Below are 56,539 nucleotides of genomic sequence, written 5' to 3' on the forward strand. Positions count from 1 at the left end.
CCCCCGAACCACGCGGATGACACCGCACCCCCCGGGGCGCCGCACCCCCATCCCTTGACAGTCCATCCCGACCCCCTGGGGGATACCGCCCCACCCCGGACGAACCGTCTCACCCCCGAGAAACCGTCTCACCCCGGCGCTGCGCCCTCGAACCGCACGGATGAGACCGCAACACCGGGCCGAGACGGTATACGCGGGCCGAGACGGTATACGCGGGATGAGACCGCATATGCAGGCCCGGGGCGGCATCCCCGCACCCGGACCCCGGCCCCGGGGCGGCATGCACAGGCCCAAGGCGGCATGCACGGAGCCGGGACCGCACCCAGGCCCGGACACCGGGCCCAGGGCGCATGGCGTCCGAGGGGCCCCTCACCCGCGCGCGCATGAAGGCACCAGCCCCCTGGGGGCGCATCTCACCCGCTCCGCATGCACGGCACGCCACGCGCCCTGAGTAGGCTTGCGCCAGAAGGACTGCGGGGTTCCCCGGGCAGTCAGCCACAGGAAGAAGGACCATGGCTCACGACAGGGCGTATGACAGGAACGATGGCGGGCACCGGTCGGGCGGTGCGCGTGGCGACCGCCATGGCTTCGGCGCTCGGGGCGGCGATCGCTTCGGTGATGGGCGTCCGCAGCGCCGCTCCTACCGGTCGGATGAGCGTTCCGGCGGCTTCCATGAGGGTGGCTATCGTGAGGGCGATCATCGCGATCACGGCGACGGGGGCTACTCGGAGCGCCGTTCCTACCACCGCTCCGGTGATGATCACCGGGGCGGCCAGCGGGGCTCGTACCGCTCGGGCGAGGGCCGCGACGGGGGCTACCGCGACGGCGGGCGCCGCGAGGACCGCTACCGCGCTCGGGGCTACGGTGAGCGCTCGGAGCGAGGAGACCGCTCGGATCGCCGCCCTTACCGCTCCCGCGACGATCGCCGGGGAGGCGCCGGGGGATCCCGTGATGGGCGCTTCGAGGGTGACCGGCGCAACGGTCGCCCTGGCGCGCGCGGCACCCGTGCCCCCCAGCGCAACCGGGTCCCCGAGCCCCGCGTTCCCGACGACGTCGAGCCCGCGCAACTGGAGGCCTCCGCGAGGCGCGAACTGCGGGCGCTCGGGCGCTCGAACGCGGAGAGCGTCGCCAGGCACCTGGTGATGGTGCAGCGCCTCCTGGACTCCGACCCGGCGCTGGCCCACGAGCATGCCCGCTACGCCGCCTCGCACGCCGGGCGCATCGCCGTCGTCCGCGAGGCCGCGGGCATCGCAGCCTACCTCTCCGAGCATTACACCGACGCCCTGCGCGACATCCGCGCCGCGCGCCGGCTGTCCGGCCTCGACCTCCACCGGGCGATCGAGGCCGACTGCGAGCGCGCCCTCGGGCGCTACAACCAGGCCCTCAAGGCAGCCGCGGAGGCCGATCCCAAGCAGCTCGACGACGTCGAGGAGGCCGAGATCGCCATGGTCGTGTCCGGCGTCCGCCACGAGATGGGTCAGGACGAGCTCGGGCTCGTCGTCATCGAGGACGCCATCCGCCTCTTCCGCGGGGACCGAGAGACACTGCGACGCCTCCATTCCGTGCGCGCTGACCGCCTCGAGGACCTCGGGCGGGGCCAGGAGGCCGAGGCCATTCGCGAGCGCATCGGCAAGGCATCCGCGCCCGCAGAAGCGGACGTCGAGGTATACGACGTCGAGGAGGAATCCGAGGAGGAGCGGGCCGCCGAGGACTCTCCGATGGAGCCTGCCGAGGAGGACGGCTGGGACGAGGAGCCCACCGGGGCTTCCATCGACGACCCGGAAGGCGCCTCGGAGTCCGGTGCCGGCATCGGGGAGCGCGCCGACAGCGCCCCGGAGGCTTTGGCCCCTCACGGCGCCGACGCCATCGAGGACGAGCTCATCGAGCACCTCCAGTCCCACGGCATCCCCGCCGACGCCGGCACGGGCGCCCCCAACGATCCTGATGACATCCACGGCGAGGAGGACAAGGCATGACACCCGCCCCCCTGCCCCCGGGCCTGCTGGGCAGCCAAGCACCACTGTCGACGGCCTATGACGGGGCCCTGCTCGACCTCGACGGCGTCTGCTTCGCCGGTGAGGCCCGCGTCCCGCACGCCGCCGACTCCGTCAACGCCGCCCGGGAAACGGGCATGCGCCTCAGCTTCGTCACCAACAACGCCTCGCGCGCCCCGCGCACCGTCGTCGACAAGCTGCGCGCCAACGACATCCAGGCCGAGCCCGGTGAGGTCTTCAGCGCCGCCATGGACGCGGCCGTCATGCTCACCGAGCATCTCGCCCCGGGCTCCCTGTGCCTCGTCGTCGGCGGCGACGGCGTGCGCCAGGCCCTCCTCGCTGAGGGCTTCACCCTCACCGACACCGCCGCGGACCACCCGGCCGCCGTCGTCCAGGGCTGGGATCCCGCCGTCGACTGGGCCATGCTCTCCGAGGGTCTCTACGCGATCACAGCCGGGGCCCTGCACGTGGCCACCAACCTCGACGCCACCCTCCCCACCGAGCGCGGCTTCGCCCTGGGCAACGGCAGCCTCGTGGCGGCCGTGGCCCATGCCTCCGGCAAGGAGCCCCTGGCCGGGGGCAAGCCATTCCCCGGGATCTATGAGCGCGCCCTGGCCCGCAGCGGCGCCACGCGTCCCATCGCCGTGGGGGACCGGCTCAACACCGACCACGTCGGCGCGCGCGCTGCCGGGATCCCCGGCCTCCACGTGCTCACCGGGGTGAGCACCGCCCGCGACGTCATTCTCGCCGATCCGGCGGAGCGCCCCGCCTTCCTCCACACGGACCTGCGCGGTCTCATCGAGGCTCATCCCGAGCCCACGAGCGACGGGGACTGGTGGCGCGTCGGTCAGGAGGGCGCGCGCGTGAGCGGCGGACGCCTCGAGCTCGCCGGGACGGGCCCCCTCGAGCAGCGCGCCACTGTGACCCTCGACGCCTACCGGGCCTTGGCCACCGCCGCATGGGCCAGCGCCGATGCCACAGGCGGGCGCCAGGAGGGCCCCCTGGCGCTGAGCGTCCCCGAGATCGTCGTCGCCGCCTGAGCGGATGCCCCGGATGAGCCTCGAGAACGAGCCCGCCCCCGTCCCGGGTCCCAGTGCGGCCCCGGTCGCGCCGGTGCCCTCCCCGCCCCCCGGGCATCGTCTCGTCGAGGCCTCCCAGGAGGGCCCCGGCATCGCGGAACGGCTCGACGCGCTCTCCGAGGAGCCACTGGAGGCGCGGGCCCAGGGTCTGGCGGAGCTCGCCGAGGATCTCCATTCCGCCCTGCGCCTGGCCGAGGGCTGAGGCGGCTCATGGCACGGCTCATCCGCATCGACTCCGAACTCGTCCGGCGCGGCGCCGCCCGCTCGCGCGCCCACGCCGCCCAGCTCATCACCGACGGCCGCGTCACCCTCGACGGCGCCCTCGTCACCAAGCCCGCCCGCCAGGTCAACCCCGCCCAGGCCATTGAGATCGTGACGCCCGGTGGGGACGACTACGTCTCCCGGGGCGCCCATAAGCTCGCCGGGGCGCTCGACGCCCTGGGGGCCAGGGGCCTGGCCCCGGTGGTGAAGGGGCGCCGGTGCCTGGACGCCGGTGCGTCGACCGGTGGCTTCACCGATGTCCTCCTGCGCCGCGGCGCGGCCAGTGTCGTCGCCGTCGATGTCGGCTACGGCCAGCTCGCCTGGTCCCTCCAATCCGATCCTCGCGTGCGGGTCCTGGATCGCACGAACGTGCGCACCCTCGACCCCGCCGCCGTCGCCCCGGCGCCCGGGCTCGTGGTGGGCGACATGTCCTTCATCTCCCTGACCCTCGTCCTGGAGCCGCTCCTGCGGGCCGCGGCCGACGACGCCGACCTGCTCCTCATGGTCAAGCCCCAGTTCGAGATCGGCAAGGACAGGCTCGGGCACGGGGGAGTGGTCAGGGACCCCGAGCTGCGCCTCGAGACGATCCTGGCGGTCGCCGAGCGCGCCCACGGCCTGGGGCTCGGCATCGACGCCATCACCGCCTCGCCGCTGCCGGGCCCCTCGGGCAATGTCGAGTACTTTCTGTCCATGCATGCGGGTGGTGCCGGGGGCGGCGCCGACCTGACCGGCGAGGACCTGCTCGCCGAGGCCGGGCGCGCCGTCGCCGAGGGCCCCGACGGCAAGGGCGCCAGACGAGGGAGGACGAGCAGCCGATGACCGCATCGACAGCCCCGGACCAGCGACGCGGCCACGGGATCGCACGCGTCATGGTGGTCCGGCGCGACGTCAACGACCAGCCCGTGCCGCCCGGGCAGAGGCGCTCCGCCTCCACGGCCACTGCCGGGGCGCGCGCCGAGGCCGCCCTGCGCGCCCACGGCGTGGAGTCCGTCGACCACCGCTTCCTGGGGGACATCGACCTCGTCCTCGTCCTGGGCGGCGATGGCACCATCCTGCGCGCCAGTCAGATCGCCCGTGACAAGGACGTGCCCCTCATGGGTATCAACACCGGGCACGTCGGCTTCCTCGCCGAGGCGGATCCCGACGCCGTCGAGCACGTCGTCGCCGAGCTCGTCGCCGGACGGTACACCGTCGAGGAGCGCATGACCCTGGAAGTGACCGTGGAGAGCCCCGAGGGGGCGATCCAGCACGGCTGGGCGCTCAACGAGGCCGCACTGGAGAAGCGCGACCGCGCGCGCATGCTCGAGCTGGCCATCGGCGTCGATGGGCAGGCCGTCTCCTCCTTCGGCTGCGACGGCCTGGTCATCTCGACCCCCACCGGTTCGACCGCCTACGCCTTCTCCCTGGGCGGGCCCGTCATCTGGCCCGAGGTCGAGGCCCTCCTGCTGACCCCCATGGCCGCCCACGCCCTGTTCACCCGTCCTCTCGTCGTGGCGCCGTCCTCCTGCCTGGAGGTCATCATCGACTCCACAGGCTTCGACGGCGCCGAGATCTGGTGCGATGGGCGCCGCAGCCTCGACGTTGTCGCGGGCAGCCGCATCCGCGTCACCCGCGGGGAGCGTCCTGTGCGCCTGGCACGGCTCAACAACGCCCCCTTCTCCCGTCGGCTCGTGCGCAAATTCGATCTGCCCGTGCAGGGATGGCGGGCGGCCAGCGAGAACGGGCTGGGCCATTGATCGAGTCCCTGAGCATCGAGGACCTGGGGATCATCGAATCCGCTGAGCTGCGCTTCGGCCCCGGCCTGACCGCGCTGACCGGCGAGACCGGCGCCGGCAAGACCATGGTGCTCACCTCCCTCGGACTGCTCCTGGGCCAGCGCGCCGAGGCCGCCGTTGTGCGTGCCGGCGCCCAGCGGGCCCTCGTCGAGGGCGCGTTCCTCACCGATCCCGACTCGCCGGCCGGCCGCCGCGCCGCCGAGGCCGGCGCCGAGCTCGACGACGACCTGCTCATCGCCACACGTGCCGTTCCCGCCGAGGGTCGCTCACGAGCCCACCTCGGGGGCCGGTCGGTGCCCTCATCCGTCCTGGCCGAGGTCGGGTCGCGACTCGTAGCCGTCCACGGGCAGGCCGATCAGCTGCGCCTGCGCTCCGCCGCCGCCCAGCGCGCCGCCCTCGACTCCCTCGGCGGACCCGAGCACGCCGCCCTGTGCCGGCGCTACGCCCATGCCTACCGGCGCCGGGCGCGCGCCGCCGAGGATCTGGCGCAGTGGCAGGCGGGCTCCCGGGCGCGCGCCGAGGAGGCCGCCCGACTGCGCGCCTGGCTGGAGGCCATCGAGGCCGTCGATCCCGTGCCCGGGGAGGACCGTGCCCTGGAGGCCGAGGCCGGCCGCCTGGAGCACGCAGAGGACCTGCGTCTGGCGGCCACGGCCGCAGCCGCGGCCCTGACCGCCGACGCCGATCCTGCCGCGGGCGGCTCGGAGGCCGTGGATGTCGCCTCCCTCATCGCCGCAGCAGGGCGCGCCCTGGCCGGCGTCGACGGCCTCGACCCCGCCCTGACCGAGCTCGCCGCCAGGGTCCGTCAGCTCGGCATCCTCAGCGCCGACATCGGCGCCGACCTCGGCTCCTACCTCTCCGGCCTCGACGCCGATCCCGCGCGCCTGGCCTGGGTCAACCAGCGCCGCGCCGAGTTGACCCGCCTGTGCCGAGACACCGGTGGTGCCGCGGAGCGCATCGACGACGTCGACGCCCTCCTGGAATGGGGGCGGCGCGCCGCTGATCGCCTGGCCCGCATCGACGGGCCCGTCGACGGCGCCGAGGCCCTCAACCAGGCCCTCACTGAGGCCCAGGCCGAACTCGGGGCCACCGCCACGGAGCTGAGTGCCGCCCGGGCCCGTCTGGCCGAGCGGCTCCAGGAATCCGTCACCGTCGAGCTCGAGGGCCTGCGGATGAGTGGCGCCAGGCTCGTCGTCGGTCTCGAGGAGCTCGACGAGCCCGGGCCCACCGGTGCTGAAGCGGTCTCCCTGCTCCTGTCACCGCATCCCGGCGCGACCCCCATGCCCCTGGGCAAGGGGGCCTCCGGCGGAGAACTCTCCCGGATCATGCTCGCCCTGGAGGTCGTCCTCGCCGACTCCACCGTGGCCGGGCCCGTTCCCGGCGCGCGGGACGGGGGCGGCGCGGCACCGGATCGCGAGCACGCCCGCACCTTCGTGTTCGACGAGATCGACGCCGGTGTCGGTGGGAGGGCGGCGCGCGAGATCGGCAGGCGCCTGGCCCGCCTGGCCCGCAGCCACCAGGTCATCGTCGTCACCCACCTGGCGCAGGTGGCCGCCTGGGCCGACACCCAGCTGGTGGTCCGCAAGGAGACGCAGGGGGACGAGAGCGCCCCCGACGGCGCCGATCATCCCGGGGCCGGGACGAGGATCACGCGCACGCGGGTCACCCGGGTCACCGGGGCGGAGCGCGAGCGCGAGCTGGCGCGAATGCTGTCCGGCCACGACGATTCCGAGGCGGCTCTGCGGCACGCCGCGGAACTCCTGGCAGAGGCCTCCATGGCAGAATCAAGTGCGTGAGGTTCCCGTTCCGCAAGCGCTCGTCCCCGGACGACCAGCCGGTCGGCGTCGTCCGCGTCGACGCCCGCACCAAGGACCTGGTCAAGCGGCTCAACCCGGGCGATATCGCCGTCATCGACCACTCGGACCTGGATCGGGTGGCCGCCGAGTCCCTCGTGGAGAAGCGCCCTGGAGCGGTCCTCAACGCCTCTCCCTCCGTCTCGGGCCGATACCCGAACCTCGGCCCCGGGATTCTCGTGGATGCCGGCATCCCCCTCATCGATGGCCTGGGCGCTGACATCATGCGGCTGCGCGAGGGCGATCGGATCACCGTCATCGATGGCGCGGTGCGCCTGGAGGGCGAGGACGCGATCGTGGCCGAGGGGACCGTGCAGACGCCCGCGAGTGTGGAGGCCTCCATGGAATCGGCCAAGGAGGGATTGGCCGTCCAGCTCGAGGCCTTCGCCGCCAACACCATGGAGTACATGAAGCGCGAGCGCGATCTGCTGCTCAACGGGATCGGCATGCCCGAGATCCGCACCTCCATGGCGGGCAAGCACGTGCTCGTCGTCGTGCGCGGCTACTCCTACAAGGAGGATCTCAAGGCCCTGCGCTCATACATCCGCGACTGCAAGCCCGTCATCATCGGCGTCGACGGCGGGGCCGACGCCGTCATCGAGGCCGGGTTCAAGCCCACCATGATCGTGGGCGATATGGACTCCGTCTCGGATAAGGCGCTGCGCAGTGGCGCGGAGATCGTCGTCCACGCCTACCGCGACGGGCGCGCCCCCGGCCTCGCCCGAGTGGAGGCCCTCGGCGTCGACCACGTGGTGTTCTCGGCCACCGGCACCAGTGAGGACATCGCCATGCTCATGGCCGATGAGGCCGATGCCGAGCTCATCGTGGCCCTGGGCACTCACGCCACCCTCCTGGAGTTCCTCGACAAGGGCAGGGCAGGCATGTCCTCCACCTTCCTGACCCGTCTCAAGGTCGGGGGGCGCCTCATCGACGCCAAGGGCGTCTCCCGGCTCTACCGGACCCGCATCTCCAGCTGGCACCTGTTCTTCCTGGCCTTGGCGGGGCTGCTCGCCCTGTGGGCGGCGCTCCAGTCCACACCCGCCGGCCAGACCGTCCTCAGCCTCTTCGGCGCCATCTGGGATGATTTCATCAACTTCCTGAGGTCGCTCGTGGGCCTGTCCCCGAGAACCCCGTCCCTGTGACGAACCGCCTCCGCGCTATTCGTCGACGCACGCAAGGAACGCAACATGATCGACTTCCGCTACCACCTGGTCTCCCTCATCTCGGTCTTCCTCGCCCTGGCCGTCGGGATCGTCCTGGGCGCGGGCCCCCTGCAGAACTCCCTGGGGGACGCCCTGCACAACCAGGTGGAGTCGCTGCGCGAGGACCGCAATGCCACGCATGCCCAGTTGGAGACCGCCTCGGCCGCCCTCAATGATCGCGACGCCTACATCACCGCCGCTGCCGAGGGCTTCCTTCCCGGCATGCTGAGCGGCCGCAGCGCCGCCGTCGTCGCCCTGCCGGACGCCCAGGACGAGGATGTCGAGCTCGTCATCTCCCAGATCGAGACCGCGGGCGGCAAGACTGCGGGGCGCGTGACTCTGACATCGGTGTGGACGGATCCCAGTCGGGAGTCGTTCCGCTCGGCCTACTCCGGCCAGTTCGCGGGTCACCTGGGTCAGCCCGCCTCCAAGGACTCCAATGGGATCCTGGGCGAGGGCCTGACCAAGGCCATGACCATGGAGGACTCCGCAGCCGTTGCCCTGCGCGACCTGCTCACTGCCTCGGACACGCCTCTCATGACTGTCGATTCCCAGCTCACGACCAAGGCCGACGCCGTTGTGGTCGTGGGGCCGCGCTCGGCCCAGGCCGACGCCGCGGGCGCCACCCCGACTCCCGGTGCCGACGCCACCGGAAAGGCCTGGGCGGCGGCGCTCACCGGCGTGGCCGCGGGCGGCCCGGCTGTCATCGTCGGCGGGGCCGATGACGAGCTCGACATCATCGCCGTCATGCGCGAGGACAAGGCCAAGGCGACGACGATCGACTCCGTGGGCCAGGCGAGCGCCGCCGTCTCCGTGCCACTGGCCATCGCCGCCGTCCTGGGCGGGGCCCAAGGCTCCTACGGCTTCGACGACGGCGCCGACGCCGTCATGCCCCCCATCCCCTCCAAGGGGTGAACTGCGGGGAGGCTTTCCCCTTGACCAGCGGGCGCCGTCACGCTCTGTTGAGTCCTAGTTCCCGGAGGCTTCTCATCAGTTCGGATGGGGATGACTCCTTCAAAAGGTACTGACGCTGTCCGCTCAATGAGGTTACCCTAAGCTCTGAGTCCTGACTCTAGGATCATCTTGCAGTCTCTCTCATGGAGAGGCGTCATCATGAGCGTGATTCGCAAGAGTGCGGCGATAGTGGCAATGTCTGCGGCAGCCCTTGGTGTTGCAGGCTCGGCGCAGGCGAATTGGTGGGCTTGGTCGGGAAGTGAAGATATCGGTTCCTGGGCTTGGGCTGAGAGTGGAAATTGGCTTGCCGTTCAAGATGTGAAAAGTGACAATCGAACCGCGTATGGCTACGCCAACCAGGATGATGATGCGCATATCCTTTATAATAGGAGTGGTGCAGGAACTATTGCGTGCCGTCATTTTAGTGAGTCGCTTCATGCGGCAAAGGCTTGTGCTGCGATCAGGTTCGCTCCCGATAAGTGCCCCCAATGGTTCTACTGAGGAATAGATATGGTTGGGGTGAGGCGGCGGTAGAGTGAATTCCGTCCTCGGTCTGCAAGGAAAGTTTCTCCTCGATGTCGAAGAGATCGTTGTGACGCTTGATGGGCGACAAGTCCTTTCTCATGCTTCACTGAGCATTCAACGAGGTGAGTCCGTATCGGTCCGGGGAGCCTCGGGGAGCGGCAAGAGCACGTTGCTCTCCGTCATCCTAGGGTTGCGCAAGCCCGATAAGGGGACGGTGACGATCGGCGGAGTGCCGATGCGCGCGGGGCTCGGTGCCCGGGCGACAAGGCTGCGCCGGGAATCCATTGGTATGCTGTTCCAGGATCACTATCTCGTGGACACCATGACGGCGGCGGACAACGTCATGCTGCCCGCCATGCTCGTGGGGAGGAGGACGGAGGATGCCCGTCGGGCAGCGGTCGCCCTCCTGGGCGACTTCGGGCTGACAGACCCTGATCGTCAGATCAGGACGTACTCAGGAGGGGAGAGGCAGAGAATCTCCATCGCCCGGGCACTCATCAACGAGCCCCAGATCCTCCTGGCTGACGAACCGACAGGATCCCTTGATCCTGCCAATAGGGGCGCGGTTATCAACGCCCTCATCTCCATCCCCGAGCGGCGGGGCTGCTCTATTCTGCTCGTCACGCACGACCCTATCGTCGCCACGAGTGCGCAAAGGGCTCTCGTCCTGGAAGGGGGAAAATTAACAGAGGCGCGCACGGATTCTCTTCTCCCTGCATCTGAAGGGAGAGGCGCCTGATGGTAAGGGACGGATGGATGAGAGTATGGCGCGTCGGCGCTGCAATCCGTGATTCCGACAAACGTGCATGGGGGCGACTCTTCGCCGTCTCGCGGACCTCCGGGGTCCTGTTCCTCTGCCTCGATGTTGTCGCGGTTGTCATGGTGCTCCGCACAGCCGAGTTGCGTGAGAGTCGTGCTGCGATGATTTCTCCGATTCCCGCGTCGTCGTCTGATGATATTCGGCTATATTATGGTTTTAAGCTCAGTGATCTCAACTTCAAGCCGGTCATCGACGTTCTTCTTGACCCAGTCTCCGAGGACGCTCCTCTGCCGCCAGGTGTTGCCGCGTGGCCAGCTCCAGGCGAGGCCGTAGTGTCGCCGCAACTCGCCAAAGAACTCGTCGGTGAGCACGAAGGCGTCTTCGGGCCTGCCGTTGGAGAGATTGGCACTGTCTGCGTGGCGATGTCCTCGGGCATGCGAAGCGATGAGGGGTAGCGGCGCTCGACGTCTCTCGTGTCCATCGGGATGAGACGCCGTGACCTCGTCATCCTCGACCTCGCCGAGACGCAGCCCTCAATGCTCCGGGGGGTCGGCCATCGCACTGGGCTGTGTCGCGCTGCTCCTGGCAGTCGATGTGCCCCTGCCCTGGCTCGATACCGTGCTTCAAGCGGCTCAAACCCGACAATCGACAGGATCGCTTCTCGGTGCGATCGCTATCGGCGCCCTGCTGTCGGTGGCGATCACGTTGAGCGTGAAGGCCTCCTCGCGATTCCTGTCCGTCAGAGTCGGGAGGCGCGGGAGACGTGTGAGAAGCGACGCCCGCACCGATGTGCGAATCACCATAGGTGCGATCGGTTTCGCGGCCGCTATCGTTGGGCCGATCCTCATGGTGGAGAGTCCCCATCGGCCGCTCTTCTATTATTTAGGCGTCATCTTGGTCGCGCTCTCGCTGCCGGATCTTGCGGCAAGGCTCGTGGCTCGAGCGGGAGTGAGAATTGTTAAGCGCGGCTTCCGCCGCTCGCAGACACGGAACCTCGTCTCCGGCCGGTACCTCGAGGCCCTCAATGGGCGGAGTTCAAGGCTCGCCCTCGGCATTTGCGTCGCCATCATCGAGACGCTTGATTCTTCACCTGCCGGTGAGGAGGTGATGCCTCCTGATCTTCCCGCCCGCGCGGTCCTCCTGAGCCTGTCAGGAGAGAACATCGATATGGACGGCCTGCGACGCGCGGCGATCGCAACGAATCCTGGTATGGGCTTCTCCAGCCTCGGAGACGGTGAGGCAGTAGTCGCGAACCAGAAGAGCATTATGGGGAACTGGGTTTTGAGTCTCAGCTCGGTCGGCATCATCCTCGTGATGGCATTTTTCGCCGCCTGTGTAGGCGTCGAGGCACGATCGAATGCCGAGCGCCTGGCCCCGGTCGGGGTCGTGGCGGGCGAGCCCGGGCTCGCCTCCCGGACGGCTTGGCTCACAGCCTCCCTACCGGTGCTCATCGCAGACCTCACCGGCGTAGCCGCTTATGCGCTCCTCCCCGTGGGCCTGGATGATCGGCTTGAGGGCTCGACGCGCAGTGACACCCTGGTCCACCTCAGCCCCGTCTTCATCGGGGCGCACTCGCCCTGACCGTGATCATCGCCCTGTGGGCGGGGTGCTCGGCCAGCAGGGCAACGGCTCGCGCGGCGGCCGACTGGCTGCCCTGAGCCCCCCGGGAGCCGTCAATGAGCCAGCGGCGCGCTCTCCGGCCGGTAGCCTGGAACCCATGACCGCCGCAACGCTCCAGAGAGGCAGCAGCCGCCACTTGAGCCGCCCTCGCAGTGCGACTTCACCTGCCCGCCAGGCTCTCACCGCCGCGACGAGCGGCCTCGCCTGGAGCGCCGGGGCCTCCGCACTCCTGCGAGCCCTGCCCAGGTGGGGGCGGCTCGAACGCGCCAATTTCCATGGGCGCACGGTTTCCCTGCGGGGAGGCATCGCCACCGCCATCGGCGCCACCGCGGCGGCCGGCTGCGCAGGCGCTCTCACTGCCCGCCCCGGTGCGGCCGCCGTCATCGCCGCCTCCGCCGGAGGCACCGCCGGACTCATCGACGATCTCGACGCCGGTGCCCACGACGGAGAGACTCCCGCCAAGGGCCTGGCCGGCCACCTCGGCGCCCTCGCCCGCGGACGCGTCACCACCGGCGCCCTCAAGATCGCCATCATCGGCTCCGGCGCCCTCGTCGGCGGCGTCCTCCTCGCCAGGCACAGGGCCCCGGCCGCCCGACCGCGCTCGCTCGTCGCCGACGCCGCGGTGAGCACCATCGTCATCGGCGCCTGGGCCAACGTCCACAACCTCCTCGACCTGCGCCCCGGGCGCGCCCTCAAGGCCGGCGCGCTCATCTCGGCCCCTCTTCTCGCCTGGCCTGGCCAGGCCGCGGCCCCCACCCGCCTCCTCGCCGCCGGCGCCCTCGGGGTCGCCGCCGCATCGGCGCCCGAGGACCTCGGCGAGCGCACCATGCTCGGCGACACCGGCGCCAACTCCCTCGGCGCCCTCGTCGGCGCAGCCCTCGCCACCGCCCCCTCACGAGCCTTCCGCCATGGGGCGGCGGTGGCCGGCGTCGCCCTCATCCTGGCCAGCGAGCGCGTCTCCTTCTCACGCGTCATCGACTCCACCCCGGCCCTCGCCGCGCTGGACGCCCTGGGACGCCGGGACCGATGACGGACAGGGCCGCCGATGCGCGCGCCGAGGGCGGGACCAGCGGGGCGCAGCGAGGTCTGGCGACCGTCGTCGGCGGCGTCGCCGGGCTCACCCTCATCTCCCGCGCGCTCGGATTCCTCCGCTGGATCGTCCAGGCCGCGACCGTCGGCACAGGCGCCGTCGCCGGGGCCTACGCCACTGCCAACCAGGTCCCCAACGTCCTGTACGAGGTCGTCGTCGGCGGGGCCCTGGCCGCCACCATCGTCCCCCTCCTGGCCAGCGCCATCATGGCGGGCGACCGCGAGATGGTCTCCCGAACCGCCTCCGCGATGCTCAGCCTGGTACTGGCCATCCTCGTGCCCCTGGGCATCCTCCTCGCCGTCCTCGCCGACCCCATCGCCGCGCTCTTCCCCACGTCAGCCGACGCCGACCCCGGCTTCCAAACGCGACTCGTCGCCGACTTCCTGCGCATGTTCGCCCTCCAAGTGCCGCTCTACGGCATCGGCGTCGTCCTCACCGGCGTCCTCCAGGCGCACCGGCGCTTCGCCTGGCCCGCCCTCACTCCGATCCTGTCCAGCCTCGTCGTCATGGCCGCCTACGCCCTCTACGGCGCCATCACCCCCGAGGGGGCGGACCAGTGGACGCGCAGCGCCGACTCGGCGGGGCTGCTCGTCCTCGGCTGGGGGACCACGCTCGGCGTGGCCGCCCTCAGCCTTCCCCTCCTCATCCCCGCCTCCCGCCTCGACATCGATCTGAGGCCAACGCTCCGCCTCGACGTCGCCACCCGCCGACGTGCGTGGAGCCTGGCCACCGCCGGCATCACCGCCCTGGTCGCCCAGCAGGCCTTCATGCTCCTCGTGCCCATCCTCGCCCGCTCCGGGGGAGTCAGCGGCACCATCGCCGTCTACCAGTACACGCAGGCCATCTGGGTGCTTCCCTACGCCGTGCTCGTCGTGCCCGTGGCCACCGTCCTCTACCCGAGGATCGCGGGCCTGCTCGGAGACGACGCCGACCGGTCCTCGGGCGCCCGGGCCGCCGGCGGGGCGGGGGCGATGAGCGCAGCGGGCGATCCTGGTGGAGCGCCCGGAGAGAGCGTGCTGGGCAGGCATGCGCGGAGCCCGCGCGAGGAGGCCCTGGGGCTGTGCGGTGACTCCACCGCCCTCGTCACCGGCGTCTCCCTGGCCGGCATGGCGATGCTCCTGGCAGCGAGCACCGGGGCCGAGGCGTTCTTCGCGCTCCTGACCGACGACGTACGAGGGATGTCCGCCGCCCTGGTCTCCTTCGCCCCCGGCATCGTCGGCTTCGGCCTCATCCACCAGATCACCCGCATTCTCTTCGCCGCCGGTCGCGCGCGCTGGGCCGCCCACGCCACCGCGCTGGGCTGGGCCGCGGCAGCGCTCCTGTCCACGGCCGCCGTGCGGCTGCTGGCCCCGGGCGGCGCAGACGGCCCCGCCACGCTGAAGGCCCTCGGTATCGGCACCAGTATCGGCATGACGATCGCGGGCATCGGCCTTCTCACGGCCCTGGCCCGCTGCCTGGAAGCCTCGGTGCTGCGCCCCATCGCCCGGGTCATCCTCGCCGGGGCCCCGGTCGCGGCGGCCTCCGGGTGGGCCGGGCGGGCACTCAGCCAGATGACCGGCGCACCCTGGTCCCAGATCCTGCTCTCCAGCGTCTGGGCGCTCCTGGCCGCCCTCGCCACCATCACCGCCGCGCATATCGTCTGCCCCCAGGCCCTGGGAGCGCTGCGCCGGGGGAGGAGATGAACGGGATGACCGGTATTCCTGGGATGCGGCCCATGCGCGTCGTCGAGGTCAGTGGGAGCGCCGCCGGGGGAGTGCGCGCGCACCTCGGCCAGTGCTCCCGGGCCCTCAGCGCCGCCGACCACGAGGTGATCGTCGCCGCGCCGACGGAGGTCCTGGAGGGCCTCGATACCGGGATCGCCCGTCGAGCCGTCCTCGGGATCGGGCCCCGGCCCGCGCTCTCCGACCGCTCCGCGGTGCGCCGCCTGGCGGCCATCGCCCGGGGCGCCGACGTCGTCCACGCCCACGGCCTGCGCGCGGGCTCAGTGGCCGCCCTCGCCCTCGGCCGGCGCCGGAGAGGGCGGGCGCGCCTGGTTGTCACCCTTCACAATCTCCCTGTCGGCGGGCGCCTCACCCGGCTTGTGGGGGATCGTCTCGAATCGCTCGTGGCCAGGCGGGCCGATGTCGTGCTCGGCGTCAGCCCCGACCTCGTCGAGCGGGCCCGCGCCCGCGGGGCGGCCGGTGCCCGGCTCGCCATCATCCCCGCGCCTGAGGAGGCCGTGGGAGATGCCGACGGGCACCATGGGGCGGGAGACCGAGGCACGGCCGAGGCGCTGGCGGGAGCGGGCGGAGGCCCCATCATCCTGACCGTGGCCCGCCTGGCCCCTCAGAAGGGTCTGGACCTCCTGCTCGATGCCGCCTCTATCCTCGCCCGGCGTGCTGAGGGGGACGGCGCGCCGCTCATCTGGCTCGTCGCGGGGGAGGGGCCGGAGCGCCCGGCTCTGCAGGCCCGCATCGACGCTGAACGGCTGCCCGTGACTCTGCTCGGCCGGCGCGAGGACGCCCGCGCGCTCATGGCCTCGGCCGACGCCGTCGTCCAGACCAGCCTGTGGGAGGGGCAGCCGCTGACCATTCAGGAGGCACTGAGGGCGGGCGCCGCCATCATCGCCACCGATGTGGGGGGAACGGGCATCACCGCGCGCGGGGGCGCCATCCTGGTGGCGCCCGAGGCCCGCGCCATCGCAGACGCCATCGGCCGACTCCTGAATGACCCCGCCGCTCGGCGGGAGTGGAAGAATCGGGCGCGCGCCGCCGCGACGGGGCTGCCCACCTCCGTCGACCTGCTCGCGCAGTTGAGCGCCGTCCTGTCTCCGGGCGCCTAGACCCAGGGCACGGGATCGCCGGCCACGCTATCGGTGCCGCGGGCCTGCGCCAGGAGTTCCAGGATGCGGGCGTGCGCCGACGGCGTAGCCGCGAGCACTGATCCGGCTCGGCGCGCGTCCAGGGCGGAGCCGTCGACCCGGGTGACGAGCGCGCCCGTCTCCTGGGCGAGGAGGACCGCCGCCGCCATGTCCCAGGGCTTGAGGCCGCCGTGCAGGAAGGCCACCGCACCGCCCCTGGCCACCTCGGCGATCTCCAGGGCAGCCGAGCCGTAGGCGCGAGCCGCCAGCGCGGCGCCCACGACGCCATCGGCCCCGGGCACGCCCCTGAGCGCGCTGAACGGGACGATCGCCGCGCCCCGCTCCAGCGCCAGGTCCGGAGCCATGGGAATCGGCTCATCGGCACGGCCATCGCCGGCGGCCCGAAGCGGGCACACCCAGGCCCCCCGCCCCGCGATCGCCGTCATGAGGCGGCCCGCCACAGGATCGGCGAGGGCCGCGATCACCGGGGCGCCGCCGTCGACCAGCGCGAGCGAGACAGCCCAGTCGCGGTGCGTGGCCACGTAGTTCGTCGTGCCGTCGATCGGGTCGACCACCCATGCCGGGCCCGTGCGCTCCTCGAAGCCCTCGACGCGGTGCTCCTCCTCGCCGTGCAGTGGGATGGCAGTGGTGGCCAGATGGTCGGCGATGATCCGCTCCGCGCCGCGATCCACCTGGGTGACCAGGTCCTTGGCATGCTGCTTGGTCTCCACGCGCGGCTCGGCGCCCGGATCGAGGGCGAAGGCGGCCGCGGCGAGGACCGCCTCGCGGGCCGCGCCCAGAAGACCGTCCAGATCGAGTGCCATCATGCTCACCGCTCCTCCTCGCCGGCGTCCCGATTCTACCCAGCCCCGCCCTCCCTTCCTTCCTCCCTTCCCGCCGAGACCGGTCTCGATCGCCACTTCGACCGGTCTCGGCGAAATAGGGGGACGAGTGGGGGTGGGGGCGAGGCACAATGGGGGCGCCAGTCGCAGTCCCGATGGAGGCCCAGATGACCCGCCAGAACAACGTCGCAGGCGGTCCCGCCGATGAGCGCGATACCCGGGAGGTGCTGAGCGCCCAGCGCGTGTGGACCGGCCCCATCTGCGCCGTCGACGATGAGATGATCCGGCTGTCCCCGGACGCCCCTGAGCCCATCCGCCGCCAGACCATCGCCCACCACGACGCCGTCAGCATCATCGCCCTGCGAGAGGGCGAGGAGTCCTCCCAACCCGACGGCGCGGCCGAGATCCTCATGGTCCGCCAGTACCGCCACCCCGTGCGGGCCGCCCTGTGGGAGATCCCCGCCGGCCTGCTCGACATCCCCGGCGAGGACCCGGTCATCGCCGCCGCCCGCGAACTCGCCGAGGAGACCGACCACCTGGCCGAGCGCTGGGACGCACTCATCGACTTCTACGCCTCGCCCGGATTCACAACCGAGGGCGTGCGCTGCTTCCTCGCCCGGGGCCTGTCCCCGATCCCCGTCGAGGAGCGCACTGAGCGCGAGGCCGAGGAGGCCGAGTTCGATCCCACCTGGTTCCGCTTCGACGACGTGCTCGATGCCGTCATGGGCGGGCGGCTCCACAACCCCTCCACCGTCGCGGGGGTCCTCGCCGCCGAGCGCGCCCGGAGGCGCGGCTACGAGGGACTGCGCCCCGCCGACGCCCCCTGGCTGCGCAGCCCCGAGAGCATGTGACGCGCGTAGGACCTCAGGCCCTCGCGCGGCAAGGGGTGAGGACTCCTGGTTCAGGTGGCCGGGCGTGCGCCATGCCACGTGGCGCCACGGCGTCATCAAGTTGCGCTGTTCCAATTTAGGCACAAGGATGATGCTTAAAATGGGTGCCAGGCCGACGGCGCCCCGGGCGCCCCGGTGGCGCCCGCGCGCAGTGCGAGGGACGGGAGAGGGGGAAGCGTGAGTCCTACAAGTCCGATGAGCCCGAGTCCGACCGGCCCGGGCGCTCCCGCGGATGACGAGTCCACCCGCGTCAAGGTCCTCGATCTCATCATCGAGAAGGGGCCCGTCTCCGCCGCCCAGCTCGCCGCCATCCTCCACCTCACGCCCGCCGCCGTGCGCCGCCACATCACTGCCCTGGAGGACAACGGCCAGATCGCCGTCCACACACCCACGGGCGTGGGCAAGCGCGGCCGCGGGCGCCCCGCGCGCCACTACGTCGCCACGGCGTCGGCCCGTACCAACCTCGGCGAGGGCTACTCCGACCTCGCCGCCCGGGCGCTCAGCTACCTCTCGCAGGTCGCGGGCGAGAAGGCCGTCGGCTCCTTCGCCGCCTCGCGGGGCCGGGACCTCGAGCGCCGCTACATGCGCATCGTCGAGGCCGCGGGCAAGGACCCGGCCGATCGGGCCATGGCCCTGGCCGATGCCCTCTCCGCGGACGGTTACGCCGCCACCATCCGCGACGTCGGCGACGGCACTTTCGCCGTCCAGCTCTGCCAGGGCCACTGCCCGGTGCGCGACGTCGCCGGTCAGTTCCACGAGCTGTGCGACGCCGAGACCCAGGCCTTCTCCCGGCTGCTCGGCGTGCCCGTCCAACGCCTGGCCACCCTGGCCGGGGGAGACCACGTGTGCACCACGCACGTGCCCATCGTCATGCCCGCCCTGCGCAAGCGCGCCGCGCGGACCATCGCTCACACGCGGGGCAATCGGCCCCAGCGAATGGAAGGAACCCGATGACGTCAACCATGACCGAGCCAGCCACGCGCAGCGACGACGAGATCATCGACTCGATCCCGGCGTCCTACGACTTCGGCTGGCATGACTCCGATGAGGCCGGCGCCAATGCCAAGCGCGGTCTCGACGAGCAAGTGGTCCGGGAGATCTCCGCGATCAAGGGCGAGCCCGAATGGATGCTGGCCAAGCGCCTCAAGGCCTACGAGACCTTCGAGCGCAAGCCCATGCCCACCTGGGGCGTGGACCTGTCCCAGCTCGACATGGACGCCGTGAAGTACTACGTGCGCTCCACGGACCGGCCCGCCAACTCCTGGGACGACCTGCCCGAGGACATCAGGAACACCTACGACCGCATCGGCATCCCCGAGGCCGAGCGCGAGAGGCTCGTCGCCGGCGTCGCCGCCCAGTACGAGTCCGAGGTCGTCTACCACCAGATCCGCGGCGACCTGGAGGAGCAGGGCGTCATCTTCGTCGACACCGACACCGCCGTGCGCGAGTACCCCGAGCTCGTGCGCGAGTACTTCGGCACCGTCGTGCCCGCCGGCGACAACAAGTTCGCCGCCCTCAACACGGCCGTGTGGTCCGGGGGGTCCTTCATCTACGTCCCCAAGGGCGTGCGCGTGGAGATCCCGCTCCAGGCCTACTTCCGCATCAACACCGAGAACATGGGCCAGTTCGAGCGCACGCTCATCATCGCCGACGAGGATTCCTACGTCCATTACGTCGAGGGCTGCACCGCCCCGATCTACTCCACCGACTCCCTGCACTCGGCGATCGTGGAGATCGTGGTGAAGAAGAACGCCCGCGTGCGCTACACGACCATCCAGAACTGGTCCAACAACGTCTACAACCTCGTCACCCAGCGAGCCACCTGCGCCGAGGGCGCCACCATGGAATGGGTCGACGGCAATATCGGCTCCAAGCGCAACATGAAGTACCCGGCCGTCTTCCTCATGGGCCCCCACGCCCGCGGGGAGGCCCTGTCCATCGCCTTCGCCGGCGAGGGCCAGCACCAGGACACCGGCGCCAAGATGGTCCACATGGCGCCGCACACCTCGAGCCACATCGTCTCGAAGTCCATCGCCCGCCACGGCGGCCGCTCCGCCTACCGGGGCCTGGTGCAGATCATGAAGAACGCGCGCCACTCCAAGTCCAACGTGCTGTGCGACGCCCTGCTGGTCGACGAGATCTCCCGCTCGGACACCTACCCCTACGTGGACGTGCGCACCGACGACGTCGAGATGGGCCACGAGGCGACCGTCTCCAAGGTCAGCGCGGACCAGCTCTTCTACCTCATGCAGCGCGGGCTGACCGAGACCGAGGCGATGGCCACCATCGTGCGCGGCTTCGTCGAGCCCATCGCCCGCGAGCTGCCCATGGAGTACGCCCTCGAGCTCAACCGCCTCATCGAGCTCCAGATGGAGAACTCGGTCGGCTGACGGCCCCGCCGCGCCGAGCCCATCACCCACCCCGATCAGGAGCACGACATGACCGACTTGCGCACCGACCACTCGCGCGCCACCGCCCAGGGCCCCCACAGCCACGGCGGCGCCCCGCAGCCCCGCTACGTGGCCTCCCGGGCCGACCGCCCCACCTCCTTCGACCCCGCGGACATTCCCGTGCCCGGAGGGCGCGAGGAGGAGTGGCGCTTCACCCCGATCAAGCGCTTCGCCCCCCTGTTCGATCTCGACGCCGTCGCCGCCGGGACCCGCACCGGGGTCGTGGCCGCCAGCGTCGACGCCCCCGACGGCGTCGTCGTCGAGGAGCTCGACCGGGACGACCCGCGCCTCGGCGGGGTCGGCGAGCCCGTTGACCGCACCGGCGTCGTCGCCTGGGCGGCCTTCTCCACCGCCACCGCCATCACACTGAGTGCGGGCGCCCGCCTCGAGCGCGCCGCGCGAGTGGCGATCCGGGGCGATGACGCTGAGCTGGCCGACCCCAGCGCCCAGCACCTGCTCATCACCGCCGAGCCCGGCTCGGCCGGCACCGTCATCCTCGATCACACCGGCACCGCCGCCCTGACCCAGACGGTGGAGATCGTCGTCGCCGACGGCGCGGAGCTCACCGTCGTCACCGTCCAGGGATGGGATGACGCCGCCGTCCACGCCTCTAACCACCGAGCGCGCGTCGAGGGGCGCGGCGCGCTCAAGCACGTCGTCGTCTCGCTGGGCGGGGACACGCGCATCGCCCCCGACCTCGGTTTCAGCGGCGAGGGCGGGCGCATCGACGCCTACGGCGTCTACTTCACCGACGCCGGCCAGCATCAGGAGCACCGCCCTTACGTGGCCCACACCGAGCCGCACTGCTACTCCCGTGTCACCTACAAGGGCGCCCTCCAGGGCGACGGCGCCCACGCCGTGTGGGTGGGGGACTGCCTCATCGGGGCCGGGGCGCGCGGCACCGACACTTACGAGCTCAACCGCAACCTCGTGCTCACCCCGGGCGCCAAGGCCGACTCGATTCCCAACCTGGAGATCGAGAACGGCAACATCGAGGGCGCGGGCCACGCCTCGGCAACCGGCCGCTTCGACGACGTCCAGCTGTTCTACCTGCGCGCCCGCGGCATCCCCGAGCGCGAGGCGCGCCGGCTCGTGGTGCTGGGCTTCTTCAACGAGATCGTCTCCGAGATCGGCGTGCCCGAGGTCGAGGAGCGCCTCATGACCGCCATCGAGCACGAGCTCGAGCTCACCGGCCTCATCTCGGCGGGCCCCGGCGCCCCAGTCGGCGAGCAGCCGTGAGCGCCCGTCCCCGAACAACCCCGAGCAAGCCGCACGTCCATCAGGCATAAGAAGGCAGCAGAACAAACTCATGAGCACCCTCGAGATCACCAACCTCCACGTCCAGGTCTCCACCAACGACGGCCCCAAGCCCATCCTCAAGGGCGTCGACCTGACGATCGCCTCCGACGAGATCCACGCGATCATGGGTCCCAACGGCTCGGGCAAGTCCACCCTGGCCTACTCCATCGCGGGCCACCCCGACTACGAGGTCACCGACGGCCAGGTCCTCCTCGACGGCGAGGACCTGCTGTCCCTGAGCGTGGACGAGCGCGCCCGCGCAGGCCTCTTCCTGGCCATGCAGTACCCCGTGGAGGTCCCGGGCGTGTCCGTGGCCAACTTCCTGCGCACCGCCAAGACCGCGATCGACGGCCATGCCCCCAAGGTGCGCCAATGGGTCGGGGAGGTCGGCTCCGCCATGGAGCGCCTGCGCATGGACCCCTCCTTCAACCAGCGCGACGTCAACGCCGGCTTCTCCGGGGGTGAGAAGAAGCGCTTCGAGATCCTCCAGATGGAGCTGCTGGGGCCGCGGTTCGCCGTCCTGGACGAGACCGACTCCGGCCTCGACGTCGACGCGCTGCGCATCGTCTCCGAGGGCGTCAACCGCCTGCACGAGACCTCCGACGCCGGATTCCTCCTCATCACGCACTACACGCGGATCCTGCGCTACATCAAGCCCGACTTCGTCCACGTGTTCGTCGACGGCCGCGTGGCCGAGCAGGGCGGCCCCGACCTGGCCGACCGGCTCGAGGAAGAGGGCTACGACCGCTACCTCAAGTGAGCCGACCATGAGCGCCCCCGCACCGACCGAGTCCCCCGCCGCCGAGCCGCTGAGCGCGGTGGAGGTGGCCCGCGCCCGCAAGGACTTCCCCTACCTGGAGCGCCCCGCGCGCAATGGGCGCGAGCTCGCCTACCTCGACTGGGCCGCCACCGCGCAGAAGCCGCGGTGCGTGCTGGACGCCGAATCCGTGTTCTACAGGATGAGCAACGGCGCGGCCGGGCGCTCCACCTACCAGCTCGCCGATGAGGCCACCGCCTCCCTGGAGGATGCCCGCGAGGCGATCGCCGCCTTCGTGGGAGCCCGGGCCGGCCAGCTCGTCTTCACGAAGAACGCCACCGAGGCGATCAATCTCGTGGCCCTGGCCATCGGGCACGCCAGTCTCGCCCGCCCGGCCGCCGGGGGGCCCGGTGCGGCCCCTGAGGCCGACCCCGCGCGCCGACTCGCCCTCGGCCCCGGGGACGAGATCGTCGTCACCCGGGCCGAGCACCACGCCAACCTCGTTCCCTGGCAGGAGCTCGCCGCCCGCACCGGCGCCACCCTGCGCTGGCTCGACCTCGACGACGTCGGCCGCATCGACCCGGCCGCCCTCGATGTCATCACCGGGCGCACGCGAGTCCTCGCCCTCGGCCACGCCTCTAATGTCACCGGCGCCATGGCGCCCCTGGACCCCATCCTCGCCGCTGCCCGGGCAGTCGGCCGCGCCGGGGACCGAGAGCCGGTGATCGTGCTCGACACCTGCCAGACCGCGCCGCATATGCCTCTCGACTTCGCCGCGCTGGCTGCGGCCGGCGTCGACGCAATGGCGCTGTCCAGTCACAAGATGTGCGGTCCCACCGGCGTGGGCGCGCTCGTGGCCACCGAGGAGCTCCTCGACGCGATGCCGCCGGTCCTCACCGGCGGGTCCATGATCGAGGTCGTCACCATGGAGTCCTCCACCTACATGCCGCCCCCGGCGCGCTTCGAGGCCGGCAGCCAGCCTCTCGCCCAGGCCGCGGGCTGGCATGCCGCCGTCGACTATCTCGGGCTCCTGGGCATGGACCGCCTGCGCGCCCGTGAGGCCGGGCTCACCGCCCACGCGCTGAACGGCATGAGGCGCGTCCCCGGCCTGCGGATCATCGGGCCCGACGATGACGCCGACCGCCTCGGCGTCATCGCCTTCACCATCGAGGGGGTCCATCCGCACGACGTGGGCCAGGTGCTCGACGCCGCCGGTGTCGCCGTGCGCACCGGCCACCACTGCGCCCAGCCGATCCACGCGCATTTCGGCATCCACGCCTCCTCGCGCGTGTCCTTCGGCCTGACGACCACCATCGAGGAGATCGACCGCTTCCTCGAGGCCGTGGCCGGTGTCCAGTCCTATTTTCGGAGGTGACGGCGATGAACGAACTCGACCAGCTCTACCAGCAGGTCATCCTCGACCACTCCCGCGAGCGGCACGGCGAGGGCCTGCCCGCCGATCCCGCCGGCCTCAGCCACCAGGTGAACCCCACCTGCGGGGATGAGGTGGACCTGGGGCTGAGGGTCGAGGATGGGCGACTGGTGGCGGTGGGCTGGAAGGGCGAGGGCTGCTCGATCTCCCAGGCATCGATCTCGATCATGCACGATCTCATCGATGGCGCTGATCTGACGACCATCGCCAGGCTCTCCCGCGACTTCGATGAGCTCATGCACTCGCGCGGGCGGGGCGTCGACGGCGCGATCCTCGACGACCTCGAGGACGCCGCCGCCCTGGAGGGAGTCTCGAAGTACCCCAACCGCGTCAAATGCGCGCTCCTGGGCTGGATGGCCCTCAAGGACGCGCTCGCCCAGGCAGGGATCGCCCTGCCCGCCGTCGAGGACTGACTCGCGGCACCGAGCGGGCCGCGCGAAGAACGCGTCCCGCGCCGACCCACACGACCCCGGACACCTCCCAGGAGGGATCATGACCGACCACCCGACCACTGCCGAGGCCACCGCCGTGAACCCGATGGCCGCCCAGCACTCTCCCGCCCCCGTCCCGGCCGGCGTGGATGTCGCCGCCATCGAGGAGGCGCTGCGCGACGTCATCGACCCCGAGCTCGGGATCAACGTCGTCGACCTGGGCCTCCTCTACGGCGTCTCCTTCGACCCCGACGGGACGGTCGTCCTCGACATGACTCTGACGACCGCCGCCTGCCCGCTCACCGACGTCATCGAGGAGCAGGCCCAGCAGGCCCTCGCCCTCATCGCCGATAAGGTGCGCATCCAGTGGGTGTGGCTGCCGCCGTGGGGCCCGGACAAGATCACCCCCGAGGGCCGCGAGCAGTTGCGCGCCCTCGGCTTCAACGTCTGATCCATAGCACCGAGACCGGTCGATACTGTCATCGAGACCGGTTGAAAACGGCACCGAGACCGGTTCACCCGGGCACGGCGGTCGTTGATTCACCGGAACGGTGATTCCCATCGCAGACCAGTTCGGCGCCCCAGGCCCTCGCCTCCTCGACCTGGCCGTCGGCCAGCGCCCCGTTGCTTCCACCCGCCACGAGGAAACTGCGGACGGCGGCGCTTCGGCGGCGCGAGAGCCTGGTGATCTGCTTGGCGGCCGAGCCGTTGATCCAGCCGAGACCGGTCACCGTGTCGAAGGCCGCTATCCGCGTGCCGGGCGGGAGGCAGGCGCCTGCGAGCCATTCCCGCAGGCCCGGCTCCTCCGCCCCGACGCCGCGCTCGACGGCGGTGGCGCGGGATTTGATGGTCGGCAGCCCCCGGTTGTGCGTCGGCGCGCCGAGCACGAGGAGCCCCGCGCGGCCGATCTTCTCGGCTGTGGCCTCCCGAGGGGCCAGGACGGCGGTGCTCACGCCCGAGTCGCGCAGGCCCCGCGCGATCTCTTCAGCTGCGGCCCGCGTGGCGCCGAAGCAGGATTCGACGACGATGACAGCGCGCATGGTTGATCTTCCTCTCGGTGAAGCGCAATGGGTGGTCGATGTCATGGGGATGGTGGCGGCGTGAACGGGATGAGGACGCCAGCACGAGGTCACGGCGCCTCATGCGCACGACGGCGATTCCGACCATCGCCGCGGATGCGCCGAGCAACCACCACGAGCCGGGCCGGCCGGCCTGCGCCAGAGGATTGGCATCGCGGACGCGCTCCGGAACATCGAGTGTGGCGCCGAACTGGATGAGGCCCACGCAGATCGGCGGCGCCAACCAGGCGATGCCGCGCCGACGGGGCAGGATCGCGCAGATGGCGGAGGCGACCGACGCTGCGGCGATCGCCGCGGGCCACTGCCCGGCCACCAGGCGGATCGCATCACGGGTGCCGGTTCCCAGCGCGCCGCTCCCGGCGCTGGCCGCCGACACGGTGGCGCAGCACAGGACGAGCCCTGATCCGGCTGCGGCGGCGCACCACCAGGCGAGCAGGAGTCGGGCAGGCCGAACACCGGTCGAGGCCAGCACCTCCGTGCGCCCCACCAGCTCGTCGGCCCCCGCGCGATTGGCCAGCGATACCGCATGGAGGGCGGCGAGCGCGCCGATGAGGGAGCCGACGTATTCCAGGAAGGCCCTGCCGGCATCGTCACCACTGCCGAGAATCGCCCCCATGCCGCTGTCGGGGCCGAACGCCCCCTCCTGAGCGCGAGCCACGAGCGCCCCACCCATGTCGATGAGGAGCCAGACGGCCGCCGACAGCGCGAGCGCCCACGCGGTGATGCCTCCCCGTGAGAGCCGCAGCGCGAGAGGCGCAGGCCCGCCGACGCCCAAAGGGCTGCCCGCGCGCGGCGAGCGCATGAGGACGAGTCCCTGGCCCAGGTCCCTCCGCCGGGAGGTCAGGATGGTGATGGTGACGAGGAGCATCCACGCGCAGCCTCCCCATAGCGCGGGCAGCCAGGCGTTGTGCCCGCCCGGCGAGAGCGTCTGGCGAAGCCGGAAGGGGGAGAGGTCGCCGACCGGGTCCGCCCACCCCAGCTCCCGGGAGCAGGAGAGTCCGTAGGCCAGGTAGGCCGCCGCTAGGACGACCAGCCCCAGCCCACGGGCGCCCGGGGCGTCGGCGGCGATCTGCGCGGCGAGATGGGTGAGCGCGGCGAGCAGCAGGCACGTCATGCCCACTGCCGTCCCATAGGCGCGGGCGTCGGCCAAGACGGCGCCGTCGAGAGCGAGCAGTCCCGTGCCCGCGCCGACCCCGATGAGCGCGCTGAGCAGGGCGAGCGTGAGGGCCTGCCCCAGGACCCGCCGCGTCGGCCCCACAGATGCGGCGTGCAGGAGCTCAACGCGGCCCCGGTCCTCCTCGCCCCGCGTGACGGCCGCCGTGTGAAGCACGACGACGACACTGATCCCCAGGCAGGTCATCGCTCCCAGCTCCCACACGGCGATCTGGACAGGATCGGCGCCATGGGCGAGGTTTCCATACAGTAGGAGCATGGTGTCGTTGGTGCGGGCGGACGCCACCGCTCTCGCCATGGCGGCCTCGCTGCTGTAGGTGGTGCCGTAACTGGGGCACAGGAGCGCGGTGAGCACCAGGACCACTGAGGGCAGGGTGACGAGCCAGGCGCGCTCGGTGCGCAGGCGCAGCCGGACGTGGGCGCTCCATGCGCACGTCCCACCATGGCGGCGCGGGCTCATCGGGCATCCGCCTGGTAGTGCTCGAGGAAGACCTCGTCGAGTGAGACCGGCGCGCAGGTGATCTCCCGCGCGTCGGCATCGATCAGAGCGCTGAGAAGCCCCGGCACCCGATCGGCGGGCACCGACACGGTGAAGCGCCCCTCGGCGTCGGGACCGGGCGAGGACGGGGCCTCTTGCGCAGGGGAGGAGCCGTCGGGAAAGTGGCCGGAGGAGGCGATCGGGGCCCCTCCAAGAGGCGCTTCCCCCGCGATCGGGCCTACGCGGCTCCCCCGAGGCAGGCGGCAGGTGATGCGCGACGATCTCAGGTGGCGCAGCTCGGACATGGATCCGGATTCGACGGCGCGGCCGTCCTTGATGATCGTCACCGCGTCGCACAGCCGATCCACCTCCGCCATGATGTGGCTCGACATGAGGACGGTCCGTCCCTGGTCGGCGGCGTCGTGCACCGCCTCGACGAAGACCTCCGATTGGAGGGGATCGAGCCCGGAGGTCGGCTCGTCGAGGATGAGGAGCTCGCAGGGTGCCGCCAGGGCGGCGACGAGCATGACCTTCTGACGGTTCCCCTTGGAGTAGGAGCGTATGGGTTGCGAGGGGTCGAGCCGGAAGGCCTCGATGAGCTCGGCCTCGCGGCGCTGGTCCCGGGCGCCGCGCAGGCCCGCCAGGGCGTCGAGCGCCTGGCCGCCGGTCAGGGTCGGCCACAGGGCGACGTCGCCGGGCACGTAGGCGCTTCTCCCGGTGATCGCCTCCGCGTCTCGCGCGGGATCGAGGCCGAGTACGCGCGCACTGCCGGCGTCGCGCCGGTACATGCCGAGCAGTACGCGGATCGTCGTGGACTTGCCCGCCCCGTTGGGACCCAGGAACCCGTGGATCCGGCCCGCAGGGACCGTCAGGTCGAGCCCGTCCAGCGCCCTGCGTCGCCCGAAGGCCTTCACCAGGCCCGTGACCTCGATGGCGGGGGAATCGGATGCGCTCATGCCCCCCAGCGTCAGGTGCGACGCCGCGTCGCACGCAAGTGCTTCACACCCTCACCGGCGCTTCCGCGGCGCATTGCCTGCAGATCGGGATTCAGGCCCTCGACCAGTCGTCGATCGCCTCCAACAGCCTGCGCTCCAGGGCACGGGCGTAGGCGGAGCCCAACTGCTCGAAGGAGGCGAAGAGCTGGAAGACCGCGCGGATGGCCTCCCGGTCCGCAGACCGGGCCAGGGCGCGCAGGCGCTCGGGCCCCGCGCGTCGCATGAGGCGGCTGACCATCTCTGCGGCCATCGCCTCGGCCTCCTCCTCGTCCAGCCCCTCGCCGGCCCTCCCGTAGTCCGCCAGGGTGGCGGCGTCATCATCGGCGTCCGGGTCGGGGAAGAGAAGCTCCGCCTCCGCGGGCATCTGCCCCCGGTAACAGGCCAGGTCGACGGCGTCGCGATCCGCCCTCACAGCGGCCCGGGTCCGCTCATCCGGGGCGGCCTCCTCCATGCGATCGAAGAACGCGGCCATGCGCGGGGGCATCGGGCTCACCGACATCCCCTCACGAGAGCGCTCCAGCAGTGCGGCGAGCATGTCGCGCTGAGCGGCGACCTCCTCCAAATGGGCCTCCACGGAGGCCAGGGCGGCGGCGAGATCGCGGCTCACCGGATCATCGTCGGCGCCGACGGCGTCAGGCGGCGCGTGATCGGCCCCGGGGCCGCCGTCCTCCGCGCCGTCGAGCACACGGGCGACGGCGCTCAGCGGCACCCCGGCCCGCACCAGCCAGCGGATGCGCGACAGGCGCGCCACGTGGCTCAGGTCGTGGTCCCGCCGGCCACCGCGCTCGGCGGGAACCGGCAGCAGCCCGAGGGAGTGGTAGTGGCGCACCGCGCGCACCGTGGTGCCCGTCAGCCGGGCGATCTCCGCGACTCGCATGCGCCCAGTCTGGCAGGGCGACGGCAGCGGCGTCGCGGGCGCGCGGCCCTGCCCCAATCCGCTCCGCCCCGGACCGGGCCCGGTGCAGGGCGCGATACTGGGCCGGCTCGAGGCCGACCCAGTATCGCGCCCGGCTACGGCAGCTCCGGGTCGGGCGCCCCGACGACCGCCTCGCGCAGGACGCGTGCGTGCGTCCGCGCCTGGTCATGACCCGCGAAGAGCAGTGTCAGCCGCCCCCGCAGCGCCAACGCGCGCAGATGCGCCACGGCGCCCCGAGCGGCCGTCCCATCGGTCAGCTCGGCCCGGTAGGCCTCCACGAACTCCGGCCAGGGCAGGCCCCCGGAGTGGAAGGCCCGGCGCAGCCCGGTCGACGGCGCAGCGTCCTTGGCCCATTCGTCCAGCGCCGCGCGCTCCTTGGAGACGCCCCGGGGCCACAGGCGGTCCACGAGGACGCGCGCGCCGTCGTCGGGCGCCGGCCCCTCCCGGACCCCCTTGAGGACCACGTTGGCCGGATCGGGCAGATCAGTGGGGCGAGAGTCGCTCATGGCACCACCCTAAGAGTCGCAACCGTCACCGGGGAGGGCCGGGGGAGCGGAGTGGCGCGGGTCGGCCCGGCGCCGAGGGGGGCCGTTCGCGCAGCGCTCCCCTGAGCTCAGCGCCCCTGATCGCCCGTGTGCAGCGCTCCCCATCGGTGGTCAGGCGTTTTCCACGATCTCGCGGCGCCGGCTTGCTAGCCTCGAGTCATGCCCTCCCTCTACGGTCTCAAGCACTGGTACACCCGGAGACTCACCTTCCTCATCAACGCGTCGGTGAGGCGCGGCATCAGCCCCGACGCGTGGACACTTGCCGGCGTGATCGCCGGAGCCCTCGGCGCCGGTGCGATCGCCATGGGCTGGTGGCCCCTCGCCTTCCCCCTGCTGGCCGCGCGGCTGGGCGGGGCCAACCTCGACGGCGCCGTCGCCCGGGCCCGGGGCGTGTCCCGCCCCTTCGGTTTCGTCCTCAACGAGATCGGCGACCGCACCTCCGACCTGCTCATGATGGCGGGGCTCGTCGTCCTGGGGGCCCGGAGCGGGGCCTCGCACGCGACCATCGTCCTCCTGCTCGTCGCGGCGCTCGCGGCCACTCTGCCCACTTTCATCAGCCTCTCCGCCGCGGGCGCGGGCGCCCCGAGGCTCAACGGCGGGCCGTTGGGGAAGACCGAGAGATGCCTCATCGCCGTCGTGGCCTCCGCCGTGACCTCATGGTTGGCGCCCGTGGCGTGGCTGCTCATCGTCGGCTCGTTCGTCACCGCCGGGGTTCGATTGGCGCGCGCCCACAGCCTGCTGCCCGCACCCGGCTCCCAGCCGAGGGGCGGGAGCCCGCTGGGCGTCGGCCCCGCGGAGTGAGGACCCCATGCCCGGACTACTGCTCCTCCCAGCAGGACCCATCCCCGCCCGCGCATTGGGCGGGGCCGATTGGATACTCGGCGGCGATCGCTCCTGGTCCGTCACCGTCCCGGGGATCGGGCTGACCCTGACGGGCAGGGCCGTGCTGCTGGCCTGCGTCACCCTCGCTGTACTGGCGCTCAGCGGCGCGGCGGTCGCGCTATCCCACAGGGCCGAGTTGCGCAAGCGGTGGATGACCTGGGCGGTCATCGTTCCCGTCGTCGGGCTGCCGATCTGGGCGGGGAGGGGCACGACGGCGCTGCTCGCCGCGGCCCTGGCCGTGCAGGCCACCCGCGAGCTCTCCCGTCTGGCGCGGCTGCCCGGGGCGGAGACCCTCCTGCTGCTCCTGCTGGCGGTGGCCTACCCGCTGTCCGCATGGCTCAGTCCCGGCCTCCTCGCGCTCGCCCCAGTGATGGTGCTCGTATGCGCCCTGCCCGCAGTTCTTCAGGGGGACAGCGCCGATGGGCTGCGACGGGCGAGCATCACGGGCTTCGCCTCCGTGTGGATCTGCTGGTCCCTGGCCCACCTGGTGGTCCTGTGGCACGACGCCTTCCTCATCGCCTTCGCCGCGGCGGCAGCCGACGTCGCCGCCTGGTGCGGTGGGATGGGCCTGCGCCGCTTCGCCTGGGCGCGCCGCCCGCTGTCGCCCCTGTCCCCGAACAAGACCGTCGGCGGGCTGGCGGGTGCGCTCACCGGCACGGTGATCGTCCTGGCCCTCCTGGGCGCGCTGAGCCCGGGGGCGGTCGTCGCCATCGGCGTGGGCGGTGTGCTCGGCGACCTCCTGGAGTCCCTCATCAAGCGCACCGCCGGCGTCAAGGACGCCGGTGCCTGGCTCCCCGGCTTCGGGGGCCTGCTCGACCGCGTCGACTCCCTTCTCCTCGTCCTCCCCCTGGCCGCAGTGCTCGCCTGACCGACGCGGCGAGCATCCCAACAGACCGATCACCAGAAGGAGCCCCCATGCCACTGCCATCATCCCTCTCCACCCTGCCGGGCGCCTCCGAGATCGGCAGGGCCGGCTCCCGCCTGCGCTCGGTGGTGCGCACCCCGGCGAAGGTCACCTGGCGGGCCGTCGCCCGTCAGAAGTTCTGGTCCGCCGTCATCGCGCCCTTCGGCGGGGTGCGCGTCGAGGGCGAGTTCGATTCCACCGGCCCCTACGTCGTCGTCGCCAACCACGGCTCCCACGCGGACACGATCGCCCTCATGAGCGCCTCGCCGACCATGATGCGGGTGGTGACAGTGGCCGCTCAGGACTACTGGTTCGTCAAGCGCTCGCGTCGGCTGGTGGCCCGCGGCCTGCTCGGCGCCTACCCCGTCAGCCGCTCCGGCGAGGGCGCCTACGAGGAGCTGCGCGGCGTCCTGGAGGACCGCGTCGCCGAATCCATGAGCGTTCTCATCTTCCCCGAGGGCACGCGCAGCGTCGACGGCGAGCTCGGCCGCTTCCACTCCGGCGCGGCCCGCCTGGCCAGGGACTTCGGCATTCCCGTGCTCCCCGTCGCGCTCGTGGGCTCGCGTGAGCTCATGCCGAAGAAGGGCGGCGTGCCCCGCTATTCGCCCGTCGAGGTGCGAGTCGGCGAGCCGATACTCCCGAGCGACGACGTCGTGGCCGTGAGCGAGGAGGCCCGAGCTCAGATCACGGGCCTCCTGAGCGAGCCACGCCGACCCTACCCGGTCTCCGACATCCACACCATCGCCGCGCAGGCGATGAGCGGGGCTCGCGGGGATGCCGTCATGTTCGCGTGGGGGATGGCCGAGGCTCTCTCCTTCCCCGTCATGGCGGAGATGAGCCAGGTCTGGCTCGGCATCACCCAGCCCGGCCTGCTGTGGCGGCGGGGCGCCGCCGTCGTCGCCGGATCAGTCAGCGGAGTGCTCCTGGGCCACGTCCTCGCCGCGCACGGGGCGCGCCTGCCCGCTCCGTGGACACGGCCCGCCATGCGCAGGGCCACCGCCCGCTACTTGGATCGAGGGCCGAGGGGCTATTGGATGCAGGCGCTGACCGGCATCCCCGTCAAGCTCTTCGCCGCCGAGTCGGGGCGGCGCCGGCTGCCCCTCGGGCGGGTCGCCGTCCACGCGACGGGGGAGCGGGCGGCGCGCATGGCGGCGTCCACCGCTTTCATCGTCATCGCGGAGAAGCCGCTGGGCAACCTCGTGCGCCAGCACTTCGGCCCCTACCTCGCTGCGACGGGAATGACCTTCGGCGTGCTGCTGAGCCGCGTCATCAAGCACTGGGAGCGCTGAGCGCGGTCGCGGTCAGCGCGGCTGCGCCCCGCCGCCCGGGATCCGCAGCCTTGCCCCGAGGGGCCTCAGAGCTGGGAGGCGTCGACGGCGAAGGTGTCGCAGGCACTGAGGTCGCCCTGCTCCAGGCCGGTCTTGAACCAGCGCACGCGGGACTCCGACGACCCGTGCGTCCAGGAGTCCGAGTTGACGCCGGCCCCGGACCGCTGCTGGATGTGATCGTCGCCCACGGCGGAGGCGGCGTCGAGGGCGGTCTGGATCTCCTCGTCGCTGGGCGTGTTGAGGAAGGGCCTGCCGGTCTCGGGGTCGTTGGTCGTGGAGGCGTAGTGGACCCAGGTGCCGGCGTAGCAGTCCGCCTGGAGCTCGGTGCGCACGGAGTCGGAGTCGGCGCCGGTGCCGGAGCGGTCGGTCTTGCTCATCGTCCCCTGGAGGTTCTGGATGTGGTGACCGAACTCGTGGGCGACGATGTACTCCTCGGCCAGGGGCGTGTCATTGGCGCCGAGCTGGGACTCCATGTCGGAGAAGAAGGACATGTCGAGGTAGACGGTGGAGTCGCCGGGGCAGTAGAAGGGGCCGACGGCGCTGCTGGCGGACCCGCAGGCGGTGGAGACCTGGCTGCCGTCCCACAGGACGAAGTCCGGCTTGGCATAGGCGCGCCCGTCCTGGGCGGGCAGTTGCTCGCCCCACACCGCGTCCAGGGACTCGGCGGTGGCCACCATGCGGCACTGCGTATGCGTGTTCGCGGCCTCGCCGGTGGTGCACATCGAGGTGTCGATCGAGGATGATGAGCCCGTCTGCGCGGCGCCCCCGCCGCCGTCCTGGCTCACCAGGCCGGTCAGGTCCACGCCGGTGAGTTGGGAGAGCAGCATGACGGCGATGACCGCCACCACGGACCCGCCGCCGATGGCGGCGCCGCGGCGCCCCGTCGATCGCGTCGAGACCCGGTCGGGGTCGAGCTCGATGCCAGAGTTGAAGGACACGGTTCCTCCGATGCGGTGCGGGAGCCGGACGACTGGTCCTCCGGCGCGGGACGGCACCAGAGTACCGGTAGAGCACGGGTAGGCTGGCCACGTGCTCTACGACCTGCTGTACAAGACCGTGCTGACGCGAATCGATCCCGAGGTCATCCACGACATCTGCATGGACGCGATCGAGGTCACCGGGCGCGTTCCCATCGTGCGCGACGTCGTGCGCCAGATGTGGGGGCGCCGCCCGAGCCTGCCCGTGCCCAGCGCCTCCCAGGGCGGTCCCTTCGCCCGCCCGGTTCCCGGGATCATGGGCCTGGCCGCGGGCATGGACAAGGAGGGCGGGGCCGTCGAGGGCCTGGACATGCTCGGCTTCGGCTTCATTGAGGTCGGCACGTTCACCGCTCACGCCCAGCCCGGCAACGACAAGCCCCGCATGTGGCGCCACCCCGAGATGCGGGCGATCCGCAACCGCATGGGCTTCAACAACGAGGGCGCCGACGAGGCCGCCCGCCGCCTGCGGGCCCTGCGCTCGACGCCGCGGGGCCGCTCGATCGTCGTGGGCGCCAACATCGGCAAGACCAAGGCCACCGCACTCGAGGACGCGGTCGAGGACTACCGCTATTCCGCCTCCCGGGTGGCCCGCTGGGCCGACTACCTCGTCGTCAACGTCTCCAGCCCCAACACCCCCGGCCTGCGCAGCTTGCAGAGCGCGGAATCCCTCAGGCCGATCCTCGTCGCCGTGCGCGAGGCGGGGGACGCCGCCGCGCGCCGGCACGTGCCGCTCCTGGTCAAGATCGCCCCGGACCTGGCCGACGAGGACATCGACGCCGTCGCCGACCTCGTCCGCGAACTGGCACTCGACGGCGTGGTGGCCACCAACACCACCATCGCCCATGATCTGGGCGAGGGCGGCCTGTCCGGCTCGCCGCTGCTGCCCCGGGCCCTGGAGGTCGTGCGCCGCCTGCGCGCGCGCCTGGGGGAGGGGCCCACGATCATCGGCGTCGGCGGCATCTCCTCGATCATGGACGCCGAGCTGATGCTCGAGGCCGGCGCCGACCTCCTCCAGGCCTACTCGGCCTTCATCTACAACGGCCCGGCCTGGCCCGGCCGTATCAACCGCGCCCTGGCCGTCTCCCAGTCCCGCCGCCCGGTGCGCTGAGGCCCGCAGCGCCGCCGGGCCCGATCAGGCCGGGCGCGGGTTGGGGGAGACGGTGCGGGTCCGGGCCGGATCGCGCATGACGACATCACCGAGGGCGGCGTCGATCGCCCTCATCACCGCCTCGTCCAGCACGATGCCGGAGGCCTTCACCGTGTCCCTCAGTTGCTCGGGGCGCGAGGCTCCCACGATGGCCGCCGAGATGGCGGGGTTCTGCAGGACCCAGGCGATGGCGAGCTGGGGCATGGTCAGGCCCGCCTCCTCGGCCACGCCCCGCAGTCCCTGGACAGCGGTGAGAACCTCGGGGCGCATCCACCTCGCGATCATGTCCTTGCCGCCCTTGCCATCGGTGGCGCGCGAGCCCGCGGGCGGCTCGGCGCCCGGCAGGTACTTGCCGGAGAGGATTCCCTGAGCCATGGGGGAGAAGACGATCTGCCCGAGCCCCAGCTCGGTGGAGGCGGGGATGACCTCGCCCTCGATGACCCGCCACAGAGCGGAGTACTGGGGCTGGTTGGACACCAGGCGGAAGCCCATCTGAGTGGCCAGCTCCTGGCCGACGCGGATCTGCTCGGCCGTCCACTCCGAGACCCCGATGTAGAGGGCCTTGCCCGCGCGGACCACGTCCGCGAAGGCCTGCATCGTCTCCTCCAGCGGGGTCTCGTAGTCGTAGCGGTGCGCCTGGTAGAGGTCGACGTAGTCCAGCCCGAGGCGCCTCAACGAGCCGTTGATGCCCTCCATGATGTGCTTGCGGGACAGCCCCACGTCATTGGGGCCCTTCGGGCCGATGGGCCAGTAGACCTTCGTGAAGATCTCCAGGGACTCCCGGCGCTGCCCGGCCAGGGCGCGCCCGAGGACCTCCTCGGCGGCGGTGTTGGCGTAGACATCGGCGGTGTCGAAGCTCGTTATCCCCAGGTCCAGTGCGGTATGGACGCAGTCGATCGCGGTGTCCGCCTCGACCTGCGAGCCGTGGGTGAGCCAGTTGCCGTAGGTGATCTCGGTGATCTTCAGCCCGGATGAGCCCAGGTGCCGGTAAGTGACCATGTGTCGACACTAGCCCGGGCCGCGCAGCGGCGGAAGGGCTTGCGCGCCGGCAGCGAATCCGGGTGGCGCGTCAGTCGGGGTACTGGCGACGGGCCACCTGCGGCCTGGGCTGGCGCATGCGGCGCATGCTGACGCAGCGGGCCATGATGTACCAGAAGATCCGGCCCTGGGACGACCACGTCTCGCGTCCGAACTTGGCGTCGAGACGGCGGCGCAGGATGAGCCAGCAGGCGATGACGTCGAGGATCATGACGAGGGTCAGCGCGTACAGGCCGACCATGAGCCACAGCATCAGTTGCGGCATCGACTGCCCGAAAAGGCCCAGGATGAGAACGGCGAAGGCCACTGGGATGAAGAATTCGCCCACGGAGAAGCGGGCGTCGATGTAGTCGCGGACATAGCGCTTGACCGGCCCCTTGTCCCGCGCGGGGAGGTAGCGCTCATCCCCGGTCTCCATCGCCAGGCGCTGGCGCTCCCATGCCTCGTCCCGCCTCGCCCGGGCCTCGCGCTTAGCGGCCTTTCGATCCGTGGGCACCACCGGGTGCAGGCGCCTGGCCTGGGCGTCCCTGCGTTTGGGGGTGGGGCGGCCCTTCCCCCCGGCCTTGGACGGCGTCGTCTCGGGCGCGGGCGCGGGAGCCTCGTTCTTCTTGAAGAGCTTCACCGGCTCAGGGTAGCGGCTCATCCGCGATACCCTGCAAACCATGATCACCGTCGACTCGATCCGCGCCGCGGTGCGCGATGCCTTCCCCACTATCGTCTCCGACCTGACCGATCTCGTGGCCATTCCCTCGGTCTCGGCGGCCAGCCACGACCAGGCCGAGGTGCTCCGCTCCGCCGAGCACGTGGCCGGCCTCCTGCGCAACGCCGGACTGGAGGCCGAGGTGACCAGCGTGGACTGCCCCGACGGCACGCCCGGACGTCCCGCGGTCCTCGCCCACGCCGATGGCCCCGCCGGCTCCCCGCACGTGCTCATCTACTCCCACCACGACGTCCAGCCCGTGGGCGACCCCTCCGCCTGGCAGCAGGCCGACCCCTTCATTGCCGAGCAGCGGGGCGAGCGCCTCTTCGGGCGAGGGACCTCGGACGACGGCGCCGGCGTCGTCACGCACCCCCACGCCCTGCGGATCCTGCGCGAGCTCGGCGGCGGGCAGCTGCCCTGCTCCGTCACCGTGTACATCGAGGGAGAGGAGGAGGTCGGCTCGCCGTCCTTCGAGGCCTTCCTCGCCGCCCACCGCGACCGCCTCGACGCCGATGTCATCATCGTGGCCGACTCCTCGAACTGGAGGGTCGGGGTCCCGGCGCTCACCACCTCGCTGCGGGGCGTCGTCCAGGTCGACGCCCGCATCGACGTGCTCGATCACGCCCTGCACTCCGGGCAGTACGGCGGCCCCGTCCTCGACGCCGTGACCACCATGTGCCGGCTCGTGGCCACCCTCCACGACGACGCGGGCGACGTCGCCGTCCCCGGCCTGGTGAGCGAGCCCGCCGCCGCCCCCGACTTCCCCGAGTACGCCGAGGAGGACTTCCGCGCCGACGCCGGCGTGCTGCCCGGCGTCGAGCTCATCGGCACGGGGGATCTCACCGCCCGACTGTGGACCAAGCCGACCATCACCGTCATCGGCATGGACGTCACGCCCCTGGAGCGCTCCGGCAACGTGCTCGCCCCCTCCTGCACCGCCCGGATCTCCATGCGCATCGCCCCCGGGCAGGACCCCGAGTCGGCGATCGAGGCGCTCACCTCCCACCTGGCGTCCCATGTGCCCTTCGGGGCGCGCCTGACCGTCACCGGGCGCGAGGCCGGCCCCGCGTTCCACGGCTCCTCGGACACGCCCGCCGGCCGTGCCGCCCACTGGGCCCTGACGACCGGATTCGGAGCCGAGGCCGTCGACATCGGTCAGGGCGGCTCCATCCCCTTCATCGCCACCCTCCAGTCCACGTTCCCGGGCGCCCAGGTCCTGGTGACCGGCATCGAGGACCCGGACACCCGCGCGCACAGCGAGGACGAGTCGATGCACCTGGGGGACCTGGAGCGCATCGTCGTCTCCGAGGCCCTCCTCCTGGCGCGCCTGGGCGGTGCCATCGAGGCATGAGGGTCCTCCTGGCCCCGGGGGCGATGAGCCCCGAGCCCGGGGGCGCCCCCATCGCCGAGCTCGGGCTGGGCGCCCGCGCCGTCGCCGAGGCCCTGGCCCGCGGATGGTCGCGCGCCCGCCCGGACGATGCCCTCGCGCTCCTGCCGATCCCCGACGGCGGCCCCGGGCTCACCACCGCGATCCAGCCCGGCGCCGTCGAGGACCGCGCCGTTCTCGACGTCCCGGGCCCGCTGGGCCAGGCGCGGCAGGCCGCCCTCGTGCGTCTCACGCGCGCAGCGGGCGCAGCGGGCGCGGGGGGCGCAGGCGCCGCGGGCGCCACATGGGTCCTCGACGCCGCGAGCATCGCCCCCATCCCCGCCGATCGCCGGGAGGCGGGCCGCGAGGCGGAGCACGGCAGTACGCGGGGCCTCGGCGAGGCCATGCGCCAGGCGCTGGGGCGTGCCCGTGAGGGCGACGTGCTCGTCGTCGGGCTCGCGCGCACCGCGGCGCACGACGGCGGCGCCGGGCTGCTCGACGCCCTTGGCGGGCCCGAGGGGGCCCGCGCCTTGATCGCCGGGCGCGATGTCGTCCTCGCCCTGGCCGACACCGCCCCCCTGGGCGGGATGAACGGGGCGGGACAGGGCCTCATCGCCCTGACCGGGCTCGCCCCGGCCGCGGTCCAGGATCTCGACCGCCGGGCCTGCTCCCGCGCCTCGGCGCTCCTGCCCGCCCTCGCCGGAGGCGATCCCGCCCCCAAGGCGCTCCTGATCGGCCAGGCGCCGGGCGCCGGGGTGGGCGCGGAGGGGCACCGGGACGGGCCTCTGCGCCCCTCGGGCTGGGGGACGGGCGCCGGGGGAGGGGCGGCGATCATCCTCCGGGCGCTCGGGGCCCGGGCGCTCCCGGGGGCCCGCGTCGCGGCGGGGCTGACGGGCCTCGAGGCCGCCGCAGAGGAGGCGGACCTGGTCGTCACCGCCGTCGGGGAGGCCTATGACATCCTGGCCGACTCGGTTCCCGAGGTGGTGGGCGCGGCGGCGTCCCGGCTGGCGCTTCCCGCAGTCCTCGTCACGGGGATCTCGGCCGTTCCCCGGGGCGAGCTCGCCGGGGCGGGCATCGTCTCGCAGTACGCGCTCACCCCTGCGGGCGGCGGGCAGTGGATCGACGGCGGCGCTCCCGGGATCGCACAGCGCCTGGAGGGCCTGGGGGAGCGACTGGCGCGCACCTGGTCCCGCTGAGCGGAGGGCCGACGGCGCCGCCTCAGCGCAGCGCGGCGATCCCCGGGGCCATCGCGGTCGAGCCGCGCACGATGAGGTCGGGGATGAAGGTCATCTCCGCGTCGACGGGCTTCTCGCCGTTGATCGCCGCGAGCAGCGTGGACACGGCCGCCCGGCAGATGGCCTCCACGGGCTGGCGGACCGTCGTCAGCGGCGGGTGCGTCATCGCCAGGAGGGGGGAGTCGTCGTAGCCGATGACGGAGATGTCCGTGGGGACGGCGCGGCCGGTGGAGCGGATCCCCTTGATGGCGCCCAGCGCCATCATGTCCGATCCGCAGATGATGCCGGTGCATCCCTGCTCGGCCAGGGCGGCGCCCGCCGTCGCCCCTCCCTCATAGGTGTACAGGCTCTCCGCGATCCGCAGCGCCTCGCCCGGGCAGCAGGCCCTCATGGCGTCCTCGTACCCGGTGCGCTTGCGCACGGCGGGGACCATGCGGGTGGGGCCGGTGGCGAAGCCGATCCGCCGGTGCCCGAGGCTGGCCAGGTGCTCCACGGCCATCACCGCCGCGGCCCGATCATCGGTGGTGAATCCTGGCGCCTTGATCATGGGGGCGTTGCCGTTGATCGTCACCAGGGGGACGCCCCGTGTGCGCAGCTTCTGGTAGCGGGTGACATTGCCCGTCGTGTCCGCGTGCCGCCCGGAGACGAAGACGATGCCGGACACGCCCCGCTCGACGAGCATCTCGATGTACTCGTCCTCGCTGACCCCGCCGGGGGTCTGGGTGCACAGCACCGGTGTGTGGCCGCTGGGGGTGAGCAGCTGCTCGATCTCCTGGGCGAAGAGGGGGAAGATCGGGTTGCTCAACTCGGGGACGATGAGGCCGACGAGGCCGCGGGAGCGGTTGTCCACGGACTCGGGGCGCTCATATCCCAGGACGTCGAGGGCTGCCAGCACCTGACGCCGGGTCTCGTCGGCCACGTTCGACTTGCCGTTGAGCACGCGGGAGACGGTCGCCGTCGAGACACCGGCCTGCTCGGCGATGTCCGTCAGCGTGATGCGCTGCGCCACTGGTTCCCTTTCGAGGATGGATGATCGGCCAGAGCCGATGCTCGGTTTCTAGGATGACTCTACGTCCCGTTGGACCCGGGATGCCCACAATCCCACGCACCCGCGACGATGACGACTGCTCGTGGCCCCGGCGGGCGGGGCCACGAGCAGTCAGGGGGTGACGGGCCTCAGCCCTTGACCGCGCCGGCGGTGGCACCGCCGACGATGTACTTCTGCAAGTACTGGAAGAGCGCGACCACGGGCAGCATTGTCAGCACCGCGCCGGCGGCGAACATGCCGAGGTTGTTGGAGCGGTCGCCGGAGAGCAAGCCGTACAGGCCCACCGCCAGCGTCTTCTTGGAATCATCGGTCAGGAAGATCGTTCCGAGGAGGAAGTCGGAGATGATCCCCACGAAGGCGAGTAGGAAGGTGGTGGCCAGGATCGGCTTGAGAGTGGGCAGCAGGATGATACGGAAGACCTGCCAGTGCGTGCAGCCGTCGAGGAGGGCCGCCTCATCGAGCTCCCGGGGGATCGTGTCGAAAGTTCCCTTGATGAGCCAGACCTGGCCGAGCGCCCCGCCCATGAGGGCCAGCGAGTAGCCGGTGAGGGTATTGAGCCCGATGGCCGGGATGACCTCGCCGATATCGCTGATCATGTTGTAGATGGCGATCATGGCGAGGATCGCCGGGAACATCATGATGAGGAGGAGGGCGAGGAGGCCGCCGCGGCGGCCCCTGAAGCGGAAGCGGGAGAAGGCGTAGGCGGCCAGCATCGAGAAGAAGATCTGGAAGGCGGCCACGACGGCGCACACGATGATCGTGTTGGCGTACCAGCGCAGGAAGGGGCCCTTCTCATTGCTGAGCAGGCGCGAGTAGTTGGTCAGACTGATCTCGGTGGGGATGAGCTTGGTCGAGGAGACCGTGCCCAGCGGATTGAATGAGGCCGAGATGACGTACAGCACCGGGAAGGCGGCGAAGACGAGGGCGAGGATGCCGACGACGTGCCGCCATCCGATCTCGGCGAACCAGCGCCCGAAGGACATCTTGTTCTCAATGGGCGCGGCAGGCGGCTCATCGTCGGGGAAGGCCACCTGCGCGGCGATCTGATCGGCGTCGAGCGCCCTGGCACCGTGGGGGTTCTGAGTCATGGTGATCGTGTCCTTCCGCGCTCAGTTGATGTCTTCGAGCGCCTTGGTGGCGCGGAACTGGATGGCCGCGAGCAGTCCTGTGATGATGAACAGGATGACGGAGACCGCGGAGGCGAATCCGTAGTCGGCGCCGGAGCCGCCGAAGGCGATGCGGTAGATCATGGAGATGAGGATGTCCGTGCCGCCGCGTGTGTACTCATCGGCACCGAAGGGGCCGCCGCCGGTGAGCAGCTGGATGGCGTTGAAGTTGTTGAAGTTGAAGGCGAAGGAGCTCACGAGCAGCGGCGCGACGGCGACCAGCAGGAGCGGCGCGGTCACACGCGTGGTGGTCTGCCATCCGTTGGCGCCATCCATCTTCGCGGCCTCCTTGACGTCACCGGCGATGGACTGCAGCGCCCCCGTGCACACGATGAACATGTAGGGGAAGCCCATCCAGGTGTTGGTCAGCAGGATGGCGATCTTGGCCATCGTGGGATCGGAGAACCACGGGATGGACAGATGCAGGGTCTGGTTGATGAGGCCGAAGTCCTTGTTGTAGAAGTTCGACCACACCAGCAGTGAGATGAAGCCGGGCACGGCGTAGGGGAGCAGGAGGAAGGAGCGGTAGAGCTTCTTGCCGCGCACGCGGTCGTCGTTGAGGGTGAGGGCCAGGAAGAAGCCGACCAGGAAGCTCAGCAGCACCGAGCCGAAGGCGAACACCACCGTCCACAGGAAGGCCTTGAAGAACTGTTTTCCGATGGAGCTGTCCGTGAACAGGCGCTTGTAGTTCTCCAGTCCCACGTTCTGCTTCCAGGACTGGGCGAGTTTGGTGCCGTCGTCGGCGACGAAGAAGTCGGACTTGCCGACCTTCTGCACCGAGTAGACCACGCTCGTCGGGGCGCCGGTGTTCGGATCGGGAACGGTGGCGGTGATCGTGTCGGAGGCCTTGTCGTAGACCATGGAGCGGGTGCCCTCGAAGGCGGCGCGCACGCCCTGGGCCTTGATGACCGTGTCACCGCTGGCCATCACGTTGAGGGCCTCGATCTTCTTGTAGGCATCGTTGACCTGCTGCGCGCTCAGGATTGTGTAGCCGTCGGCCTTGGTGACGAAGCCGTCCTCGACGGTGACATCGGAACCGGCCTCCGTCACGGTCTCGCCGTCGGCGCCGCGCAGCGCCTTCCCGGTGGCCGGGTCGACGAGGAACAGGGCGAAGGGGCCCTCCGCCGCGCTCTCCTTCGTACCGACGGACAGGTTGTAGAGCGGGGAGTCCTTGGTCTGCTGGATGGAGTTATTGGTGATCGTGCTGATCGCCTCCTCCTTCGTGCCGCGGAATCCATCGCCGAAGTTCGTGAAGGACGTCTGGATCGTCAGGATGATGGGCACGATGAGGAAGATCGCGAGGAAGAAGGTGCCGGGGAAGAGGTACTTGCCCGGGATGAAGCGCTTGGTGGAGTAGAGCAGGAACGCCGCCAGCACGCTCACGACGACGATGGCCAGCCACAGCCACATCTTGAAGGTGATGAGCAGGGGGATGAGGTAGACGGCGGCGGCGGCGATGAGCGCCAGGGCGGTGATGCGACCGATGAGTCCGGTCAGGGTTGTTGTTCTCTCCCGCGGTGCGGCGGGCTTGGGGGATGACGGCATTGTCGAGGCCTTTCGGGTTCTGACTGCAAGGGGGCTGGGAGGGAGGCGGGCGTCAGCCCTGGATGGACCTCTTGATCTCCTCACCAGCGCTGGTCATCGTCGACGTGGGGTCGGCGCCGTTGATGATGTTGGCCTGCGCTTTGCCCAAGGGGCCCCAGACCGCGGCCATCGCGGGAATCGAGGGGAGTGGATCGGCTGAGGCCGCGAAGTCGTTGAACGCGGCCATCTCCGGGCTGGTGGACTTGAGCTTCTCGATGAGGTCCTTCTGAGCCGGGGGCAGCTCGTTGGAGACCATCATCGCCTCGGCGAAGGAGGAGTCCTTGGCGACGTCGATGACGAATGACTCGGCGAAGCCCTTGTTCGCGCCGTTGGAGGCGACGTAGAAGCAGTTGACACCGGCGAAGGGTCGCGCCTGCGATCCCGGGATGCTCTCGAACCCGGGTACTTTGACGACGGCGTAGTCCATGCCCGCCTTCTTGACATCCGCCAGCGCCCAGGGGCCGGTGAGGAGATAGGGGGCGTTACCGTCGGTGAAGGTCGAGATGGCGTTGTTCTTGTCGATCGAGGTGGTGAGCGCGCCCTGCTGCCCCATCCAAGCGATCTTCTCCGCCGCCTTGACCGAGCCCTCGCCACCCACGCCGAGGTCATCGGCGTTGTAGGAGCCGTCGGCGTTCTTGCCGAACATATAGCCGCCTCCGGCGGTGAAGATCGGCTCCAAGTGGTAGGCGTCGCCGGCCTCGCCGACCTGGATGGCCAGGGCCGCCTTGGTCCCGGCGGCCTTGCCGGCCTCGACGATCTCCTCGATGGACTGGGGTGCCGTGTGGGAGGTCAGCGCCTTGTTGACGTACAGCGCGACGCATTCGACGGCGTAGGGCACCGCGTAGGTCTGGCTGTCGTAGGTGACCGCGGTCAGGGCGACGTCGGAGTAGTTCTCCTTGGCCTTCGCGCTGATGTTGACGGGGACGATCGAGCCGTTCTGGACGAGGTTGCCGATCCAGTCATGCGCTCCGATGACGATGTCAGGGCCGTTGCCGGCCTGGTTCGCCGTGACGAAATTGGTCTGGAGGTCGTTGGCCACGATCTGCACGGCGACGGTGATGCCCTGGGCCTGGCCCCAGGCGGCGGCCTTGTCCCGGATGGACTCGGCCTTCTTCTGGTCCGCCCAGATGACGAGATCGGCCTTGTCCCCGGCGGCGGGAGCCGCGGGATCAACGGTGGCGTCCGCCGCCGGGGCGCCCGAGCTGCTCGAGGGGGATGGGGAGGAACTGCTGCACGCGGCGGCGGCGGACAGCGATGCGGTGATAGCCGTTATATGAAGGAACGACCTGCGATTGATCGGCACCTGTGATTCTCCTTCGAATCTGTGAAGGGCGATGAAACCCCTTGCGTAAAAAATGTAACGAAGGTGCAAGTCAGGTGCAATGACATTGATCGTGGTCGCAGGAGGTTTGCAGGTTTCCTCAAGTCGGGGCGGTGCGCGGTGGTGGGAGATGTGCGCCGCTCAGGCGACGGTGTCGGCCACGCACCACACCGTGGTCGTGGGCGGCACCACGAGGCGGCCATCAGCATGGGCGAGCTCATGCGAGGCCAGCAGCACCTCGGCGTGCTCCGGCAGACTGATCGATGCGCTGGTGGTGTTGGTCAGCACGAGCATGTCCCGCATCAGGATCGACAGGGCGTCATCCGGGCACCACCCCATCCCCGAGACGAAGGCCATGGGGGCGTGGGGGAGCTGCCTCTCCCGCCGCAGGTGGGAGGCGTGGCGAACGGTCGCCACCGGGGAGCCGAGCAGATCGCCCTGCTCGGCGGCGAGACGGTTGACCTCGCCGACGAGCGCCATCGGGCTGTCGTCCTTGTCGTCGTCGAGGATGCCGACCTCGTCACCCTGGCGGAGGTAGACCGCTCCGGGCAGCGCCAGCATGAGCGTCTGGAGGGCCGTCCCACGGCGCAGGCGCGTGGCGCGGTCCGTGACGAACCAGCGGCGGTCGTCGCTCGGCTCGAGCTCGGGACGGTAGCGGTACGGGGGCATGACGCGCCAGGCGGGTGGGGCGCCGAAGCGCTCGTACTCCTCCAATGAGGCCTTCAGGTGCCGGGCGATCGAGTCGGCGTCCCAGCGCGTGAGGAAGAGCCTGTCATTGCGCAGGTGATGGAACCAGTCCTTCTGCAAGTGGTGGCGCAGGCTGTCCCCGTACTCCGCGGTGACGTCCGCGCCGAGGATGCCATCAGGGGTCGAGGAGCTCACGAGCATGAGCAGCTCCGCGCATGTCCGGCTCAGCAGGTCGAGATCGGTCTCCTCGCTGACCTCGGGCGGGATGATCGCGCCCAGGTCGATGCCGTCAACACCGGCGTCGATGAACTCCTCCGCGCGCTCGATGAGCCCGGGGCCCAGGGCCTCCTGACCGGCTGTCAGCCGGTTGTCGTCACGCGCGTGCCGACCGGTGACCGGCCCGAGAGCGCCCGAGAGCCGGGTGATGACCCGCAGGCCGCGGTTGTGGGCGGCATCGGAGAAGCGGCGGAGGTCCTCCAGGCCGGGGTCCCCCGGTCCGAAGAGGCTGGGGCGCACGAGGATGCCGTCGAAGCCGAGGGACTGGACATGGTCGAGCAGGCCCAGCGCCCTGCCGTGATCGACCTCGCCGATCACCGGGGCGTTGATCTCATAGATCTGAGCGCCCCTCCACCAGTCGCAATCGCCGCTCGAAGGACGATGGACCAGGGTTGTCGTCGTCATGACAGCCGGCTCCCTTCCGCCGAGCGCGAGCGCGGCGTCGACCCGGCAGCGCGCCAAGGATAAAGAGGACCCGTCGGGGATCGGGGGCGGCTCGGGTGCCCCTGACCATACCAATGCCACGCGCTCCGCGCAGGCCGTCTCAGGAGCGCATTCCTTCCTGATCCCTCACCTGCCGGGAGCAGGGCCTCCGCCACTCCAGAGCTCCGTCGTCATCCTGCCCTTCCCGCCGCGCCCCGCGCCCCCGGCGCCTAGGGTGCGCTACCTTGGGCGCGTGACCCCGCCACACCACAGCGATGCCAGTGACACAGGCGCCATCGAGCCCGTGGGCCCGGAGGGATACAGCCAGGCCGACGCCGAGCGCTTCTCGCCCGAGCGGGCCAAGAACCCCCAGCGCACACCCTTCGAGAGGGACCGCGCCCGCGTACTGCACTCCTCCGCCCTGCGCCGCCTGGGGGCCAAGACGCAGGTGCTCGGCCCCGCCTCCGATGACTTCGTGCGCACCCGTCTCACCCACTCCCTCGAGGTCGCGCAGGTGGGCCGGGCGCTCGGCAAGGAGCTCGGCTGCGATCCCGACGTCGTCGACGCCGCCTGCCTCTCGCACGATCTGGGCCACCCCCCGTACGGCCACAACGGGGAGAAGGCCCTCGACGAGATCGCCCGCTCCATCGGAGGGTTCGAGGGCAACGCCCAGACCTTCCGCATCCTGACCCGCCTGGAGCCCAAGACCATCGATGCCTCCGGGCGCAGCCTGGGGGTCAACCTCACCCGCGCCAGTCTCGACGCCGTCGCCAAGTACCCCTGGGCCAAGGGGGAGGGGCCCGGGGGGCCGGAGGGGAAGAGCTCCCGGAAGTACTCGGTCTACGCCCCCGACCGGGAGGTCTTCGAGTGGATGCGCACCGGGGCGCCCGCCGGGCGGCGCTGCATCGAGGCCCAGATCATGGACCTCTCGGACGACATCGGCTACTCCGTCCACGACGTCGAGGACGCCGTGGCACTGGGGCGCATGGACCCGGGCGCCCTGGACCGTCCCGGCGAGATCGATGGCATCATCGGCGCCACGCGGGCCTGGTACGGCCCCGTCTTCAGCGCCGACGAGCTCGGCGCCGCATGGGAGCGCCTGGCCAGCACCCCCTATTGGATCGAGTCCTACGATCACGGCATCGCCGACGCCGCGGCCCTGAAGAACCTCACCAGCCAGCTCATCGGGCGCTTCGTCGGCGCCGTGGCCGCGGCCACCAGGGCGGTGGCCGGCGACGGCGCGCTGACCCGCTACGCCGCCGACCTCGTCATCCCCGCCTCCACGGCCGCCGAGATCCTCGTGCTCAAGGGCGCCGCCGTCCGCTACGTCATGGCCCCCCGGGAGCACGAGCGCGTCTACCTCATCCAGCGCACCGAGATCTTCGACCTGGCCGACGCCCTCCTGGAGTCGGGGGACAAGCACCTCGACCCGATCTTCGCCGAGCTCTGGCGGGACGCGGAGGACGACGCCGGGCGCACCCGGGCGGTCATCGACCAGATCGCCTCCCTGACCGACACCTCCGCCCGCGCCTGGCACGCCCGCATCTGCGGGATGCTCTCCGAGATCCCCGACGGACTGTGAGCGCCAGGGGCTGTGAGCGCGCGGGCGGCACGGGAGCGGCGGCCGGTCGCGCGCCCCTCCTCCCGCCCTCCCAGCGGCCTGGTCAAGCGCTGTCCATTCCTGTCGCAGCCCGGCCGTAGGATGGCGCCATGGCGGGACTGATCAAGCGCGAGGACATCGACGCGGTGCGCGAGCGCGCCCGGATCGACGAGGTCGTCGCCGAGCACGTCACCCTCAAGCCCGCCGGCGTCGGCTCGCTCAAGGGCCTGTGCCCCTTCCACGATGAGCGCACCCCCTCCTTCCACGTCCGGCCCCAGGTGGGCATGTACCACTGCTTCGGCTGCGGTGAGGGCGGGGACGTCATCTCCTTCGTCCAGAAGATCAACCACCTGCCCTTCGCGGAGGCCGTCGAGTACCTCGCGGGAAGGGTCGGAGTGCAGCTGCGCTACGAGGAGGGCGGCGGTCAGGTGCGCCGAGGCGTCGAGCCCGGCACCCGACAGCGGCTCCTGGACGCCAATCGCCTCGCCGAGGCCTGGTTCATCGAGCAGCTCGCGACCCCCGCCGCCCAGCACGGGCGGGACTTCCTCACCTCGCGGGGCTTCGACCGCCTCGCCGCCGAGCGCTTCGGCGTCGGCTACGCCCCGGCCGGATGGGACAACCTCGCCCGCCGCCTGCGCGACGCCGGGTACACCGAGGCCGAGCTCGTGGAAACCGGCCTGTGCTCCCAAGGGGGCCAGGATGGCCGCCGCGTCTACGACCGCTTCCGCGACCGCCTCATCTGGCCCATCCGCGATGTCACCGGCGCGACGCTCGGCTTCGGGGCTCGAAGGCTCTCCGATGAGGACTCCGGTCCCAAGTACCTCAATACCCCGGAGACGGCCATCTACCACAAGGCCCAGGTCCTCTACGGCCTCGACCTCGCCAAGCGCGACATCGCCCGTGAGCACTCGATCGTCGTCGTCGAGGGTTACACGGACGTCATGGCCGCCCATCTGTCCGGCGTGCCCACCGCCGTGGCCACCTGCGGCACCGCCTTCGGGAGCGAGCACGTGCGGATCGTGCGCCGCCTGCTGGGGGACATCGCCGATCCCTCCGCGGGCGTCATCTCCGGCAATCGGGCGCGCGGGGGGGAGGTCGTCTTCACCTTCGACGGCGACGCGGCCGGCCAGAAGGCGGCCATGCGCGCCTACGCGGAGGACCAGCACTTCGCCGCTCAGACCTTCGTGGCCGTCGACCCCCACGGCTACGATCCCTGCGACCTGCGCATGGCGGAGGGAGACGACGCCATCCCGCGCCTGCTGTCCCGGCGCATCCCCCTGTTCGAGTTCGTCATCCGCACCTCCCTGGGCAGCGTCAACCTGGACACCGCCGAGGGGCGCGTGGCCGGGCTGCGGGCCGCCGCGCCCGTCATCGCCGGGATCCGCGATCGTGCCCTGCGCCGCGAGTACACGCGGCGCCTGGCCGGCTGGGTCGGCATGCCCAACGACGAGGCCCGCGCCGCCGTGCGCGCCTACGAGGGCCGCGCCCGGCGCATCGAGGAGCCGCCCCTGGACGATGGGCGGTCGGCCCCAGCGCGTCCCGGCCTGCCCCCGGCGGACGACCCCGTGGTCGCCCTGGAGCGCCAGGCCCTCGAGATCATCCTGCAGATGCCGCTCATCGCCGAGCAGGCGGGCGCCGACGATATCGCCCCCGCCTCCTTCACCCTCCCCATCCACCGGGCCGTCTTCGAGGCCGTGCAGGCCGCCGGCGGGACCAGCGCGGTCCCGGGCCTCGTCGAGCGCGCCGGCGCTGCGGGCATGGAGGCGCGCGAGGCCCAGTCCCGCGCCATCCGCCATTGGATCGATCTCGTGCGCGGCGGGGCCATCGCCTCCGTCGACTCCGCCATCACCGAGCTCGTCGTCGCCCCGCTGCCCCTGCCCGCGCCGCGCGGCAAGTCCCTCGAGCTGGACGCCGAGGCGGTGCGCCGCTACGCCGAGGGCGTCCTCGCCGGGCAGGTGCGGCTCGACATCAACCGCCGCCTGGCGGAGCTGAGGGCCCGCCACCGGCGCATGAGCCCCGAGGACGAGGGCTACCGGGACCTCTTCGAGGAGATCACCGGCCTGGAGCGCCGCCGCCTGCGGATCGGGCAGCGCGCATGAGGCCGGCGCGCTGGCGCCGATCCCGCGGGCGCGATGAGGAGGAGCGGCGCCGGCGGCGCGAGGGCCCCGCGCCCGCCGACCTGCCCGCTCCCTGCCGGGCCCGCCTGCCCGCGGGAGCGGTCCTGGCCGCCGTGCCGATCGACGAGGAGGCACGGTCCTGGGCCGTCGCCATGGCGGGCGGGCTGGTCATCGTCTCGACCGACGCGCCGACGGCAGACCACCCCTGGGACCGCGTCGACAAGGCGGCCTGGGACGCCGAGGCCCGTACCTTCACCCTCACGCTCTCCGGCGGCCCTGAACGGTGCCTCTCCCTCACGGTCCCCGATCGGATCGTGCAGGAGGGCGCGGCCCGCCCCGTCGCCGTCGACCGCTTCGCCCGGGCGCTGCGCCAGCGCGTGGAGGCCTCCCTCGTCCACCTCATCACCAGGGTGCTGCCCAGCGGAGCCCAGGCGCGGATCGCCATCCGGCGAGACGCTGACGGGGCGCTCTACGCCGTCGCCTCCCCGGAGCCGGACAGCGCCGCCACGTGGGACGACCGAGCCGAGCTCGAGGCCCTCCTGCGGGAGGCCGGGGACGGTGTGGGTCTGGACACACGCTGACTTTGCCGTGGTCTGGCGCGCATTCTCGGGCGTGGCGCGATTCGACGCCCCGGCCCGGTGTTGCTAGAGTTCTATCCGCGCTCAGCGCCTTTCCCGCGTAGCTCAATGGCAGAGCATCCGACTGTTAATCGGACGGTTAGTGGTTCGAGTCCACTCGCGGGAGCGGACAGAGCCCCGGCCCCAAGGGTCGGGGCTCTTCTCGTCCTCTCACCGGTGAGTCGAGTCACCGGCCTGTTGGACGCCCTGTGTCGGTGTGAAGGGTTGCTCTCGTCGCGATGGCGCCGGAGTCCGCATGATGGGGAGCGCGGCCCTGGACGGCCCGGCACTGCCCTCGACGCGCGGTGGGGCGGCCACCGCCGGCCGAACTGCGGGGGAGTGAAGGACGCGCTTCACACTGCTGTGAGTCATCCCCCGCTCACGCGATCGACTCGCCCCGCCGCCGGAGCACGGGAGCGCAGGTGAGAGCGTCAGCGCGTGCGCAAGACCACTCCCTATCTGGTGGTTTAGTCGATAGAACCTGAAAAATCCCTGATCAAAGCCCTAGTGAGGGTGGTCTAGCATGGGGAGCACGACCCAGTGGTGCTGGACGGCGGGGAGGGAAGAGGCTCTCCGCCGCGCGCCGGCATCATCACGACACAGGAGGGAACTCGTGCCACGAGCCGAAATCCCGGGCGAGAACCCCATGGGCGATGGCCCCGCTCCAGCCGGCCCCCGTCACGCGGGAGGCGACACCGCGGGCCTCCTCGGATCACGGCGCCTCGCGCTCGCCGCGCTGAGCACGGCGGCGGTTGGCGCGGCCGGCGGGCTGGGCGCCCTGCTGTGGGAGGGCGGCCCGGGGGGCGACGCCTCCTCGACTGCTACGGGAGGTCCAGCCCCGGGCGAGGGCGGGCCCCTGACCCTGCCGGACTCCCTCAAGCGGACCGTGGCCGGGGGCAACGAGGGGGACACCGGCGACACCAGTCCGGACCCCTCCGCCGCGGGTAGCGGGGCGAATGACGCCGACGGGGCGCAGGGCGCGGGCGGCACCTCCGATGGCTCCGGGTCCTCCGACGACGGCGCCCAGGCCGCATCGCCTGATCAGGGTGGTGCCGGTGGCGCGGACCAGGGCGGCGCGGGCGGCGCCAACAGCGGTGAGGCCCCGGCCTCCTCCGGCAGCGGGAGCGCCCCGGAGAGGGCGAGGACCGACGCCCTCGACGTCTACCGCAAGGCCCCGGGAACGGCGGACCTGGAGGCCACCTCGGAGCTGGCCCCCGGGCTCCAGTTGCGCACATCCTCGGCATGGCACCTCGCCAGGCGGGCCTCCATCGCGGCCACCGCCGAGATCGCCGCCGAGATCGAGTCGATGGGCGCCACCGCCTGGATCGATAAGCAGCTCGCCCCCGAGAGCATCGATGACACCTACGCCGAGAGCCTGGTCTCGCGCCACTACGGGTGGTCCCAGCTCTCCGCCCTCGAGATCAAGCAGATCACCGGGGACCACTCCGCCAAGGCCTCGCCGTCGGTCATCAACGCGGCCCTCACCCGGATGCGCTTCGGCAACAGGGTCCTGGCCGAGTCGGTCGTCGAGCTCATGGCCGACCACGTCTACGTCCCGATCCACGGCAAGGGCGAACCCTTCATCACCGAGTTCGACGTCCTGCTGCGCAAGCACGCCCTGGGCCGCTACGCGGACTTCCTCTACGCAGCGGTGACCAACGCCGCCCTCCTGCGCGAGCTGGACAATACAGCCTCCACCAAGGACAACCCCAACGAGAACCTGGGGCGCGAGCTCCTGGAGCTCTACACCGTGGGGCGCGACTCCTACTCGGAGGACGACGTCAAGGTCTCCACCCGCATCCTCACCGGGAACGGCAACGACTGGTCCACCATGGGCTACGTCTACCGGCCGGAGGAGCACGCCATCGGGAGCGTCGACGTGCTGGGCTTCTCCGATGCCAACGCCGATGCCTCCGCCGGCCAGGACATGCTCAAGCGCTACGTCGAGCACTTGTGCCACCTCCGTCCCACCGCCCTCAGGCTCGCCAGGAGGATCGGTCGCCGCTACATCGCCGACGAGCCCTCCGACGCCGTCGTCGAGGCGATCGCCAAGGCCTACCTGGACAACGACACCTCCATCGCGGCGGCCGTCAAGGCCGCGCTGACCCATCCCGACTTCGCCGCCTCGGTGGGCAGGAAGTGGCGTCGCCCCACGGAGTTCTACATGACGATCGCCCGAGCCGCGCGCGCCCAGGTCGTCGTCGCCCACGGGGACGTCAACGCCGGCGACTACTTCAACCTGGGCTCCTACGGCTGGCTCATCAAGGAGGCGGGCCACGAACCCCGGATGTACGGGAGCGTGGACGGCTACCCGGACACCGCCGAGTACTGGATGTCCGCGGGGACCACCATGGCCCTGTGGAACGGCGCCCAGAACGCCGTCGACGGCGACAAGAGGGAATCGGGCAGGACCGACTGGCCCACGGCTCTGTCCATCTCCGCCGGCCAGTCCGCGCTCGAGACGGCGCGCCGCATCAGTTGGCACCTCACGGGCTACGCCTGGACCGACGCCGAGCTGTCCAGTGTCGCCGAGGTGCTCGCCGGCCTGCCCGACTCCGGCTCGGCCGCCACCTGGACCGTCACCGACAAGAACCTGACTGCCTTCGCCGAGCACGCGGTCCGCCTGTGCTTCTGCAGTCCCTACGCCTTCCTGCGCTGAGAGGAGACGAGACAACCATGGAGCGCTCAGATCCCAGGAGCCGCAAGACCCGCTTCACCCAGGGCGCCGCCCTCATGAGGGAGGACATCGTCACCCCCATGCACCACCACGACGAGGCCCAGGACGCCCTCCTGGTCGAGGTGGACGGGCGGACCGAGCACATGACCGGCTGCCAGGCCGACGGCTACGTCACCGAGAAGTACGATCTGCCCGAGCTCACGGAGGTCGACCACGTCGACGGCGGCCCCAGGAATGTCAAGCGCCGACACATCCTCGCCGGCGCGGCCGCGGGCTTCGGCGCGCTGCTGACGACCACCTCGATGCCCCGCTACTCCTTCGCGGCCCCCACGCCCGGGGGAGGGGACGAGCTTCTCGTCTGCGTGTTCATGCGCGGGGGCTTCGACGGCCTGTCCGCCGTCGTCCCCCTCAACGACCCCGCCTACTACGCGGCCCGATCCACGATCGCCGTGCGCGCCGAGCAGACGACGGCCCTCGACTCCAGCTGGGGCCTCAACAATCACATGAAGGCCCTCAAGCCCCTCTGGGACGCCGGTGAGATGGCCATCATCCAGGGCGCGGGCTCGCCGGACGTCTCCCGCTCGCACTTCACCGACCAGGTCACGGTGGAGCGCGCCGCGCCGGCATCAGTCCGCTCGGGCTGGCTCGGGCGCCACCTCCAGACCAAGTCCACGGACACGGGCACCTTCAGGGGCGTGAGCATCGGGACATCCACGGTCTTCTCCCTGACCACCAATAATCTCGACACCCTGGCGGTGTCCTCGATCGACGAGTTCGACCTGCAGGTCTGGGGCGGCGACGACATGAAGAGCCGTGTCCGGCGCGCTCTGGACGAGATGTACGGGGGCGTCGGCGGGGAGGCTCAGCGCTGCGCGCAGTCGGCCTTCGACGCCGCCAGCACACTCCAGCAGGTCCGTGCCTCCTACCCCAAGGACTCGTCGGCCGGCTACCCGGACTCGGACTGGGGCCGGGGGCTGGCCGAGATCGCCCGCATGGCGAAGGCCGGCGTGGGCATGGAGGTCGCCTGCATCGACATCGGCGACTGGGACATGCACTCCGGCCTCGGCCAGGCCTCCGATGAGCAGGCGTGGTTCTCCCGCCGCGCCCGCGACTTTGCCGACGGCCTGGCCGCGTTCCGAAAGGACCTGGGGGACAAGTGGGCGACGACGACGATCGTGACCATGAGCGAGTTCGGCAGGCGCGTCGCGGAGAACGGATCCGGCGGGCTCGACCACGGCCAGGGGAACACGATGTTCGTCATGGGCGGGGGAGTCAAGGGCGGCCGCGTCCTGGGCTCGGTCCCGAGCCTGGTGGACTCCAACCTCTCCCTGGGGGATGTCCCGATCACCCTGGACTACCGGCAGGCCCTGTCCGAGATCGTGGCGAACAAACTCGGCAACAAGGCCTCCGTGGCGGAGGTCTTCCCCGGCTTCACGCCGGGGACCCCGCTGGGCATCGTCTGAGGGGCGCGGCGGCCGTGAGAGGATGGGCTCATGGCATACCGCGAGATCCGCATCATCGGCGACCCGGTCCTGCGCACGGAGTGCGCGTGGATCACCGACATTGACGACTCCGTGAAGTCGCTCGTGGAGGACCTCCTCGAGACGGTCGATGAGGATGGCCGCGCGGGGCTGGCCGCCAACCAGATCGGCGTCGGCCTGCGAGCCTTCTCCTGGAACATCGACGGCGAGATCGGCTACATCCTCAACCCCCGCCTCGATGAGCTCGTCTGGGACGAGTACCAGGACGGCGACGAGGGCTGCCTGTCGGTGCCGGGCCTGTGGTACCCCACCAAGCGCGCCTGGTACGCGCGCGCCACCGGCATCGACCTCGACGGCAAGGAGATCGTCGTCGAGGGCGAGGAGCTCATGGGCCGCTGCCTGCAGCACGAGTGCGACCATCTCGAGGGCCACCTCTACCTGGATCGCCTGGATCGCAAGAACCGGGCCCGCGCCATGAGGGAGCTGCGCGAGCAGGGGCTGTGAGCCCGATCAACCCCGCGGGCGAGCCGCCTTGAGCGCGGGCCCGCATCCTGGCATGATTCAAGAGCACGCCGCGTGCATCATGATGACCGCCCTGGAATCACTTGGCGAGATCGTTGGGGAAGACGACCCTCGACCAATCCAGGAGGCTGTTGATCGTGAACGGTGGTTACACCCGCGGTGTACTTTTCGTGCACTCCGCCCCCCGGGCGCTGTGCCCGCATATCGTCTGGGCGGCTCAGAACGCCCTGGGCACCGAGCTCCACCTCGACTGGACCGAGCAGCCTGCCGCTCCCGGCATGATGCGCGCCGAGACCAGTTGGGTGGGGCGGGTCGGCATGGGCGCGGTCCTCGCCTCCGCCCTGCGGGGGTGGGCCAACCTGCGCTACGAGGTGACGGAGGACGCCAGTCCCGGCTCCGACGGAGGGCGCTGGTCGCACACCCCGGACCTCGGGATCTTCCACGCCCAGACCGATGTCCACGGCAATGTCGTCGTCCCCGAGGACCGCATCCGCGCCGCCCTCCAGTACGCCTCGCAGCCCGAGGCCATGAGGCGGCACCTCGACCTCGCCCTGGGCCAGGCCTGGGACGATGAGCTCGAGCCCTTCCGCTACGCGGGCTCCGGCGCCCCCGTGCGCTGGCTTCACCGGGTCGGCTGAAGGGCCCGCGGTCAGGGCCGGCGCAGCACGAGGGCTGCGTTGTGCCCGCCGAACCCGAAGGAGGTCGACGCGGCGCTGCTCAGCCCCGGCGCCTCGCGACCATCCGGGCCGACGACGGCGAGCCCCAGCCCGGTGATCTCGGGATCGATCCCGCCGGGCAGCAGCGTGGGCGGCAGGAACCCGTCGACGATCGCCATGACGGCCAGCACCGCCTCCAGGCCACCGGCGCCACCGAGCAGGTGCCCGGTGGCTGATTTCGTGGCGCTGAGCGCCGCGCCGGGGGCCACTCGGGCGATCATCCGCGCCTCGACGATATCGCCCGCGGGCGTGGATGTGGCGTGGGCGTTGATGTGACCCAGCTCCTCCGGGACGAGGCCGGCACGGGCCAGGGCCAGGCGCAGGGCGCGCTCCTGCTGCGCGCCGGTGGGATCGGGGCGCGCGACATCCACGGCGTCGGCGGTGACGGCGCTGCCCGAGAGGCGCGCGAGAGGACGGGCTCCCCGGGCGCGCGCATGCTCGGCCGACTCCAGGACGACGACTCCCGCCCCCTCGCCCAGGACGAATCCATCGCGATCCGCCGCCAGGGGGCGCGAGGCCCCGGGAGGATCGTCGTTGCGCGTGGACAGGGCCCGCATGGCGGCGAAGGCGGCCACGGTCATGGGATGCAGCGCGGCATCGGTCCCCCCTGCCAGCACCACGTCCGCGCGCCCCAGGCCGATGAGGTCGGCGCCGTGGGCGATCGCCTCGGCGCCGGAGGCGCAGGCGGCCACGGGGGAGTGGATGCCCGCCCTCGCCCCGAGCTCGATACCGACGGCGACCGCCGGCGCATTGGGCATGAGCGCGGGCACCGCCGTGGGCGCCACCCTGCGGGGACCGCGCTCCCGCAGTGCGTCCCAGGCCTCCATGACGGAGAGCACCGGGCCCATTCCGGGCGCGAGGGAGACCGCCAGCCGCTCCTGGTCGACCTCGGGGGATCCCGCCTGGGCCCAGGCCTCGCGGGAGGCGATGAGTGCCAGCTGACTGGCGCGGTCGAGTCGGCGCAGCTCCCGGAGGCTCAGGACCCCGGCGGGCTCGACGGCCAGAGGCGCGGCGATGCGCACCGGCAGGGCCATGCCGACATCGTCGGCCCAGTCGTCGGCGATCGCCCGGACGGCGCAGGCGCCCGAGCGCAGCGCGCGCCAGGTGCTCGCCACATCCCCGCCCAGCGGCGTCGTGGCGCCCAGCCCGGTGATGACGACCTCCCTGGCCGGATCACCGCCCGGCCCCGGCCCCGCCGGTCGAGGAGCTGTTCCGGGCACGGGGTCAGGCCCTGCGCGCCATGACGTGCTCGGCGAGGGCGCCCACGGTCGGCAGCGCGGGGATGAGCGCGTCGTCGAGAGTGACCCCGAGGCGCTCCTCGACCTGCGTGGCGATGGTGAGCAGCCCCAGGGAGTCGATGGCGAGGTCGTCGTCGGCGAAGCGCGAGTCGCTGGTGATCAACTCGGGCGCCACGTCGGCCTCCTCGGCCGTGAGCTCGATGATGACGTCCAGGACGTCGGTGGCCTGCTCGTCGTCGTCGGCCATGGTGGT

General features: G+C 71.4%; 52 protein-coding genes and 1 tRNA gene. 36 read left to right on the plus strand and 17 right to left on the minus strand.

What is annotated here, in order from left to right:
* Positions 1-1,142 precede the first annotated feature (1,142 nt).
* The 10 genes from B1H55_RS12230 to B1H55_RS04785 all read left to right on the plus strand — a co-directional run bounded on the left by B1H55_RS12230 (position 1,143) and on the right by B1H55_RS04785 (position 10,379).
* Positions 1,143-1,976 carry a tetratricopeptide repeat protein gene (locus B1H55_RS12230; RefSeq protein ID WP_371836558.1) on the plus strand — a complete coding sequence of 278 codons (834 nt, stop codon included), beginning with the start codon at positions 1,143-1,145 and terminating at the stop codon, positions 1,974-1,976.
* Positions 1,973-3,034 (plus strand): HAD-IIA family hydrolase, encoded by a 1,062-nt coding sequence (locus B1H55_RS04750; protein ID WP_077240996.1) that lies wholly within the window; start codon positions 1,973-1,975, stop codon positions 3,032-3,034. Before B1H55_RS12230 ends, B1H55_RS04750 begins: the two co-directional genes overlap by 4 nt.
* A 13-nt stretch (positions 3,035-3,047) precedes the next feature.
* Complete coding sequence (locus B1H55_RS04755; protein WP_073453486.1) at positions 3,048-3,275, plus strand: hypothetical protein; 228 nt, start codon at positions 3,048-3,050, stop codon at positions 3,273-3,275.
* Between the two features lie 8 nt (positions 3,276-3,283).
* Entirely contained in the window at positions 3,284-4,153 is an 870-nt protein-coding gene (locus tag B1H55_RS04760; RefSeq protein WP_077240997.1) for a TlyA family RNA methyltransferase, read from the plus strand.
* A 50-nt stretch (positions 4,154-4,203) separates the two neighbouring features.
* Positions 4,204-5,070 (plus strand): NAD kinase, encoded by an 867-nt coding sequence (locus B1H55_RS04765; RefSeq protein WP_073453515.1) that lies wholly within the window; start codon positions 4,204-4,206, stop codon positions 5,068-5,070.
* Positions 5,067-6,902: a DNA repair protein RecN gene (gene recN, locus B1H55_RS04770; protein ID WP_080461613.1), complete on the plus strand. Its 1,836-nt coding sequence runs from the start codon at positions 5,067-5,069 to the stop codon at positions 6,900-6,902. Before B1H55_RS04765 ends, recN begins: the two co-directional genes overlap by 4 nt.
* The gene (steA, locus tag B1H55_RS04775; protein ID WP_073453478.1) at positions 6,899-8,101 is read left to right on the plus strand and encodes a putative cytokinetic ring protein SteA; all 1,203 of its coding nucleotides are present in this window, start codon (positions 6,899-6,901) and stop codon (positions 8,099-8,101) included. The genes recN and steA overlap by 4 nt, the downstream gene beginning before the upstream one ends.
* A 45-nt stretch (positions 8,102-8,146) precedes the next feature.
* Positions 8,147-9,076 carry a copper transporter gene (locus tag B1H55_RS04780; protein ID WP_073453476.1) on the plus strand — a complete coding sequence of 310 codons (930 nt, stop codon included), beginning with the start codon at positions 8,147-8,149 and terminating at the stop codon, positions 9,074-9,076.
* Positions 9,077-9,274: 198 nt separating this feature from the next.
* Entirely contained in the window at positions 9,275-9,616 is a 342-nt protein-coding gene (locus B1H55_RS12235) for a hypothetical protein (RefSeq protein WP_143221424.1), read from the plus strand.
* Positions 9,617-9,650: 34 nt separating this feature from the next.
* On the plus strand, positions 9,651-10,379 hold the full coding sequence (locus tag B1H55_RS04785) for an ABC transporter ATP-binding protein (protein ID WP_077240998.1): 729 nt from the start codon (positions 9,651-9,653) through the stop codon (positions 10,377-10,379).
* Positions 10,380-10,603: 224 nt separating this feature from the next.
* Here B1H55_RS04785 and B1H55_RS12500 read toward each other — a convergent pair whose 3' ends face one another.
* Positions 10,604-10,771 (minus strand): hypothetical protein, encoded by a 168-nt coding sequence (locus B1H55_RS12500; RefSeq protein WP_157750267.1) that lies wholly within the window; start codon positions 10,769-10,771, stop codon positions 10,604-10,606.
* 394 nt (positions 10,772-11,165) lie between these two features.
* On the opposite strand from B1H55_RS12500, the gene B1H55_RS04790 reads away from it, so the two are divergent.
* From B1H55_RS04790 to B1H55_RS04805, 4 genes are all read left to right on the plus strand, one after another.
* Positions 11,166-11,981, plus strand: a complete 816-nt coding sequence (locus tag B1H55_RS04790) for a hypothetical protein (protein WP_077240999.1) — start codon at positions 11,166-11,168, stop codon at positions 11,979-11,981.
* 136 nt (positions 11,982-12,117) lie between these two features.
* Positions 12,118-13,050, plus strand: coding sequence for a hypothetical protein (locus tag B1H55_RS04795; protein WP_077241000.1), 933 nt, complete (start codon positions 12,118-12,120; stop codon positions 13,048-13,050).
* On the plus strand, positions 13,047-14,792 hold the full coding sequence (gene murJ / locus B1H55_RS04800; protein ID WP_077241001.1) for a murein biosynthesis integral membrane protein MurJ: 1,746 nt from the start codon (positions 13,047-13,049) through the stop codon (positions 14,790-14,792). The genes B1H55_RS04795 and murJ overlap by 4 nt, the downstream gene beginning before the upstream one ends.
* A gap of 5 nt (positions 14,793-14,797) precedes the next feature.
* Positions 14,798-15,931, plus strand: coding sequence for a glycosyltransferase (locus B1H55_RS04805; protein WP_231952546.1), 1,134 nt, complete (start codon positions 14,798-14,800; stop codon positions 15,929-15,931).
* On the opposite strand, the gene B1H55_RS04810 is transcribed toward B1H55_RS04805, so the two are convergent.
* The gene (locus tag B1H55_RS04810) at positions 15,928-16,776 is read right to left on the minus strand and encodes an inositol monophosphatase family protein (protein ID WP_231952544.1); all 849 of its coding nucleotides are present in this window, start codon (positions 16,774-16,776) and stop codon (positions 15,928-15,930) included. The genes B1H55_RS04805 and B1H55_RS04810 overlap by 4 nt on opposite strands.
* A gap of 182 nt (positions 16,777-16,958) precedes the next feature.
* Between B1H55_RS04810 and B1H55_RS04815 the strand changes: the two genes are divergently transcribed.
* The 8 genes from B1H55_RS04815 (at position 16,959) to B1H55_RS04850 (ending at position 24,501) form a co-directional block, all read left to right on the plus strand.
* Positions 16,959-17,642 carry an NUDIX domain-containing protein gene (locus B1H55_RS04815; RefSeq protein WP_096519471.1) on the plus strand — a complete coding sequence of 228 codons (684 nt, stop codon included), beginning with the start codon at positions 16,959-16,961 and terminating at the stop codon, positions 17,640-17,642.
* Between the two features lie 234 nt (positions 17,643-17,876).
* Entirely contained in the window at positions 17,877-18,635 is a 759-nt protein-coding gene (locus tag B1H55_RS04820; RefSeq protein ID WP_073453463.1) for a helix-turn-helix transcriptional regulator, read from the plus strand.
* Positions 18,632-20,071, plus strand: coding sequence for a Fe-S cluster assembly protein SufB (gene sufB / locus B1H55_RS04825; RefSeq protein WP_073453461.1), 1,440 nt, complete (start codon positions 18,632-18,634; stop codon positions 20,069-20,071). Before B1H55_RS04820 ends, sufB begins: the two co-directional genes overlap by 4 nt.
* 48 nt (positions 20,072-20,119) lie before the next feature.
* Complete coding sequence (sufD, locus tag B1H55_RS04830; protein ID WP_077241003.1) at positions 20,120-21,370, plus strand: Fe-S cluster assembly protein SufD; 1,251 nt, start codon at positions 20,120-20,122, stop codon at positions 21,368-21,370.
* 70 nt (positions 21,371-21,440) lie between these two features.
* On the plus strand, positions 21,441-22,190 hold the full coding sequence (sufC, locus tag B1H55_RS04835) for a Fe-S cluster assembly ATPase SufC (protein WP_077241004.1): 750 nt from the start codon (positions 21,441-21,443) through the stop codon (positions 22,188-22,190).
* 7 nt (positions 22,191-22,197) lie between these two features.
* A complete protein-coding gene (locus B1H55_RS04840; protein ID WP_077241005.1) occupies positions 22,198-23,562 on the plus strand; it encodes an aminotransferase class V-fold PLP-dependent enzyme in 1,365 nt (454 codons plus the stop codon).
* A 5-nt stretch (positions 23,563-23,567) separates the two neighbouring features.
* The gene (gene sufU, locus B1H55_RS04845) at positions 23,568-24,032 is read left to right on the plus strand and encodes a Fe-S cluster assembly sulfur transfer protein SufU (RefSeq protein WP_077241006.1); all 465 of its coding nucleotides are present in this window, start codon (positions 23,568-23,570) and stop codon (positions 24,030-24,032) included.
* Between the two features lie 79 nt (positions 24,033-24,111).
* Positions 24,112-24,501, plus strand: coding sequence for a metal-sulfur cluster assembly factor (locus B1H55_RS04850; RefSeq protein WP_077241007.1), 390 nt, complete (start codon positions 24,112-24,114; stop codon positions 24,499-24,501).
* A 64-nt stretch (positions 24,502-24,565) separates the two neighbouring features.
* Here the strand turns inward: B1H55_RS04850 and B1H55_RS04855 are convergent, their stop codons facing one another.
* The 5 genes from B1H55_RS04855 to B1H55_RS04875 all read right to left on the minus strand — a co-directional run bounded on the left by B1H55_RS04855 (position 24,566) and on the right by B1H55_RS04875 (position 29,197).
* Complete coding sequence (locus B1H55_RS04855) at positions 24,566-25,090, minus strand: flavodoxin family protein (RefSeq protein ID WP_077241008.1); 525 nt, start codon at positions 25,088-25,090, stop codon at positions 24,566-24,568.
* The gene (locus B1H55_RS04860; RefSeq protein WP_077241009.1) at positions 25,035-26,762 is read right to left on the minus strand and encodes a hypothetical protein; all 1,728 of its coding nucleotides are present in this window, start codon (positions 26,760-26,762) and stop codon (positions 25,035-25,037) included. The genes B1H55_RS04855 and B1H55_RS04860 overlap by 56 nt, the downstream gene beginning before the upstream one ends.
* Complete coding sequence (locus B1H55_RS04865; protein ID WP_073453446.1) at positions 26,759-27,736, minus strand: ABC transporter ATP-binding protein; 978 nt, start codon at positions 27,734-27,736, stop codon at positions 26,759-26,761. The genes B1H55_RS04860 and B1H55_RS04865 overlap by 4 nt, the downstream gene beginning before the upstream one ends.
* A gap of 91 nt (positions 27,737-27,827) precedes the next feature.
* Positions 27,828-28,652 (minus strand): MerR family transcriptional regulator, encoded by an 825-nt coding sequence (locus B1H55_RS04870; RefSeq protein WP_077241010.1) that lies wholly within the window; start codon positions 28,650-28,652, stop codon positions 27,828-27,830.
* 134 nt (positions 28,653-28,786) lie between these two features.
* Complete coding sequence (locus B1H55_RS04875; RefSeq protein ID WP_172575542.1) at positions 28,787-29,197, minus strand: DUF488 domain-containing protein; 411 nt, start codon at positions 29,195-29,197, stop codon at positions 28,787-28,789.
* A 198-nt stretch (positions 29,198-29,395) separates the two neighbouring features.
* Here B1H55_RS04875 and B1H55_RS04880 point away from each other — a divergent pair, with 198 nt between their 5' ends.
* From B1H55_RS04880 to B1H55_RS04890, 3 genes are read left to right on the plus strand one after another with little or no spacing between them, the layout of a single operon-like run.
* A complete protein-coding gene (locus tag B1H55_RS04880; protein WP_077241011.1) occupies positions 29,396-30,037 on the plus strand; it encodes a CDP-alcohol phosphatidyltransferase family protein in 642 nt (213 codons plus the stop codon).
* A 7-nt stretch (positions 30,038-30,044) separates the two neighbouring features.
* On the plus strand, positions 30,045-30,986 hold the full coding sequence (locus tag B1H55_RS04885; RefSeq protein WP_077241012.1) for a phosphatidate cytidylyltransferase: 942 nt from the start codon (positions 30,045-30,047) through the stop codon (positions 30,984-30,986).
* A 47-nt stretch (positions 30,987-31,033) separates the two neighbouring features.
* On the plus strand, positions 31,034-32,311 hold the full coding sequence (locus B1H55_RS04890) for a lysophospholipid acyltransferase family protein (protein ID WP_073453437.1): 1,278 nt from the start codon (positions 31,034-31,036) through the stop codon (positions 32,309-32,311).
* 65 nt (positions 32,312-32,376) lie between these two features.
* Here the strand turns inward: B1H55_RS04890 and ypfJ are convergent, their stop codons facing one another.
* A complete protein-coding gene (gene ypfJ, locus B1H55_RS04895; RefSeq protein ID WP_077241013.1) occupies positions 32,377-33,288 on the minus strand; it encodes a KPN_02809 family neutral zinc metallopeptidase in 912 nt (303 codons plus the stop codon).
* A 91-nt stretch (positions 33,289-33,379) separates the two neighbouring features.
* Here ypfJ and B1H55_RS04900 point away from each other — a divergent pair, with 91 nt between their 5' ends.
* Positions 33,380-34,435 carry a quinone-dependent dihydroorotate dehydrogenase gene (locus tag B1H55_RS04900; protein ID WP_077241014.1) on the plus strand — a complete coding sequence of 352 codons (1,056 nt, stop codon included), beginning with the start codon at positions 33,380-33,382 and terminating at the stop codon, positions 34,433-34,435.
* A gap of 24 nt (positions 34,436-34,459) precedes the next feature.
* Here B1H55_RS04900 and B1H55_RS04905 read toward each other — a convergent pair whose 3' ends face one another.
* Both B1H55_RS04905 and B1H55_RS04910 read right to left on the minus strand, forming a co-directional pair.
* Positions 34,460-35,473, minus strand: a complete 1,014-nt coding sequence (locus tag B1H55_RS04905; protein ID WP_077241015.1) for an aldo/keto reductase family protein — start codon at positions 35,471-35,473, stop codon at positions 34,460-34,462.
* Positions 35,474-35,543: 70 nt separating this feature from the next.
* Positions 35,544-36,155, minus strand: coding sequence for a DUF3043 domain-containing protein (locus B1H55_RS04910; RefSeq protein ID WP_077241016.1), 612 nt, complete (start codon positions 36,153-36,155; stop codon positions 35,544-35,546).
* 19 nt (positions 36,156-36,174) lie between these two features.
* On the opposite strand from B1H55_RS04910, the gene B1H55_RS04915 reads away from it, so the two are divergent.
* Both B1H55_RS04915 and B1H55_RS04920 read left to right on the plus strand, forming a co-directional pair.
* Positions 36,175-37,563, plus strand: a complete 1,389-nt coding sequence (locus B1H55_RS04915) for a dipeptidase (protein ID WP_077241017.1) — start codon at positions 36,175-36,177, stop codon at positions 37,561-37,563.
* Positions 37,560-38,774, plus strand: coding sequence for a glycerate kinase (locus B1H55_RS04920; protein WP_077241018.1), 1,215 nt, complete (start codon positions 37,560-37,562; stop codon positions 38,772-38,774). The genes B1H55_RS04915 and B1H55_RS04920 overlap by 4 nt, the downstream gene beginning before the upstream one ends.
* A 22-nt stretch (positions 38,775-38,796) precedes the next feature.
* On the opposite strand, the gene B1H55_RS04925 is transcribed toward B1H55_RS04920, so the two are convergent.
* From B1H55_RS04925 to B1H55_RS04945, 5 genes are all read right to left on the minus strand, one after another.
* On the minus strand, positions 38,797-39,822 hold the full coding sequence (locus tag B1H55_RS04925) for a LacI family DNA-binding transcriptional regulator (RefSeq protein ID WP_077241019.1): 1,026 nt from the start codon (positions 39,820-39,822) through the stop codon (positions 38,797-38,799).
* A gap of 167 nt (positions 39,823-39,989) precedes the next feature.
* A complete protein-coding gene (locus tag B1H55_RS04930) occupies positions 39,990-40,949 on the minus strand; it encodes a sugar ABC transporter permease (RefSeq protein WP_231952542.1) in 960 nt (319 codons plus the stop codon).
* Positions 40,950-40,970: 21 nt separating this feature from the next.
* A complete protein-coding gene (locus tag B1H55_RS04935; protein WP_073453420.1) occupies positions 40,971-42,572 on the minus strand; it encodes an ABC transporter permease subunit in 1,602 nt (533 codons plus the stop codon).
* Between the two features lie 52 nt (positions 42,573-42,624).
* Complete coding sequence (locus B1H55_RS04940; RefSeq protein ID WP_080461614.1) at positions 42,625-43,914, minus strand: sugar ABC transporter substrate-binding protein; 1,290 nt, start codon at positions 43,912-43,914, stop codon at positions 42,625-42,627.
* A gap of 159 nt (positions 43,915-44,073) precedes the next feature.
* On the minus strand, positions 44,074-45,300 hold the full coding sequence (locus B1H55_RS04945) for an alpha-amylase family protein (protein WP_167370565.1): 1,227 nt from the start codon (positions 45,298-45,300) through the stop codon (positions 44,074-44,076).
* A gap of 322 nt (positions 45,301-45,622) precedes the next feature.
* Between B1H55_RS04945 and B1H55_RS04950 the strand changes: the two genes are divergently transcribed.
* From B1H55_RS04950 to B1H55_RS04985, 8 genes are all read left to right on the plus strand, one after another.
* Complete coding sequence (locus B1H55_RS04950; protein WP_077241020.1) at positions 45,623-46,900, plus strand: deoxyguanosinetriphosphate triphosphohydrolase; 1,278 nt, start codon at positions 45,623-45,625, stop codon at positions 46,898-46,900.
* A gap of 128 nt (positions 46,901-47,028) precedes the next feature.
* Positions 47,029-49,017 carry a DNA primase gene (dnaG, locus tag B1H55_RS04955; protein ID WP_077241021.1) on the plus strand — a complete coding sequence of 663 codons (1,989 nt, stop codon included), beginning with the start codon at positions 47,029-47,031 and terminating at the stop codon, positions 49,015-49,017.
* Positions 49,014-49,616, plus strand: coding sequence for a hypothetical protein (locus B1H55_RS04960; RefSeq protein ID WP_077241022.1), 603 nt, complete (start codon positions 49,014-49,016; stop codon positions 49,614-49,616). Before dnaG ends, B1H55_RS04960 begins: the two co-directional genes overlap by 4 nt.
* Before the next feature lie 91 nt (positions 49,617-49,707).
* Positions 49,708-49,779, plus strand: a tRNA-Asn gene (locus B1H55_RS04965).
* A gap of 486 nt (positions 49,780-50,265) precedes the next feature.
* Complete coding sequence (locus tag B1H55_RS04970) at positions 50,266-52,311, plus strand: DUF1800 family protein (protein ID WP_231952540.1); 2,046 nt, start codon at positions 50,266-50,268, stop codon at positions 52,309-52,311.
* Positions 52,312-52,328: 17 nt separating this feature from the next.
* On the plus strand, positions 52,329-53,792 hold the full coding sequence (locus tag B1H55_RS04975) for a DUF1501 domain-containing protein (RefSeq protein WP_073453411.1): 1,464 nt from the start codon (positions 52,329-52,331) through the stop codon (positions 53,790-53,792).
* A 30-nt stretch (positions 53,793-53,822) separates the two neighbouring features.
* Entirely contained in the window at positions 53,823-54,314 is a 492-nt protein-coding gene (locus B1H55_RS04980; protein WP_073453408.1) for a peptide deformylase, read from the plus strand.
* Positions 54,315-54,469: 155 nt separating this feature from the next.
* Positions 54,470-54,970, plus strand: a complete 501-nt coding sequence (locus B1H55_RS04985; protein ID WP_073453406.1) for a DUF3145 domain-containing protein — start codon at positions 54,470-54,472, stop codon at positions 54,968-54,970.
* 11 nt (positions 54,971-54,981) lie between these two features.
* Here B1H55_RS04985 and B1H55_RS04990 read toward each other — a convergent pair whose 3' ends face one another.
* Positions 54,982-56,268, minus strand: coding sequence for a beta-ketoacyl-[acyl-carrier-protein] synthase family protein (locus tag B1H55_RS04990; protein ID WP_077241024.1), 1,287 nt, complete (start codon positions 56,266-56,268; stop codon positions 54,982-54,984).
* A 4-nt stretch (positions 56,269-56,272) separates the two neighbouring features.
* Positions 56,273-56,533 carry an acyl carrier protein gene (locus tag B1H55_RS04995; RefSeq protein ID WP_077241025.1) on the minus strand — a complete coding sequence of 87 codons (261 nt, stop codon included), beginning with the start codon at positions 56,531-56,533 and terminating at the stop codon, positions 56,273-56,275.
* Positions 56,534-56,539 lie beyond the last annotated feature (6 nt).

Source organism: Actinomyces denticolens (assembly GCF_002072185.1).
GTDB classification, from domain to species: domain Bacteria; phylum Actinomycetota; class Actinomycetes; order Actinomycetales; family Actinomycetaceae; genus Actinomyces; species Actinomyces denticolens.

Excerpts from the sequence above, each read along its gene's own strand:
- B1H55_RS04880 (WP_077241011.1), top strand. The coding sequence starts at position 29,396 with ATGCCCTCCCTCTACGGTCTCAAGCACTGGTACACCCGGAGACTCACC.
- B1H55_RS04780 (WP_073453476.1), top strand. The coding sequence starts at position 8,147 with ATGATCGACTTCCGCTACCACCTGGTCTCCCTCATCTCGGTCTTCCTC.
- B1H55_RS04885 (WP_077241012.1), top strand. The coding sequence starts at position 30,045 with ATGCCCGGACTACTGCTCCTCCCAGCAGGACCCATCCCCGCCCGCGCA.
- B1H55_RS04795 (WP_077241000.1), top strand. The coding sequence starts at position 12,118 with ATGACCGCCGCAACGCTCCAGAGAGGCAGCAGCCGCCACTTGAGCCGC.
- B1H55_RS04850 (WP_077241007.1), top strand. The coding sequence starts at position 24,112 with ATGACCGACCACCCGACCACTGCCGAGGCCACCGCCGTGAACCCGATG.
- murJ (WP_077241001.1), top strand. The coding sequence starts at position 13,047 with ATGACGGACAGGGCCGCCGATGCGCGCGCCGAGGGCGGGACCAGCGGG.
- B1H55_RS04890 (WP_073453437.1), top strand. The coding sequence starts at position 31,034 with ATGCCACTGCCATCATCCCTCTCCACCCTGCCGGGCGCCTCCGAGATC.
- B1H55_RS04860 (WP_077241009.1), bottom strand. The coding sequence starts at position 26,762 with ATGAGCCCGCGCCGCCATGGTGGGACGTGCGCATGGAGCGCCCACGTC.
- B1H55_RS04980 (WP_073453408.1), top strand. The coding sequence starts at position 53,823 with ATGGCATACCGCGAGATCCGCATCATCGGCGACCCGGTCCTGCGCACG.
- B1H55_RS04945 (WP_167370565.1), bottom strand. The coding sequence starts at position 45,300 with ATGACGACGACAACCCTGGTCCATCGTCCTTCGAGCGGCGATTGCGAC.
- sufC (WP_077241004.1), top strand. The coding sequence starts at position 21,441 with ATGAGCACCCTCGAGATCACCAACCTCCACGTCCAGGTCTCCACCAAC.
- B1H55_RS04805 (WP_231952546.1), top strand. The coding sequence starts at position 14,798 with ATGACCGGTATTCCTGGGATGCGGCCCATGCGCGTCGTCGAGGTCAGT.
- B1H55_RS04760 (WP_077240997.1), top strand. The coding sequence starts at position 3,284 with ATGGCACGGCTCATCCGCATCGACTCCGAACTCGTCCGGCGCGGCGCC.
- B1H55_RS04905 (WP_077241015.1), bottom strand. The coding sequence starts at position 35,473 with ATGGTCACTTACCGGCACCTGGGCTCATCCGGGCTGAAGATCACCGAG.
- B1H55_RS04755 (WP_073453486.1), top strand. The coding sequence starts at position 3,048 with ATGAGCCTCGAGAACGAGCCCGCCCCCGTCCCGGGTCCCAGTGCGGCC.
- B1H55_RS04815 (WP_096519471.1), top strand. The coding sequence starts at position 16,959 with ATGACCCGCCAGAACAACGTCGCAGGCGGTCCCGCCGATGAGCGCGAT.
- B1H55_RS04865 (WP_073453446.1), bottom strand. The coding sequence starts at position 27,736 with ATGAGCGCATCCGATTCCCCCGCCATCGAGGTCACGGGCCTGGTGAAG.
- B1H55_RS04960 (WP_077241022.1), top strand. The coding sequence starts at position 49,014 with ATGAGGCCGGCGCGCTGGCGCCGATCCCGCGGGCGCGATGAGGAGGAG.
- B1H55_RS04930 (WP_231952542.1), bottom strand. The coding sequence starts at position 40,949 with ATGACTCAGAACCCCCACGGTGCCAGGGCGCTCGACGCCGATCAGATC.
- B1H55_RS04840 (WP_077241005.1), top strand. The coding sequence starts at position 22,198 with ATGAGCGCCCCCGCACCGACCGAGTCCCCCGCCGCCGAGCCGCTGAGC.
- B1H55_RS04995 (WP_077241025.1), bottom strand. The coding sequence starts at position 56,533 with ATGGCCGACGACGACGAGCAGGCCACCGACGTCCTGGACGTCATCATC.
- B1H55_RS04975 (WP_073453411.1), top strand. The coding sequence starts at position 52,329 with ATGGAGCGCTCAGATCCCAGGAGCCGCAAGACCCGCTTCACCCAGGGC.
- sufU (WP_077241006.1), top strand. The coding sequence starts at position 23,568 with ATGAACGAACTCGACCAGCTCTACCAGCAGGTCATCCTCGACCACTCC.
- B1H55_RS04820 (WP_073453463.1), top strand. The coding sequence starts at position 17,877 with ATGAGCCCGAGTCCGACCGGCCCGGGCGCTCCCGCGGATGACGAGTCC.
- B1H55_RS04765 (WP_073453515.1), top strand. The coding sequence starts at position 4,204 with ATGGTGGTCCGGCGCGACGTCAACGACCAGCCCGTGCCGCCCGGGCAG.
- sufD (WP_077241003.1), top strand. The coding sequence starts at position 20,120 with ATGACCGACTTGCGCACCGACCACTCGCGCGCCACCGCCCAGGGCCCC.
- B1H55_RS04750 (WP_077240996.1), top strand. The coding sequence starts at position 1,973 with ATGACACCCGCCCCCCTGCCCCCGGGCCTGCTGGGCAGCCAAGCACCA.
- B1H55_RS04810 (WP_231952544.1), bottom strand. The coding sequence starts at position 16,776 with ATGATGGCACTCGATCTGGACGGTCTTCTGGGCGCGGCCCGCGAGGCG.
- B1H55_RS04855 (WP_077241008.1), bottom strand. The coding sequence starts at position 25,090 with ATGCGCGCTGTCATCGTCGTCGAATCCTGCTTCGGCGCCACGCGGGCC.
- B1H55_RS04910 (WP_077241016.1), bottom strand. The coding sequence starts at position 36,155 with ATGAGCCGCTACCCTGAGCCGGTGAAGCTCTTCAAGAAGAACGAGGCT.
- B1H55_RS12235 (WP_143221424.1), top strand. The coding sequence starts at position 9,275 with ATGAGCGTGATTCGCAAGAGTGCGGCGATAGTGGCAATGTCTGCGGCA.
- B1H55_RS04920 (WP_077241018.1), top strand. The coding sequence starts at position 37,560 with ATGAGGGTCCTCCTGGCCCCGGGGGCGATGAGCCCCGAGCCCGGGGGC.
- B1H55_RS12230 (WP_371836558.1), top strand. The coding sequence starts at position 1,143 with ATGGTGCAGCGCCTCCTGGACTCCGACCCGGCGCTGGCCCACGAGCAT.
- B1H55_RS04875 (WP_172575542.1), bottom strand. The coding sequence starts at position 29,197 with ATGAGCGACTCTCGCCCCACTGATCTGCCCGATCCGGCCAACGTGGTC.
- dnaG (WP_077241021.1), top strand. The coding sequence starts at position 47,029 with ATGGCGGGACTGATCAAGCGCGAGGACATCGACGCGGTGCGCGAGCGC.
- sufB (WP_073453461.1), top strand. The coding sequence starts at position 18,632 with ATGACGTCAACCATGACCGAGCCAGCCACGCGCAGCGACGACGAGATC.
- B1H55_RS04935 (WP_073453420.1), bottom strand. The coding sequence starts at position 42,572 with ATGCCGTCATCCCCCAAGCCCGCCGCACCGCGGGAGAGAACAACAACC.
- B1H55_RS04915 (WP_077241017.1), top strand. The coding sequence starts at position 36,175 with ATGATCACCGTCGACTCGATCCGCGCCGCGGTGCGCGATGCCTTCCCC.
- B1H55_RS04870 (WP_077241010.1), bottom strand. The coding sequence starts at position 28,652 with ATGCGAGTCGCGGAGATCGCCCGGCTGACGGGCACCACGGTGCGCGCG.